Origin of the sequence: Streptomyces sp. NPDC050743 (assembly GCF_044456925.1) — a bacterium.
In the GTDB taxonomy this organism is placed as follows: domain Bacteria; phylum Actinomycetota; class Actinomycetes; order Streptomycetales; family Streptomycetaceae; genus Streptomyces.
In genome coordinates this window covers 1-56882 of record NZ_JBITGJ010000039.1, presented here as the reverse complement: position 1 = coordinate 56882, position 56882 = coordinate 1, and the positions used below count along the sequence as shown (strand labels likewise).

The 56882-nt window shown below is 69.8% G+C and carries 50 protein-coding genes and 6 pseudogenes (1 of these 56 running past the window's edge); 40 read left to right on the top strand and 16 right to left on the bottom strand.

The genetic code is table 11. The features are described 5' to 3' along the window. The 4 genes in view from ACIBJF_RS30450 to ACIBJF_RS30435 are tightly spaced (at most 46 nt apart) and all read right to left on the bottom strand, a layout consistent with a single transcriptional unit that may run on beyond the window. Positions 1-690, bottom strand: partial view of an ABC transporter substrate-binding protein gene (locus tag ACIBJF_RS30450; protein ID WP_399178474.1) — the 5' portion only. 369 nt of this gene lie to the left of the window's left edge; 690 of the gene's 1059 nt are visible here — the first part of the coding sequence; its start codon is at positions 688-690; its stop codon lies off the left edge, out of view. 46 nt (positions 691-736) lie between these two features. After that, positions 737-1468: an ABC transporter ATP-binding protein gene (locus ACIBJF_RS30445; RefSeq protein WP_399178472.1), complete on the bottom strand. Its 732-nt coding sequence runs from the start codon at positions 1466-1468 to the stop codon at positions 737-739. Next, positions 1465-2358, bottom strand: a complete 894-nt coding sequence (locus ACIBJF_RS30440; RefSeq protein ID WP_399178471.1) for an ABC transporter permease — start codon at positions 2356-2358, stop codon at positions 1465-1467. The genes ACIBJF_RS30445 and ACIBJF_RS30440 overlap by 4 nt, the downstream gene beginning before the upstream one ends. Next, positions 2355-3251, bottom strand: coding sequence for a TauD/TfdA family dioxygenase (locus tag ACIBJF_RS30435; RefSeq protein ID WP_366488661.1), 897 nt, complete (start codon positions 3249-3251; stop codon positions 2355-2357). The genes ACIBJF_RS30440 and ACIBJF_RS30435 overlap by 4 nt, the downstream gene beginning before the upstream one ends. Before the next feature lie 902 nt (positions 3252-4153). Here ACIBJF_RS30435 and ACIBJF_RS30430 point away from each other — a divergent pair. Beyond that, positions 4154-4725, top strand: a pseudogene (locus ACIBJF_RS30430) (LLM class flavin-dependent oxidoreductase); the annotation flags it as partial. A gap of 176 nt (positions 4726-4901) precedes the next feature. Then, complete coding sequence (locus tag ACIBJF_RS30425) at positions 4902-6122, top strand: RNA-guided endonuclease InsQ/TnpB family protein (protein WP_399178469.1); 1221 nt, start codon at positions 4902-4904, stop codon at positions 6120-6122. Between the two features lie 45 nt (positions 6123-6167). Here the strand turns inward: ACIBJF_RS30425 and ACIBJF_RS30420 are convergent. Together ACIBJF_RS30420 and ACIBJF_RS30415 are read right to left on the bottom strand one after the other, a co-directional pair. Continuing rightward, positions 6168-6857, bottom strand: a pseudogene (locus tag ACIBJF_RS30420) (alpha-L-fucosidase); the annotation flags it as partial. A 299-nt stretch (positions 6858-7156) separates the two neighbouring features. Continuing rightward, positions 7157-9388 (bottom strand): alpha-L-fucosidase, encoded by a 2232-nt coding sequence (locus ACIBJF_RS30415; RefSeq protein WP_399178467.1) that lies wholly within the window; start codon positions 9386-9388, stop codon positions 7157-7159. 465 nt (positions 9389-9853) lie between these two features. Here ACIBJF_RS30415 and ACIBJF_RS30410 point away from each other — a divergent pair, with 465 nt between their 5' ends. From ACIBJF_RS30410 to ACIBJF_RS30355, 12 genes are all read left to right on the top strand, one after another. After that, the gene (locus tag ACIBJF_RS30410) at positions 9854-10918 is read left to right on the top strand and encodes a sugar ABC transporter substrate-binding protein (protein WP_399178465.1); all 1065 of its coding nucleotides are present in this window, start codon (positions 9854-9856) and stop codon (positions 10916-10918) included. Between the two features lie 47 nt (positions 10919-10965). After that, positions 10966-12531 (top strand): sugar ABC transporter ATP-binding protein, encoded by a 1566-nt coding sequence (locus tag ACIBJF_RS30405; RefSeq protein ID WP_399178463.1) that lies wholly within the window; start codon positions 10966-10968, stop codon positions 12529-12531. After that, entirely contained in the window at positions 12524-13564 is a 1041-nt protein-coding gene (locus ACIBJF_RS30400) for an ABC transporter permease (protein ID WP_399178461.1), read from the top strand. Before ACIBJF_RS30405 ends, ACIBJF_RS30400 begins: the two co-directional genes overlap by 8 nt. 94 nt (positions 13565-13658) lie before the next feature. Further along, positions 13659-14984: an L-fuconate dehydratase gene (locus ACIBJF_RS30395; protein ID WP_399178459.1), complete on the top strand. Its 1326-nt coding sequence runs from the start codon at positions 13659-13661 to the stop codon at positions 14982-14984. Next, entirely contained in the window at positions 14977-15882 is a 906-nt protein-coding gene (locus ACIBJF_RS30390) for an amidohydrolase family protein (RefSeq protein WP_399178457.1), read from the top strand. The genes ACIBJF_RS30395 and ACIBJF_RS30390 overlap by 8 nt, the downstream gene beginning before the upstream one ends. Then, positions 15873-16310, top strand: coding sequence for an RbsD/FucU domain-containing protein (locus ACIBJF_RS30385; RefSeq protein ID WP_388863860.1), 438 nt, complete (start codon positions 15873-15875; stop codon positions 16308-16310). Before ACIBJF_RS30390 ends, ACIBJF_RS30385 begins: the two co-directional genes overlap by 10 nt. Beyond that, positions 16307-17350 (top strand): zinc-binding dehydrogenase, encoded by a 1044-nt coding sequence (locus ACIBJF_RS30380; RefSeq protein WP_399178454.1) that lies wholly within the window; start codon positions 16307-16309, stop codon positions 17348-17350. The genes ACIBJF_RS30385 and ACIBJF_RS30380 overlap by 4 nt, the downstream gene beginning before the upstream one ends. Next, the gene (locus tag ACIBJF_RS30375) at positions 17347-18108 is read left to right on the top strand and encodes an SDR family oxidoreductase (RefSeq protein WP_399178452.1); all 762 of its coding nucleotides are present in this window, start codon (positions 17347-17349) and stop codon (positions 18106-18108) included. The genes ACIBJF_RS30380 and ACIBJF_RS30375 overlap by 4 nt, the downstream gene beginning before the upstream one ends. Beyond that, on the top strand, positions 18105-18737 hold the full coding sequence (locus ACIBJF_RS30370; RefSeq protein ID WP_399178450.1) for a bifunctional 4-hydroxy-2-oxoglutarate aldolase/2-dehydro-3-deoxy-phosphogluconate aldolase: 633 nt from the start codon (positions 18105-18107) through the stop codon (positions 18735-18737). The genes ACIBJF_RS30375 and ACIBJF_RS30370 overlap by 4 nt, the downstream gene beginning before the upstream one ends. After that, positions 18734-19828 (top strand): PfkB family carbohydrate kinase, encoded by a 1095-nt coding sequence (locus ACIBJF_RS30365; protein ID WP_399178448.1) that lies wholly within the window; start codon positions 18734-18736, stop codon positions 19826-19828. The genes ACIBJF_RS30370 and ACIBJF_RS30365 overlap by 4 nt, the downstream gene beginning before the upstream one ends. Positions 19829-19889: 61 nt before the next feature. Further along, the gene (locus ACIBJF_RS30360) at positions 19890-20903 is read left to right on the top strand and encodes an aldo/keto reductase (protein ID WP_399178508.1); all 1014 of its coding nucleotides are present in this window, start codon (positions 19890-19892) and stop codon (positions 20901-20903) included. After that, complete coding sequence (locus ACIBJF_RS30355) at positions 20894-21601, top strand: FadR/GntR family transcriptional regulator (RefSeq protein ID WP_356307312.1); 708 nt, start codon at positions 20894-20896, stop codon at positions 21599-21601. The genes ACIBJF_RS30360 and ACIBJF_RS30355 overlap by 10 nt, the downstream gene beginning before the upstream one ends. A 991-nt stretch (positions 21602-22592) precedes the next feature. Here the strand turns inward: ACIBJF_RS30355 and ACIBJF_RS30350 are convergent. Both ACIBJF_RS30350 and ACIBJF_RS30345 read right to left on the bottom strand, forming a co-directional pair. Continuing rightward, positions 22593-22730, bottom strand: a pseudogene (locus tag ACIBJF_RS30350) (ATP-binding protein); the annotation flags it as partial. Next, on the bottom strand, positions 22682-23107 hold the full coding sequence (locus ACIBJF_RS30345) for a VOC family protein (protein WP_399178446.1): 426 nt from the start codon (positions 23105-23107) through the stop codon (positions 22682-22684). The gene ACIBJF_RS30345 and the pseudogene ACIBJF_RS30350, both read right to left, overlap by 49 nt. A gap of 714 nt (positions 23108-23821) precedes the next feature. Here ACIBJF_RS30345 and ACIBJF_RS30340 point away from each other — a divergent pair. The 3 genes from ACIBJF_RS30340 (at position 23822) to ACIBJF_RS30330 (ending at position 26360) form a co-directional block, all read left to right on the top strand. Beyond that, entirely contained in the window at positions 23822-24244 is a 423-nt protein-coding gene (locus ACIBJF_RS30340; RefSeq protein WP_399178444.1) for a hypothetical protein, read from the top strand. Positions 24245-24703: 459 nt separating this feature from the next. Beyond that, complete coding sequence (locus tag ACIBJF_RS30335) at positions 24704-26002, top strand: DUF1254 domain-containing protein (protein WP_399178442.1); 1299 nt, start codon at positions 24704-24706, stop codon at positions 26000-26002. Between the two features lie 7 nt (positions 26003-26009). Then, positions 26010-26360 (top strand): integrase core domain-containing protein, encoded by a 351-nt coding sequence (locus tag ACIBJF_RS30330; RefSeq protein ID WP_399178440.1) that lies wholly within the window; start codon positions 26010-26012, stop codon positions 26358-26360. A gap of 583 nt (positions 26361-26943) precedes the next feature. Here the strand turns inward: ACIBJF_RS30330 and ACIBJF_RS30325 are convergent. The 3 genes from ACIBJF_RS30325 to ACIBJF_RS30315 all read right to left on the bottom strand — a co-directional run bounded on the left by ACIBJF_RS30325 (position 26944) and on the right by ACIBJF_RS30315 (position 28622). Next, entirely contained in the window at positions 26944-27096 is a 153-nt protein-coding gene (locus ACIBJF_RS30325) for a hypothetical protein (protein WP_399178439.1), read from the bottom strand. Positions 27097-27400: 304 nt separating this feature from the next. Then, positions 27401-27703 (bottom strand): muconolactone Delta-isomerase family protein, encoded by a 303-nt coding sequence (locus ACIBJF_RS30320; protein ID WP_399178437.1) that lies wholly within the window; start codon positions 27701-27703, stop codon positions 27401-27403. A 40-nt stretch (positions 27704-27743) separates the two neighbouring features. Next, positions 27744-28622, bottom strand: a complete 879-nt coding sequence (locus ACIBJF_RS30315; protein ID WP_399178435.1) for an ABC transporter substrate-binding protein — start codon at positions 28620-28622, stop codon at positions 27744-27746. A 642-nt stretch (positions 28623-29264) separates the two neighbouring features. Between ACIBJF_RS30315 and ACIBJF_RS30310 the strand changes: the two genes are divergently transcribed. The 13 genes from ACIBJF_RS30310 to cofC all read left to right on the top strand — a co-directional run bounded on the left by ACIBJF_RS30310 (position 29265) and on the right by cofC (position 43477). Beyond that, on the top strand, positions 29265-30503 hold the full coding sequence (locus ACIBJF_RS30310) for a CaiB/BaiF CoA transferase family protein (protein WP_399178434.1): 1239 nt from the start codon (positions 29265-29267) through the stop codon (positions 30501-30503). Between the two features lie 28 nt (positions 30504-30531). Further along, positions 30532-31419: a TIGR03619 family F420-dependent LLM class oxidoreductase gene (locus ACIBJF_RS30305; RefSeq protein ID WP_319752710.1), complete on the top strand. Its 888-nt coding sequence runs from the start codon at positions 30532-30534 to the stop codon at positions 31417-31419. 24 nt (positions 31420-31443) lie between these two features. Further along, a complete protein-coding gene (locus ACIBJF_RS30300; RefSeq protein ID WP_399178432.1) occupies positions 31444-32892 on the top strand; it encodes an aldehyde dehydrogenase family protein in 1449 nt (482 codons plus the stop codon). Further along, on the top strand, positions 32874-34508 hold the full coding sequence (locus ACIBJF_RS30295; protein ID WP_399178430.1) for an AMP-binding protein: 1635 nt from the start codon (positions 32874-32876) through the stop codon (positions 34506-34508). The genes ACIBJF_RS30300 and ACIBJF_RS30295 overlap by 19 nt, the downstream gene beginning before the upstream one ends. A 114-nt stretch (positions 34509-34622) precedes the next feature. Beyond that, positions 34623-35093 (top strand): VOC family protein, encoded by a 471-nt coding sequence (locus ACIBJF_RS30290; protein ID WP_351812294.1) that lies wholly within the window; start codon positions 34623-34625, stop codon positions 35091-35093. A 27-nt stretch (positions 35094-35120) separates the two neighbouring features. Then, on the top strand, positions 35121-35927 hold the full coding sequence (locus ACIBJF_RS30285; protein WP_399178428.1) for an IclR family transcriptional regulator: 807 nt from the start codon (positions 35121-35123) through the stop codon (positions 35925-35927). A gap of 90 nt (positions 35928-36017) precedes the next feature. Then, positions 36018-36686 (top strand): NADPH-dependent F420 reductase, encoded by a 669-nt coding sequence (gene npdG / locus ACIBJF_RS30280; RefSeq protein WP_319752705.1) that lies wholly within the window; start codon positions 36018-36020, stop codon positions 36684-36686. Then, positions 36683-37006: an NIPSNAP family protein gene (locus tag ACIBJF_RS30275; protein ID WP_399178426.1), complete on the top strand. Its 324-nt coding sequence runs from the start codon at positions 36683-36685 to the stop codon at positions 37004-37006. The genes npdG and ACIBJF_RS30275 overlap by 4 nt, the downstream gene beginning before the upstream one ends. Positions 37007-37133: 127 nt before the next feature. Beyond that, positions 37134-38198, top strand: a complete 1065-nt coding sequence (locus tag ACIBJF_RS30270) for an LLM class flavin-dependent oxidoreductase (protein WP_399178424.1) — start codon at positions 37134-37136, stop codon at positions 38196-38198. Beyond that, positions 38195-38848: an enoyl-CoA hydratase/isomerase family protein gene (locus ACIBJF_RS30265; protein WP_399178422.1), complete on the top strand. Its 654-nt coding sequence runs from the start codon at positions 38195-38197 to the stop codon at positions 38846-38848. Before ACIBJF_RS30270 ends, ACIBJF_RS30265 begins: the two co-directional genes overlap by 4 nt. Positions 38849-38925: 77 nt before the next feature. Then, a complete protein-coding gene (locus ACIBJF_RS30260) occupies positions 38926-40080 on the top strand; it encodes an acyl-CoA dehydrogenase family protein (RefSeq protein WP_399178420.1) in 1155 nt (384 codons plus the stop codon). Positions 40081-40082: 2 nt separating this feature from the next. Then, positions 40083-42683, top strand: a complete 2601-nt coding sequence (locus ACIBJF_RS30255) for a bifunctional FO biosynthesis protein CofGH (RefSeq protein ID WP_399178418.1) — start codon at positions 40083-40085, stop codon at positions 42681-42683. Then, positions 42680-43477 (top strand): 2-phospho-L-lactate guanylyltransferase, encoded by a 798-nt coding sequence (cofC, locus tag ACIBJF_RS30250; RefSeq protein WP_399178417.1) that lies wholly within the window; start codon positions 42680-42682, stop codon positions 43475-43477. Before ACIBJF_RS30255 ends, cofC begins: the two co-directional genes overlap by 4 nt. 159 nt (positions 43478-43636) lie before the next feature. Here the strand turns inward: cofC and ACIBJF_RS30245 are convergent, their stop codons facing one another. The 3 genes from ACIBJF_RS30245 to ACIBJF_RS30235 all read right to left on the bottom strand — a co-directional run bounded on the left by ACIBJF_RS30245 (position 43637) and on the right by ACIBJF_RS30235 (position 46423). Continuing rightward, entirely contained in the window at positions 43637-44095 is a 459-nt protein-coding gene (locus tag ACIBJF_RS30245) for a MaoC family dehydratase (RefSeq protein ID WP_399178415.1), read from the bottom strand. Positions 44096-44179: 84 nt separating this feature from the next. Continuing rightward, the gene (locus tag ACIBJF_RS30240) at positions 44180-45403 is read right to left on the bottom strand and encodes an acetyl-CoA C-acetyltransferase (protein ID WP_399178413.1); all 1224 of its coding nucleotides are present in this window, start codon (positions 45401-45403) and stop codon (positions 44180-44182) included. Between the two features lie 117 nt (positions 45404-45520). Then, entirely contained in the window at positions 45521-46423 is a 903-nt protein-coding gene (locus ACIBJF_RS30235; RefSeq protein ID WP_399178506.1) for a LysR family transcriptional regulator, read from the bottom strand. Positions 46424-46899: 476 nt separating this feature from the next. On the opposite strand from ACIBJF_RS30235, the gene ACIBJF_RS30230 reads away from it, so the two are divergent. The 3 genes from ACIBJF_RS30230 to ACIBJF_RS30220 all read left to right on the top strand — a co-directional run bounded on the left by ACIBJF_RS30230 (position 46900) and on the right by ACIBJF_RS30220 (position 50451). Continuing rightward, positions 46900-48441: a 3-hydroxyacyl-CoA dehydrogenase gene (locus tag ACIBJF_RS30230; RefSeq protein WP_399178411.1), complete on the top strand. Its 1542-nt coding sequence runs from the start codon at positions 46900-46902 to the stop codon at positions 48439-48441. A gap of 204 nt (positions 48442-48645) precedes the next feature. Beyond that, on the top strand, positions 48646-49431 hold the full coding sequence (locus ACIBJF_RS30225) for an electron transfer flavoprotein subunit beta/FixA family protein (RefSeq protein ID WP_399178409.1): 786 nt from the start codon (positions 48646-48648) through the stop codon (positions 49429-49431). A 57-nt stretch (positions 49432-49488) separates the two neighbouring features. Then, positions 49489-50451, top strand: a complete 963-nt coding sequence (locus ACIBJF_RS30220) for an electron transfer flavoprotein subunit alpha/FixB family protein (RefSeq protein ID WP_399178407.1) — start codon at positions 49489-49491, stop codon at positions 50449-50451. Between the two features lie 650 nt (positions 50452-51101). Here ACIBJF_RS30220 and ACIBJF_RS30215 read toward each other — a convergent pair. Further along, on the bottom strand, positions 51102-51491 hold the full coding sequence (locus tag ACIBJF_RS30215; RefSeq protein WP_399178406.1) for a hypothetical protein: 390 nt from the start codon (positions 51489-51491) through the stop codon (positions 51102-51104). An 81-nt stretch (positions 51492-51572) separates the two neighbouring features. On the opposite strand from ACIBJF_RS30215, the gene ACIBJF_RS30210 reads away from it, so the two are divergent. The 5 genes and pseudogenes from ACIBJF_RS30210 to ACIBJF_RS30190 all read left to right on the top strand — a co-directional run. Then, positions 51573-51953: a hypothetical protein gene (locus tag ACIBJF_RS30210; protein ID WP_399178404.1), complete on the top strand. Its 381-nt coding sequence runs from the start codon at positions 51573-51575 to the stop codon at positions 51951-51953. A gap of 142 nt (positions 51954-52095) precedes the next feature. Continuing rightward, positions 52096-52722 carry a TetR/AcrR family transcriptional regulator gene (locus ACIBJF_RS30205; protein WP_399178402.1) on the top strand — a complete coding sequence of 209 codons (627 nt, stop codon included), beginning with the start codon at positions 52096-52098 and terminating at the stop codon, positions 52720-52722. Further along, a complete protein-coding gene (locus ACIBJF_RS30200) occupies positions 52719-53474 on the top strand; it encodes an SDR family NAD(P)-dependent oxidoreductase (RefSeq protein WP_399178400.1) in 756 nt (251 codons plus the stop codon). Before ACIBJF_RS30205 ends, ACIBJF_RS30200 begins: the two co-directional genes overlap by 4 nt. A 58-nt stretch (positions 53475-53532) precedes the next feature. After that, complete coding sequence (locus tag ACIBJF_RS30195) at positions 53533-54408, top strand: ABC transporter substrate-binding protein (protein ID WP_399178399.1); 876 nt, start codon at positions 53533-53535, stop codon at positions 54406-54408. A gap of 95 nt (positions 54409-54503) precedes the next feature. Continuing rightward, positions 54504-54992 (top strand): annotated as a pseudogene (locus tag ACIBJF_RS30190) (aldehyde dehydrogenase family protein); the annotation flags it as partial. Between the two features lie 431 nt (positions 54993-55423). Here ACIBJF_RS30190 and ACIBJF_RS30185 read toward each other — a convergent pair. Further along, positions 55424-55546, bottom strand: a pseudogene (locus tag ACIBJF_RS30185) (hypothetical protein); the annotation flags it as partial. 417 nt (positions 55547-55963) lie between these two features. Between ACIBJF_RS30185 and ACIBJF_RS30180 the strand changes: the two are divergent. Further along, a complete protein-coding gene (locus ACIBJF_RS30180) occupies positions 55964-56590 on the top strand; it encodes an IS607 family transposase (protein WP_399178397.1) in 627 nt (208 codons plus the stop codon). Beyond that, a pseudogene (locus tag ACIBJF_RS30175) lies at positions 56587-56882 on the top strand (transposase); the annotation flags it as partial. The gene ACIBJF_RS30180 and the pseudogene ACIBJF_RS30175, both read left to right, overlap by 4 nt.

The window sequence follows — 56882 nt, the reverse complement described above, 5'->3', positions numbered from 1 at the left end:
CGGCGGGAGCCCCTTCACCAGGATCCGCGCGCCGTTCTTGACCGCGATCGCGGACTGGGGGTTCCAGATCGACCAGGCGTCCACCTTGCCGGTGTTGAACGCCGTAGCACCGGCCGCGGGGTCGAGGAAGGTCAGCTTCACGTCCTTGGGGGTGAGGCCGACGCTCTTCAGCGCGTTCAGGGCCAGGCCGTGGGCCGAACTGCCCTGCGGAACGGCGATCTTCTTGCCCTTGAGGTCGGCGGCCGTCTTCAGCTTCGAGCCCTTCGGCACGATGATGTTCTCCACCGCCTGGTCGGGCGTGAGGGAGCGGTTGACGGCGACGACCTTGAAGCCGTACTCCTTCGCGGCCCCGGTGATCGGTGGTACATCGCCGACGCTGCCGAGGTCGATGTCACCCGAGGCCGCGGCCTGCACGAGCGGGGGGCCATAGGTGAAGCGGGCGAACTTCACCTTGTAGGGCGCGTTGTCGAACACGCCGGTGATCTTCGCCAGCTCCTGGCTGCCGTCACCGCCGTTGTCGCCGATGGTGAAGGTGTACTTGCTCCACTCGGGGTGCTTGGCGTCGCTCGCTGCGGCGGCGTTGCTCAGCGGCGCGGCGGTGTCCGAAGACGACGATCCGCAGGCGACGAGGGTGCTCGCCAGAGCGAGCGAGCCGACGGCGCCGATGATTCTGATGGTTCTCTTACGCATGGGATGTTGTGTGCTTTCTGTGTTGGGTGAGGGTGTTTCGGGGAGGTCAGTGCTGGCCGGCGAGGCCGAGGTCTTCCAGGAGCCGGGCGCGGAGTTCCTCGCGTGCGACGCTCGCCTCGCGGTCCGCGGCGGAGAGGTGCACCTCGTGCGAAGTGCCGATGCGGCCGTTGCTCATGACGACGATGCGGTCCGCCAGGGCGATCGCCTCGTCGACGTCGTGGGTGACAAGCAGCATCGCGGCGTGGTGCTTGGTACGCAGCGCCCGTACGAGGTCGTGCATGCGCAACCGGGTGATGGCGTCGAGGGCCGCGAACGGCTCGTCGAGCAGCACGAGTTCGGGCTCCGAGACCAGGGCCCGCGCGAGCGAGACCCGCTGGGCCTCGCCACCGGAGAGCTCCTTGGGCCATGCCTTCTCACGGCCCGAGAGCCCGACCTCGGCGAGCACGTCGCGGGCCCGCTGTTCGGCGTCGGGTCCGTGCAGGCCGAGGGTGACGTTGCGCAGGACCCGCTGCCATGGCAGCAGCCGGTCGGCCTGGAAGACGATCGCTCGCTTCGACGGGACCTCCACGCGTCCTCCGTCGGGCCGGTCGAGTCCGGCGAGTAGACGCAGGAGGGTGCTCTTGCCGCAGCCCGAGGGGCCGAGCAGGATCACCAACTCCTCGTCGGCGATGGTGAGGTCGAGGTGGTCGAGCACCACCCGGTCACCGAACTGACGGACCACCTGCTCGACGACGACGCCGGTCTGCCGCGAGGGCTCCGTCGCGATCGTGCTGCTCATGACGCCTCATAACTGGGTCGCCACCGCAGCAGCACCCGCTCGAGAACCCGGACGAACTGGTCGGCGAGCAGACCGAGGAGCGAGTAGATCACCAGCCCCACGAAGACCTGGTTGGTCTGCAGATAGGTCTGCCCCTGAGTGATGAGGAAGCCGAGTCCCTTGTCGGCGTTGACCGTTTCGGCCGCGACCAAGCCCAGGACGCTGTAAGCGAGGGAGAACCGCAGACCGACCAGGAACCCCGGCAGGGCTCCGGGCACAAGCACCCGCGTCACCAGGCGCCAGGTGCCCGCACCCGTCGTGCGCGCCATCTCGATCAGCCGCTGGTCGACGCCCCGGATCGCGGCGAACAGGTTGAGATACATCGGGACGCCGGCGCCGAAGGAGATCAACAGCACCTTCGTGAGTTCGTCGATGCCGAACCACACGATCATCAGCGGCAGTACGGCGAGGAGGGGGATCGTGTTGAGCACCTGCACGAGGCCGTTGAACAGGTACTCGCCGCTGCGCAGCACGCCGCCGAGCACGCCGGTGACGATCCCCACCGTCAGACCGATCGCCAGACCGATGCCGGCCCGCTGCAGAGAAATGGCCAAGTCGGGCCCGAGGACGCCCTGTTGCCACAGGTCGGCGGCTGACTTCACGATCGAGGTCGGCGCCGGGGCGTAGGTCTTCGACACCGCTCCGGCCCGGGCGAGCGCCTCCCAGGCGATGAGGATCGCGACCGGAGTCGTGTAGATGCCCAGCGGCCAGCGCAGGCGCTCGCGGAGTCTGCTGAGTGATGTGCTTCGGCGGGCGTCGCGCGGCAGGAACACCTCGCGTTCCCGCGCGCTCGCCGTCTCGGCGTCCGGGCGCTCGGTGACGGCCGCCGCCTTGAGGCTGAGCCCGGTCATGCCGCCACCGCCAACACACTGCTGTAGTGCGACGAATCGCCGACGAGCTGCTCGCTGCGGCGGCCGTCAACACCGGTCGGCACCTCACCCGCGACCGTCACCCGGTTGAGGCGGCGCGGGTGGTCGTCGTAGTTGTCCACCCCGTAGTGCTGGGTGATCCGGTTGTCGAAGATCAGCAGCTGGTTCGGGGACCAGGTCCAGCGCAGGATGTTCTCCGGGCGGGTCACGTACGACTGCAGGATGCGCAGCAGGTCCACCGAGTCGCTGCCCGACAGGCCGACGATCCGCTTGGCGAACCCGCCGATGAACAAACCGCGTTCGCCCGTCAGCGGATGCACCCGCACGACCGGGTGCTCGGCCTCGTAGGGCGTCGAGACGAAGACGCGGTCGTACTCCTGCCGTTCGGCGGTCGCGGCCGCGGGGCGCGCGTAGTCGTACTGGTTCGTGTGCACGACGCGCAGCGTGTCGGCAAGGGAGCGCAGCGGTTCGGGCAGGTCGCGATAGGCCGCGGCGGCGTTGGCGATGAGCGTCTCGCCTCCGTACGGCGTGGTCACGATCGACCGGAGCGTGGTGAGCTGCGGCGGGTTGACAACAAAGGTGACGTCCGTGTGCCATTCGTTGGCCTTGGACGTCTCACTGTCGACGGCGAGCACGTTCGTCGTGCCGTCTGCCGCGGGCACGTTCGGATGAGCGGTCGTCAGCTCGCCGAACCACCCGGCCACACGCTCCTGGTCGGCGTTGTCGAGCCGCACGTCGTCGAACACGATCGCCTTGTGCTCGTTGAGGGCGTCCCGGAGCGTGGTGATCGTCGAGAAGTCCGGCGGCGCCGCGAGGTCGACGCCCTCGACGACTGCGCCGATACGGCCGGTGAGCTTACGGATGGACGGAGGCATGAGGGGGTCCCTCCCGGACGGATGGGCACACCAAGGCGTGCCGGGCAGTTGGATGAAGGCGCTGGTAGCGCGCAGGGCTGATCGACCCGGCACGCGGAACGCCGAATCGGCCGGGCCGGGGAGAAAAAGCGTGGTCGCAGGACTGCTACAGCCGCGTTCTCAGCGACCCGGTCGGCGTGCGCGAACAGGCTTCCGGCTGATACGAGGCGGAGAGCTCACAGGAGGCGGATACGACGATCCGGTGGGGAAGCATCGCAGTGCGGGCGGTTCCACACCGCCCCGGCCCGGCGCGCGCCGGCTACGCACACCGGCCGATGCCGGCGACCACTCGGGTCAGTGACAACAAAACGCGCTGGAGACGTGCGCCAGATCGATGTGGCGCCGCCGGGTCAGGTCCACGCGCGGGTTCATGGGACGGGAGTCCAGCAGACGGCCACCACGTTGGTCAATGCTTTTCCGGGCAGGTCTTGCATTGCGGACACGCAGCACCTCTGCGCCGGTCGACGGCCGCCGCTCGGTACGGCTTGCCCACCGTCGCCGTCGACGGCGACGGCGACGGCGACGGTGGGCAAGATCCGCGCAGTCGAGGCGCAAGAAGGCACGCAGGCGTCCCAGCGGTGAGACGCCCCTCCGCCATGTGCGACCTTGACATTCGCAGGGGCGGACGACGTACGTTGAAAAGGAGATTCCTGACAGCCGGAGGCTTTGATGTACGTACTGGGCGCGGCACCGCGCGGTGCGTGCACCGGTGCACGGCTCATCACCCGGCGGCATGTCGACTACTGCCGTACCTCCTCCGCCGTCTGTCCTTCCGTACACGCCTGATCCTGCCGGCCGTTCCGCCGGCTGTCTCGTCGTGGCCCTGTGGCCGCGCGTCCTCGTGTTTCCCGGAAGGAACCCCATTGACCGGGCCCACCCTGCACCTCGCCGTCGAGATCGACGGCGACGGCGCCCACCCCGCGGCCTGGCGCCGCGCCGCCCACTCCCCCGATCAGCTGCTCACACCGCGCCGCGTGGCCCAGGTCGCCGCCATCGCCGAGAATGCCGGGTTCACCCTGATCACCCTGGATGAAGGCGTGCTGCCGCCCGGCGCCTCACTGGATCCGGTGGGCCGTATCGGCGCGGTGGAGCGGGCGGCCTTCGTCGCGGCGTCCACGAGCACCGTCGGGATCGCGCCCGTCGTCCCGGTCACGTATGCCGAACCCTTCCATGTCTACAGCCAGTTGGCGTCCCTGGACCACATCTCCGCCGGTCGTGCCGGGTGGCTGGTGACGGAGGAGGAGCGCCCCGAGGCTGCCCGGGCCTGGGGGCGGCCGCTGATCGCCGACGCCGCCGCGCGGGCCCGGGAGTCCCGAACGGTGTGGAGGTGGCCCGCGCCCTGTGGGACTCGTGGGAGGACGACGCGGTCATCCGGTCCGTGGCCACCAGCCGCTACCTCGACCGCGAGCGGCTGCACTGCATCGACTTCACCGGGTTCCTCCGAGGATGCCCCGGCCTTCAGGCCGGGGAGGAATCGGACTCCTGCGGAGCAGGGCAGGGACAGCCGGATCGCCATCGGGGCGATCCGGCGCCCCGCCCCGCACGGCGGTGATGCCGCCCACGATGATCGAGAACTCTCAACTGTCAGTGCCCTCGGGTAGGTTCGGATGCATGACGACAGAAGCGACCACGAAGGACACCGGGCATGCCCGGTACACCTTCCGTGTGCGCTTGTCGGCTGCCGCGCGGCGCGCACTTGAAGCGGAGTGGGCGCGCTGTAGGTGGGTCTGGAATGAGTGCGTCGCGAAGTCCCAGCAGGTGCACGTGCAGGGCAAAGCGGGTGGCGAGAAGCTGACGTGTGGTCCGGCTCAGCTCGACAAGATGCTGACCGAGGCACGTAGGGTGTCGCCCTGGCTGGCTGAGGGCGCATCGGTGCCGCAGCAGCAGGTGATACGCGACTTCGCCAAGTCCCGTGCTAAAGCGCTGAAGGACATCAGGGACCGGCTTCCGGCGCACCGCCGGGCCGGGATGCCCAGGTGGAAGAAGAAGCGGGAGGCGCGGCCCAGCCTCAACTACACCAAGCGCGGTTTCCGCCTCAGGGACGGCCGCCTGCACCTCGCCGGCCAGATCGTGCTGACGGTGGTGTGGTCGCGGGAGCTGCCCGCCGACCCGTCGAGTGTGCGGGTGTACCAGGACAGCCTCGGCCACTGGTATGCGTCCTTCGTCGTCCCGGCTCAGGTGGAGCCGCTCTGTGAGAGCGGCCGCGTCCTGGGCGTGGACTGGGGTGTGAAGGAGACCGCCACCACCACCGACGACGCCTACGACCTGCCGCATGCCGGGCACGGCAGGCGGGCCGCGCAGCGGCTGGCGAGGTATCAGCGGATGATGGCCCGGCGCCGGCGTCCGAAGGGGCAGCCCGCATCCGCGGGCTACCGCAAGGCGCAGGCGCAGGCGGCGAAGCTGCACAAGAAGGTGGCGAGGCAGCGGGAGGACACCGCCCGCAAGTGGGCCAAGCGGGTGATGCGCGGCCACGACGGGGTCGCGGTGGAGGACTTCAGGCCGAGGTTCCTGGCGAAGACCACCATGGCCCGCAAGGCGGCCGATGCCGCCATCGCCGCGACGAAGCGTGCCCTGGTCGAGATGGGCCGCAAGCACGCACGGGACGTCCGTCTCGTGCACCCGGCGCACACCACGATGGACTGTGCCAAGTGCGAAGCGAGAACCAAGCACGCACTGCCTCTGTCGATGAGAACGTATGCCTGCACCGTGTGTGGAGCGGTGTCCCCCAGGGACAAGAACTCCGCCCGCGTGATGCTGGTCCGGGCAGGTTGGAACCCGGACGGTGCCGAGGGCGTAAGACCGCCGGGGCCGCCGGCTCCGGTGGCGGCCTGAGCCGTAAATCCCCGCTCAGCCCTGGAGGGCGACGCATCCCCTCCCTTCAGGGAGGGGAGCCTTCAAATGTTCCCTGATGCGCTGGTAGGGAACGGCCTGCTGGCCCATCTGCCAGGCGTAGCCGTCGGTGACGAACATGTCGATGGTGCCGTAGTTGGTGAGCAGTTCGGTGATCTGGTTGAGGATGTAGGTGATGTCGCCGGGCTGAACGGCCTGGTCGGAGGCGACGTTGTGGCGGGTGTCGTAGGCCTGCACGTTGTAGGTGCGGTCCCAGATGGAGAAGTACAGGCCGACCTTGAGGCGCTGGGCCCGGAAGGCGGTCACGTACTGCGCGACGATGTCGTGCGGGTAGGAACTGTTGGCGACGTTGTAGGTGTTGTAGGCGCTGGGCCACAGGCAGAAGCCGTCGTGGTGCTTGGTGGTCAGAACGCCGTAGCTCATCTTCGCCGCCGCCGCGGCCGCCGCCCACTGGGCGCAGTCGACCGCCGTGGGCGCGAACAGAGCCGGGTTCTGGTTCGGGGCGGCCCACTCCTGGTTGGTGAACGTGCCCATGTTGAAGTGGTTGAACATGCCGAATCTCATGTTCACCAGATTGCTGAGATTGGTCTGCAGGTCCGCGGCGGCCGCCTGAGGGAGCAGGCCGGAGAAGCCGGGAACCACGGGCAGCGCGCTCGCGGCCACAGCGGCGCCCGCGGCGCCCAGCAGGGTACGACGGGACAGGCTTCCTGACGACATGGGTGTACTCCGGGGTTTCGGGTGGCTTGGATGTGCCGGGGGTGAGGCGGTCGGAGCGCGATGCTCCGCAGGCACCACCCGGGTTGGGGTATGGCACATACGGCTACGAAGGCGTCGCCCGCGTCGTCGCCTCCGGCAGCAACACTCCGGTGACCGCCGCCGGGCATACCCGCGTGGTCGCCAGGGCCACCAAAGTGCTGCAGCTGACCGAGCTCGGCCGGTACGAGACGTCCGGCGACCGGAAGTCCCCGGTCCCAGGAGCGCGCCCGCCGCAGCCGCTTGTCATGCGGGTGCGAGGGTCACAGCGCCGTGAAGGTCCACAGCAGGTTGGTGCTGCTTCCGTAGGTCCACTGCTTGGTGATCGAGCCCGATGCGACGTTGCCGCCGCCGTCGAGAACCAGGCCGGTGGTGCGGTTGGCGATCGAGTAGCTGTTGCCGCCCCGGGGGGTGATCTTCCACTGCTGGTTCGGGCCGCCGTTCCACGGCGCCTGCCTGGCCGCTGAACCGTCGGCGGTGGCGCCCCAGCCGTCGGCGACCATGCCGTTGGTGCGGTTGACCAGCTTGTAGAAGCCGCCGCCCACCTCGACCGCCTGCCACTGGAGGTTGGGGCTGCTGTCCCAGGTCCACTGCTTGAGGTTGGACCCGGAGGCGACGTTGCCGCCGCTGTCCAGGGCGAGGCCGTCGGTGACATTGGTGAGCCGGAAGTACGTCGACGGGTTGAACTGGACCTTCAGCGAGGTGATCTGGTCGTTGTTGCCGGTGACCCTGAGGTCGGGGTTGTCGGCGGTGAAGGTCCATGAGGTGCCGGTGAAGTTGTCTCCGGAGTAACCGATCACCTGGTAGCCGGGGTTCGGACGGAGGGAGGAGATGGTGCGCGCGCCCAGTCCGGCCGCGGTCAGGTCGGCCGCGGTGTAGTCGCCGAGGGTGAACGCGGCTGAGCTGCCGGTGTAGTTGACGTCCGCGAAGGCGACGGCGCCGGCGAGCGGCAGCATGCCCGGGATGGTGCCGGAGAAAGAAAGCTTCAGGACGTAGGCGTTGGCACTGTACGGCGCAGAGGCGGGCAGGGTGACCGTGAGGCCGGAGGAGTTCTGGACCGGTGTGGGCAGGTCGATGTAGGTGCCGGCGGTGGAGCCGAGCAGCTTCACCGAGGTCAGCGAGGAGAGGTTGATCCGGTCCGAGCTGAGAGTCTTGATCGTCGGTGAGCTGCCCGGCCAGCCCAGGACGGTGGCGTACAGGACGTTGCTGGCCTTGTTCTGGGTGAAGCGTATGTCCTGCGCGGTGCCGGCCGTCGGATTGGTGAAGGCGCCGCCGCCCATCTTCGTCGGGCCTTCGCCGTACACCGTCCAGGCGCGGGTCGAGTAGATCGACTCGCCGAAGCGCTTCAGGTGGTCGCCGATGCCGAGCAGGATGTCCTTCTGTGCCTGGGGGATGGTGCCGTCGGCCATCGGCGCGATGTTCAGCAGCATGTTGCCGTTCTTGCTGACCCGGTCGATGAACGCGTGCAGCATCTGCTTGATGCTGTAGTAGCCGATGCCCTGCGTGTAGCACCAGCTGGAGTTGGAGATGCTGTCGTCGGTGAGCCAGTACGGCGCGGTCAGGTCGGCGGGGCCGCCGCGCTCGTAGTCGAAGATTTCGCCCTTGTTGTCGAACCCGTCCTTGTAGGTGGCGACGACCTCGCGGCCCCAGGCGTTGGCCTGGTTGTAGTAGTAGGACAGGAAGTTCAGGCGCTGCGCCTCGTCGACCGCGTCCAGTTTGAAGTCCTGCCAGAGGATGTCCGGCTGGGCGAGGTCGATGACCTCCTTGAGCTTGTCGTACCAGAGCTGGTTCTCCTGCGTCCTGCTCAGCTGCCCGTACAGCTTCTGCAGGCTCGGGTCCGACTGCGCGGGGACGTGGTCGTAGAAGCCGTTGTAGTGGTACGCGTGGTGCATGGCGACCAGCAGCTTGAGCCCCTTGGCGCGGATCGCCGTGGTGAACAGCTGCAGCAGGTTGAGCTTCGGGCCCTTGGCGACCGAGTTCCACTCGTTGACTTGGCTGTTCCACATGGAGAAGCCGTCGTGGTGTTCGGCGACCGGTCCGGCGAACCTCGCTCCCGCGTCGACGAACAGCTGCGCCCACTCGTCGGGGTCGAAGTTGCCGCCCGCCGACTTCAGCTTCGGTGCGAACTGCACGGTGTTCCCGGTCAGGTCCTTCGCCCCGTTGATGAAGTTGTGGTACGGCCACACGGACGGGTCGCCGTAGGTCGCGATGTGGTGCTGGTTGGCCGCGCTGCCGGCTATGTACATGTTGCGCGGGTACCACTCGTTGTCGTAGGCGGGAGCGCTGAAGACGCCCCAGTGGAAGTAGATCCCGAACTTCGCGTCCTGGAACCACTCCGGGGTCGGCGGGTGCTGGTCGACCGAGGTCCAGTCGGGCGTGTAGGTGCTCGGTGCCGCCTGTGCGACGCCTCCTCCGAGGCCGCCGCCGGCGATGGCTGCCGCCGCTACACATGTGGCGGCCGACAGGAACTGGCGTCTGTTGAGAGAACTCGGCATAAGGACATCCGGGAAGTCGGGGACGAGGGGACACACGACGCCCACGGTTCCGGGGCGCCGGAGGTTACGCACGAAGTTCGACCATGTGACGCACCGATGTCAACGGGCGTGCAGGGATGAAAGCACCCCCTTGACTCGCACTTTTGTCGTATATAGGTGCTATCGCCCTATTGTCAGGCGCCAGACATGGAATGTTTGCGGGCCGCTCGAGAGACGCGCCAACACAACGGAAGTCCACGGACAAGCCGTCAGCGCATCACGAGTACGCATCATTGATGGGATTGATTCAGCCCCCGCTCACCGCCGCGAGATCCACACCCACCACGTTTCCAGCATTTTCTCCCGACACCTGGACAGCCCCCTCGGTCGCCGCCTATACATACATCCCATCTCTTCGATGTGGCGGCACACAGCTGTCGCCGCGGAAACCATCTCCCGCTCCGGGACCAGCGCGAGGAAGTATCCGTGAGACTCAGAACTGCTCTCTGCTCCACCGCCTCAGCCCTGTCCGCCCTGGCGCTGCTCAGCGCGTGCAGCAGCGGCTCGGGCACCGCGTCCACGTCGAGCGACGCGCCGCTGGTCGGTGTCGACTACCCGCGTTCCGACACCGACTTCTGGAACTCGTACATCAAATACACGCCCGAGTTCGCCAAGAAGCTCGGCCTGTCCCTCAAGACCACCAACTCGCAGAACGACGTCGCCAAGCTCACCGCCAACGTGCAGACGTTCATCAGCCAGGGTGTCAAGGGCATAGCGATGGCTCCGCAGGACACCGCCGCCATCGCACCGACGCTGGGGCAGCTGGAGGCGAAGAAGATCCCGGTCGTCACCGTGGACACTCGCCCCGACACCGGCAAGGTGTTCATGGTGGTGCGGGCCGACAACCGCGCCTATGGCGAGAAGGCCTGCCAGTTCCTGGGCACGAAGCTGAACGGCAAGGGCAAGGTCGTGATGCTGGAGGGCGGGCTGGACTCCATCAACGGCCGCGATCGCACCGAGGCGTTCAACGACTGCATGAAGAAGAACTACCCCGGCATCAAGGTGTTCGGCGAGGCCACCAACTGGGACGGCGCGGTCGCCGCGCAGAAGCTCCAGACCGACCTGACCGCCAACCCGGACATCAAGGGCGTCTACATGGAGTCCAGCTTCGCACTGTCCGGCACGCTCCAGGTGCTCAAGCAGAAGGGCCTGTTGGTCGACCCGAAGGACAAGAAGCACGTCTTCGTCGTGTCCAACGACGGTATCCCCGAGGAGCTGAAGGACATAGCCGCCGGGAAGATCGACGCCACGGTCTCGCAGCCGGCCGACCTCTACGCCAAGTACGCCCTGTACTACGTGAAGGCGGCGATCGACGGCAAGACGTTCAAGCCCGGCAAGACCGACCACAACAGCACCATCATCCAGGTCCGTGACGGTCTGCTCGAGGACCAGCTCTCCGCTCCCCTGGTCACCGGCGACGGCGGCACCTACGGCGGCGTGTCCAGCGTCAAGAGCAACGACACCTCCCTGTGGGGCAACAACCTCGGCTGATGTGCCCTGCCAGGAACCCAACGGCTAACGAGTACAAGGCGGTTGTGATGAGCGACGGGGAGCGAGCAGTCAGCCCCGCGCCCGCCCCGGCGGACGACGGACGGTCCCAGGCGGGCCCGCCCGTCGTCGAGGCGACGGGCATAGTCAAACGATTCGGTCCGACGGTCGCCCTCAACGGCGCGCGGATCACCATCAGGCCCGGCGAGACCCACGCGCTCGTCGGCCGCAACGGGGCCGGCAAGTCCACCCTCGTGTCCGTCCTCACCGGACTCCAGGCCCCCGACGAGGGAACGGTCACCTTCGGCGGCAGCCCCTCACCACGACTCGCGGACCGCGACGCCTGGCGAGAGCGCGTGGCCTGCGTCTACCAGAAGTCGACGATCATCCCCACCCTGACCGTCGCCGAGAACCTCTTCCTGAACCGGCACGACCACGGCCGCGGCCGGCTCATCAGCTGGCAGGGTGTGCGCCGCCGGGCGCAGGAGCTTCTGTCGACGTGGTCCGTGGACGTCGACCCGCAGACCTCGGCCGGCGATCTGAGCGTGGAGCAGCGGCAGTTCGTGGAGATCGCCCGGGCGCTGTCCTTCGGCGCCCGGTTCATCATCCTCGACGAGCCGACCGCCCAGCTCGACGGGGCGGCCATCAACCGGCTCTTCGACCGGATCCGGCACCTGCAGCGCCAGGGCGTGACCTTTCTGTTCATCAGCCACCACCTCCAGGAGGTCTACGAGATCTGCGACATGGTGACGGTGTTCCGCGACGCCCGGCACATCGTGACCGCGCCGGTCGCGGAGCTCCCCCGCACCGAGCTGGTCGCCGCGATGACCGGCGAGGCGGCGGTCGACCGGCTGCAGGTGCGGTCGAGCACCCTCGACCGCACCGCCACGCCCGCGCTGTCCGTGCAGGCGCTCGGCAGCGACGGTGCTTACGGTGATGTCACCTTCCAGGTGGGCGCCGGGGAGATCGTCGGACTCGCGGGTGCCGCCGGCAGCGGTCGCACCGAGGTCGCCGAGACCGTCATAGGGCTCCGAGCGGCCCAGGCGGGCGAGGTGGAGATCGCCGGGCGGCGGCCCCGGCCGGGCAGCGTGCCCGCAGCGCTCGCCGCCGGCGCCGGGTTCGTCCCGCAGGACCGGCACCATCAGGGATTCGTGCCCGACATGTCGATCGCGGACAACGCCACGCTGTCCGTTTCTCACCGGCTCGGCAAGAACGGCTTTCTCAGCCGTGACCGACGGGACCGGCTCGCCGACAACATGATCGAGAAGCTGGCGATCAAGACCCCGGGACCCGAGCTGCCCGTCTCCGCGCTCTCGGGCGGCAACCAGCAGAAGGTCGTCATGGCCCGCGCCCTGGCCGACGACCCCCGGCTGCTCGTCCTGATCAACCCGACCGCGGGCGTGGACGTGCGCTCCAAGGAGTTCCTCCTCGGCAAGGTCGAGGAGACCGCGAAAACCGGCACCGGAGTGCTCATCGCCTCCGACGAACTCGACGACCTGCGCATGTGCGACCGGGTCCTGGTGATGTTCCAGGGCCGGGTGACCTCAGAGATCGCCCGCGGCTGGCACGACCACGAACTCGTGGCCGCGATGGAAGGAGTGGACCTCAATGCCTGAAACCGTCCTCGCGGACGCAGCCGCCAAGGCCATGGACCCCAAGCCCAGGCGCACCGCGCTGCTCGGCGGCCGGATACCCCTGGCCCGCCTGCGCGACCTCGCCCTCGTCCCCGCGATCGTCGTCATCGCGATCGTCGGCCAGATCGTCAACCCGGTGTTCCTGCAGGCCGACAATCTCATCAACGTCCTGCAGACCATGTCCGAGATGGCCCTGCTGGTCCTCGCCCAGACGATGATCCTGATCGTCAAGAAGATGGACCTGTCCCTGGAGTCCACCATGGGCCTCGCGCCCGGAGTCGCGGCCTGGCTGGTCGTCCCGGCCGGCGCCGGACACGGACTCGGCCTGCTCCCCGGCGCCTGGGCCATCCCCGTCACCCTCGCCGTGGGCGCACTCGTCGGCGTGATCAACGCCCTCCTGATCATCCGCTTCGGCCTCAACGGCTTCATCGTCACCCTCGGCATGCTCATCGTCCTGCGCGGCATCCTCACCGGCATCTCCGGCGGCCAGACCTTCTTCCAGCTGCCGCACTCGATGCTCTACACCGGCACCGCCGAATGGTTCGGGATGCCCGCCTCCATCTGGATCTGCCTGGCCCTGTTCGCGATCGCGATCGTGGTGCTCGGCTGGACCAGCTTCGGCCGCTCCCTGTACGCCATCGGCGGCAACGTCGACGCGGCGAAGGCGGCCGGCATCCGTACCGACCGGGTGCTGTGGATCGTCATCGTCACCGGCAGCGTGCTCGCCGCCCTGGCCGGCCTGATGCTGTCCGGACGCCTGGCCTCGGTCGCCTCCGCGCAGGGCAACGGCTACATCTTCACCGTCTTCGCCGCCGCCGTCATCGGCGGGATCAGCCTGAACGGCGGCAAGGGCACCATGTTCGGCGCGTTCTGCGGCATCCTGCTGCTCTTCATGATCCAGAACGTGCTCACGCTGGCGGGCGTCCCCGCCCAGTGGATCGGCGCTCTCAACGGCCTGATCATCCTGGTCGCCCTCGCCATCTCCCGCATCACCGGCGGCAAGGTCCAGGAGTGACCCGGGCGGCCCCACCGGGCCGCCCGACCTCCGCCGCGTTCACGTCTCGTCGCAAGGGGACCGAATCCCCTTGCCCCTCACAGGAGTTGCCGCCATGTCCGCCACCGTGCCCTCATCCGCCCGCATCACCGCCCTGGACGTCCTGGACGTGCGGTTCCCTACCTCCGAACACCTCGACGGCTCGGACGCCATGAACCCCGAGCCCGACTACTCCGCCGCGTACGTGGTCCTGCGCACCGACGCCGGCGACGGACTGGAAGGCCACGCGCTCGCCTTCACCACCGGACGCGGCAACGACGTACAGGCCGCCGCCATCGCGGCCCTCGCCCCGCACGTGGTGGGCCTTTCGGTGGAAGAAGTCTGCGGCGACCTCGGGGCCTTCTCCCGCTCGCTCGTGCACGATCCCCAATTGCGCTGGCTGGGTCCCGAGAAGGGCGCCATCCACATGGCCACCGGAGCCGTCGTCAACGCCGCCTGGGACCTCGCCGCCAAGCGCGCCGGCCGGCCCGTCTGGCGCTTCCTGGCCGAGATGTCGCCCGAGGAGCTGGTCGCGCAGGTCGACTTCCGGTGGCTCAGCGACGCGCTCACGCCCGAGGAGGCGCTGGACATCCTGCGCCATGCCGAACCGGGCCGCGAGGAGAGGATCGCGCGTCTGCTGGAGCGTGGCTACCCGGCCTACACCACCACGCCCGGCTGGCTCGGCTACTCCGACGAGAAGCTGGCCCGCCTGGCCCGCGAGGCCGTCACCGACGGCTTCACCCAGATCAAACTGAAGGTCGGCGCGTCCCTGGAGGACGACGTACGGCGCATGCGCGTCGCCCGCGAGGCGGTCGGCCCGGACATCCGCATCGCCGTCGACGCCAACCAGAGATGGGATGTCGCCCCCGCGATCGACTGGATGCACACCCTTTCCCCCTACGACCCGTACTGGATCGAGGAGCCCACCTCCCCCGACGACATCCTCGGCCACGCGGCCGTCCGTAAGGCCGTCGCCCCCATCAAGGTCGCCACCGGCGAGCACATCGCCAACCGGGTCGTCTTCAAGCAGCTTCTGCAGGCCGGCGCGGTGGACATCGTGCAGATCGACTCCGCGCGGGTCGGCGGCGTCAACGAGAACATCGCGATCCTCCTGCTCGCCGCCAAGTTCGGCGTGCCGGTCTGCCCGCACGCCGGCGGTGTCGGCCTGTGCGAGATGGTCCAGCACCTGTCGATGTTCGACTACGTCGCCGTCTCCGGCACCGTCGAGGACCGGGTCATCGAGTACGTCGACCACCTGCACGAGCACTTCGTCGACCCGGTGCGCATCGTGGACGGTCACTACCTCGCGCCGGCTCTGCCCGGCCTGAGCGCCCAGATGCACCCGGACTCCCTCAAGGACTACGCGTATCCCGACGGCCCGGTCTGGTCCGCCCGTGTCTGACACCCCCGAACTCGTGGATTGCCACCACCACGTCTGGAATCTCGGCCACCGCCCCCAGCCCTGGCTGGACGAGCCCGGTCACGAGCCCATCCGCCGCAGCTTCGGCACCGCCGACCTGCGCACGGCCGCGACCGCGACCGTGGCAGGTCGGCGGCTGGAGTGCACGGTGCTCGTCCAGTGCGTGACGTCGGTCGACGAGACGCGCGAGTTCCTCGCCCTCGCCGACAGTGACCCGCTCATCGGCGCGGTCGTCGGCTGGGCGGATCTCACGTCCCCGGCGATCGGCGACGTACTCGACGCACTGCGCGCCGGACCCGGCGGTACCTACCTGCGAGCCGTACGTCACCTCGTCCAGGGGGAGTCCGACGCCGCCTGGCTGCAACAGCCTTCGGTGGAGCGGGGACTGCGGGCGGTGGGCGAACGGGGACTCGGGTACGACCTGCTCATACGCAGCCACCAGTTCCCCCAGGCGATCCGCCTGGCGGAACGCCTCCCCGGCCTTCCCCTGGTCCTCGACCACGCCGGAAAACCACCCATCGCCCGGCAGGACCTGGACGACTGGGAGCGGGGCGTGCGGCGGCTGGCCGCACATCCCCAGGTGCGGTGCAAGGTGTCGGGCCTGGTCACCGAGGCCGACCACGAGAAGTGGACCGTCGACGACATCCGGCCGGTGTGGGAGGTCCTGCTGGCGGCCTTCGGCCCCGACCGGCTGATGTTCGGCTCGGACTGGCCGGTCTGCGTCCTCGCCGGCGGCTGGAACCGGTGGGCCGCCACCGTCGACGAACTCCTGGCCGGCTGCTCCCACAGCGAGACCGATGCGGTCCTCGCCAAGACCGCGACCGACTTCTACAGACTCCAGCGCACCGATCCGAAGGAGGGAACATCCCGGTGCTCCTGACCGAACTGCTGCATCCCGGCATCCTCGAATCCCTCGCCGGAGCCGGCCACGGCGCCCGCGTGCTGCTCGCCGACGGCCACTACCCCGCGAGCACCGCCACCGGCGAGCGCGCCAGGACCGTCCATCTCAACCTGGCGCCGGGGCTGCTGGATGTCACCACCGTGCTCGACGTCCTGCTGCGGGCTCTGCCCGTCGAGTCGGCGCACGTGATGGTGCCGCCCGAGGGCGAGCCGGAGCCGCCGGCCATCGCCGAGTACCGCTCGATGCTGGCGCCCCTCCCCGTCGAGACGCTCGGCCGCTTCGAGTTCTACGACGCCGCCCGCTCACCCGACCTGGCCCTCGCCATCGTCACCGCCGACACCCGGACCTACGCCAACCTGCTGCTGACCATCGGCGTCCGCGCTGAAGGGACCCTGACAACACGATGACACTCGCAGTCCGCTACCTCGCCGCCCGCACCCTGGACACCGCGCCCGCCGAGAGCCCGCCCCCCGGCCCCGGCCAGGTCGAGATCGCCCCCGCCTACGTCGGTATCTGCGGCACCGACCTGCACATCTTCCACGGCGACATGGACGCCCGGGTCGCCGTGCCCGCCGTCCTCGGGCACGAGATGTCCGGCCGGATCGTACGGGTCGGTGCAGGAGTGGAGGGCTGGTCGCCCGGGGACGCGGTCACCGTGATGCCGCTGCGCTGGGACGACACCTGCCCCGCCTGCCGCGCCGGACACCAACACATCTGCCAGCACCTCGACTTCATCGGCATCGACTCCCCCGGCGCGATGCAGCAGCGCTGGACCGTGCCCGCTTCGACACTCATCCGGCTGCCCGGCTCCCTCCCCCTGGACCACGCCGCCCTCGTGGAGCCCACCGCGGTCGCGGTGCACGACGTCGGCCGGGCCCAGGTCCGCGACGGCGAGAAGGCCGTCGTGGTCGGCGGCGGCCCCGTCGGCATCCTCATCGCCCTGGTCGCCCGGGCAGCCGGAGCCGACGTCCGGGTGGTCGAGCTGAGCCCTCACCGACGGCGGCTCGCCGAGGAATTGGGGCTGGTCACCTGGGATCCGGGCGCCGACGACATGCCCGAACTGGTCCGGCAGTGGACCGGTGACGCCGGTGCGGACGTCGCCTTCGAAGTCTCCGGCGCACAAGGCGGGGTGGACACCGCCGTCGAGGTTCTCGGCGTGCGCGGCCGGTTGTGCCTGGTCGCCATCCACCCCCGACCCCGCGAGGTGAACCTCCACCGCTTCTTCTGGCGTGAACTCACCCTCGTCGGCGCCCGGTTGTACGACCGGTCCGACTTCGAGACGGCGGTTGCCCTGGTCGCCGACGGCACGATCCCGGCTGAGCGGCTGATCAGCAAGGTGGTGCCGCTCACCGAGGCGCCCGCCGCATTCGAGGCCCTGGAGGGCGGCGGTGACGTGATGAAGATCCTCGTGGACTGCACCGACGACGCCCAGGGAGCCATCCAGTGAACGCCTTCGACCTCACCGGGAAGCTCGCGGTCGTCACCGGTGCCCGGCGCGGTATCGGCCGGGCCATGGCCCGCGCCCTCGCCGGGGCCGGCGCGGACGTCATCGGCGTCAGCGCCTCGCTGGAGGAGTCCGGCAGCGACGTGGAGAAGGACGTTCTCGCCGCGGGCCGTACCTTCGAGGCGATCCGCAGCGACTTCGCCGACCCCGCCGCCGTACGGGCCCTGGGCGCGGACCTCGCCGGGCGCGAGCGGCCGGTGGACGTCCTGGTCAACAACGCGGGTACGATCCGCCGCGCCCCGGCCGCCGAACACACCGACGCGAACTGGGAGTTGGTCCTGCAGGTCAACCTCAACGCGCAGTTCGCCCTGACCCGGGCGGTCGGCGCGCAGATGGTGGCGCGCGGCCACGGGAAGATCATCTTCACGGCGTCGCTGCTCAGCTTCCAGGGCGGCATCACCGTCCCCGGCTACACCGCCGCCAAGCACGGCATCGCCGGACTGACCAAGGCCCTGGCCAACGAGTGGGCCCCGCACGGCGTCAACGTCAACGCCATCGCGCCCGGCTACATCGCCACCGACAACACCCAGGCTCTGCAAGACGACCCCATCCGCAGCAAGGCCATCCTGGACCGTATCCCGGCCGCGCGTTGGGGCAGCGCCGACGACCTCGCGGGCGCCACGGTGTTCCTCGCCTCGGACGCCGCCGCCTACGTGCACGGCACCGTCCTGCCCGTCGACGGCGGATGGCTCGGCCGATGAGTGACACCGACCTGGCCTCCGTACTGGCCGGCGCCCGCGTCATGCCGGTGCTGACCGTGCCCTCCGCCGCGACCGCCGGCCCGCTGGCCGACGCGCTCGCGGCGGGCGGCGCCCGGTGCGCCGAGGTCACCTTCCGCACCCCCGACGCCGAGCGGGTACTCAGGACGATGGCCGCCCACGGCGGGCTGACGGTCGGCGCCGGTACGGTCCTCACGCCCGAGCAGGTGGACCTGGCCGTGGCGGCCGGGGCCCGTTTCGTCGTCTCTCCCGGCTTCGACGAGGCAGTCGTCGCGAAGTGCGGCGAGCTGGGGGTACCCGTGGTACCCGGCATCGCCTCCGCCACCGAGCTGATGCGCGCGCTGCGGGCCGGCCTCGACACCGTCAAGCTCTTCCCCGCCGAGCCGCTCGGCGGCATCCCGATGCTGCGAGCCCTGGCGGCGCCCTTCCCGCAGGCCCGGTTCGTGCCGACGGGCGGCATCGACGCCTACCGCATGACCGCCTACCTCGCCGACCCGGCGGTCCTCGCCGTCGGCGGCAGCTGGATGGCCACCGCCGCCCATCTGGAACGGGGCGAGTACGAGGAGATCCGCCGACTGACCGCCGAGGCCGTACACAGGAGCGCGACGTGACCGACGTGGTGGCCCTCGGCGAGGTGATGCTCCGCTTCGACCCGGGCGAGGGCAGGATCCGCACCGCCCGCACCTTCCAGGTCTGGGAAGGCGGCGGCGAATACAACGTCGTGCGGGGACTGCGCCGCTGCTTCGGCCTGCGCACGGCCGTCGTGACCGCCCTGGTCGACAACGCGGTGGGGAGGCTTGTCGAGGACCTGATCCTCCAGGGCGGAGTCGAGACCTCCCTGATCCGCTGGGTGTCCGACGACGGTATCGGCCGCACCGCCCGCAACGGGCTGAACTTCGTGGAGCGGGGCTTCGGCATCCGGGGCGCACTGGGCGTCAGCGACCGCGCGGGCACAGCCGTCTCGCAGCTACGCAAAGGGGATGTCGACTGGGACGCGGTCTTCTCCTCGGGACCCCGCTGGTTCCACACCGGCGGCATCTTCGCCGGTCTGTCGGACACCACTGGGGACGTCGCGGACGAGGCCATGGCGGCCGCGCGGCGGCACGGCGTGACGGTCTCCTACGACCCCAACTACCGCCCGAGTCTGTGGGCCGGCCGGGGCGGCGCCGACGCCGCCCGCGAGGTCGACCTGCGGCTAGCCCGGCACGCCGATGTCGTCGTGGGTGCCCTGGGCCTGGCCGGACCGTACCCAGGGGCGCTGCGGGTCGAGGAGGACGAGGTGCAGGACGCACTCGCAGAGGTCGCGGGACGCCTGCCCCAGGCTGAGGTGCTGGCGACGACCGTGCGCACGGTGCCCTCGGCCGGGGTGAACGACTGGTCCTCGGCCGCCTGGTCGGCCCGGACCGGCTGCGTGCGTGGCCCCGACATGCCCGGCCTGCACGTCCTGGACCGCATCGGTTCCGGCGACGCGTTCGCGGCCGGACTGATCTACGGACTGCTGACAGGCGACGGCGAGGAGGGCGGCTCGACGGCTCGCGCCAGGCCCGCGGCGAACCTCGATGCCGTCGGCCTGCAACGCGCTCTGGCCTACGGCACCGTCCACGGCGCACTGGCCATGACCACGCCCGGCGACGTCTCCATGGCCTCACTCACCGAGGTCGAGGCGCTCATGGCAGGTGGCTCGGCCGCCGTCAGGCGATGACCGGCCCTCGGCCGCCGTACCGAACCGCACCAGCAGAGGAGCACAGGTGACACATCGGACCATGCGATACCGGAAGATCACGAACACCCCCGTCGAACTCACCGAACTCGGCTTCGGGGCCTCCGTGATCGGCAATCTCTACCGCGTCACCCCTCCTCACGACGCGCAGGCCGCGATCGAAGCGGCCTGGGAGGCCGGCATCCGGTACTTCGACACGGCACCGCACTACGGGCTCGGTCTCTCCGAGCGACGCCTGGGAGCCGCCCTGCGGGACCGTCCACGCGATACGTACGCCGTCTCCTCCAAGGTCGGCCGCCTGCTCGTTCCCAACGAGCAGCCGCGCGGCACCGACACCGAGGGCTTCATGGTGCCGAACGACCTGCGCAGGCAGTGGGACTTCAGCCGTGACGGAGTGCTCCGCTCCATCGAGGCGACGTTGGAACGCACCGGCCTGGACCGCGTGGACGTCGTCTACCTGCACGACCCCGACGACCACTGGAGGCAAGCCGCCGAGGAGGCCATGCCGGCCCTCGCGGACCTCCGCGACCAGGGAGTGATCGGCGCGATCGGCGCCGGCATGAACCAGTCGGCCATGCTGGCCCGCTTCCTGCGCGAGACCGCAGCCGACCTGGTCATGCTGGCCGGGCGCTACACGCTCCTCGACCAGTCGGCCCTGGACGATGTCCTGCCCGCCGCGCAGGCACTCGGCAAGAGCGTCGTGGCCGTGGGCGTGTTCAACTCGGGGCTGCTCTCCAGCGACCGCCCTGCCGAGGGCATGAAGTACGACTACCAGGACGCCCCGCCTGCCCTGGTGGCCCGCGCTCGGGCGATCGCCGACGTCTGCGCGGCGCACGGCACGACCCTGCCCGCCGCCGCGATCGCCTTCCCGCGCACCCATCCCAGTATCATCAACATCACCCTCGGTATGCGGAATGCGGAGCAGGTTGCACGAAACGTGGAACTCCACGATCGACGGATCCCTGAAGATCTCTGGGATGATCTCCGTGCCCGAGAACTGATCAGGTCGGACGTGCCCACGGCGAACGATCCCGGAAGGAGTTCGCAGTGTCTCTGACGGACAAGGCCATAGCGCAGATCCGCGAGCTGATCCGCACGGGTGCGCTGCCTCCGGGCTCCAAGCTGCCGCCGGAGCCGGACCTGGCAGCCCAGCTGGGTCTGTCCCGCAACCTGGCCCGTGAGGCGGTCAAGGCGCTGGCCGTCGCGCGGGTTCTGGAGGTGCGGCGGGGCGACGGCACGTACGTGACCAGCCTGCAGCCGAGCCTGCTCCTGGAAGGGCTCGGCGGAGCGGTGGAACTGCTGCAAGGCGACTCCGCCGCGCTGCAGGACCTCATGGAGGTGCGGCGTCTCCTCGAACCGGCCGCCACCGCCCTGGCCGCCACCCGGATCTCCGACGAGCAGCTTGCCGAGGTCGAGCGGCACCTGGACGCCATGCGCGAGGCCCGCGACGACGTCGAGCAGCTCAACATCCACGACGCCGCCTTCCACCGCGCCGTCATCACGGCCACGGGCAACGAGACCCTGCTCACCCTCCTGGAGGGCATCTCCGGCCGCACTCTGCGCGCCCGCATCTGGCGCGGCCTGGTCGACACCCAGGCCGCGGGCCGCACCCTGGCCGAGCACGAGGCGATCTTCCATGCCCTGTCCACCCGAGACGCCTACCTCAGTCAGGCCGCAGCACTGCTGCACGTGAACAACACCGAACAGTGGCTCAGAGAACACCTGCGCTCCGGCCAGGCTCCTCCTCTTCGGTAGACCTCTATGGCTTCACCTGCCCAGATGCGGTGCCCTTGCCCAGTCGGACGCAGATGCTTCGACGACGACGCGGAGGACATCCTCATCGTGATGCACGCCGGATAAGAAGGGTGAAGCCTGCTCGTCCGTGCACCTGGCACCTACGCCGATGCCCGGCGTTCCCCTGGGCACGAGGCTCTGCTCCCGGCCCTCGGCGAGGACGGATACCAGCGCCTCCTCCGCGAGGGGCACAACGTGGCACTGCGCACCAAGGACGGACGAGGTTACCGATTCCCTGCGCGCCGGCTCGCCGGCTTCCGCTGCACCGCCGACGCCCCGACTGAGCCGTTGAGTCACCGCATGCCTGGACGTGAATGTCCTGCCCGCACCCTGCGGCTACGTCGGCCAGTCGGAGATCCGGCCGAGCAACCTGTACGGGCTGGTCCCGCAGATCAGCCCAAGCCGCTGCCCTCTGCCCGCCGGCCATCTACGGCCCGCACAACCGGTCCGAGGGCCCCGAGCCCCCGGTGGGGGCGGAGCCTTTGTCGCCCCCAAGGGTTCTGCGGTGCTCACCGCTTCGACGACCGCAGCCGACCTCAGCCCACTCCCCCGCCCTCGTTCCCACGGCTTCGCGGGGGGGGCCATCATGGGAACGGAAGGCCATGTAAAGGCGAGGAAGGATCGGACGGGGCCGGAAGGCCTTACCTCGCCGACCAGTAAGAACGGTGAACCCCAGGGAAGATCACCACAGACGGGGGCAGCTATAGGGTCTCTCCTAAAGCGGGTGTCGCAGGTTCGAATCCTGCCGGGGCACCAGCCAAAAGGCCCCGGACCGATCATGGTCCGGGGCCTATGACGGCAGTTGCCTCTCAGGCGGCCGGCAGACGGCGCTTGAGCAGCCGAGCGCGCGCCTGAGCGGACCCCTCCGGCGCGTTTCGGCTTGGAAACGAGGTGTCCTGAGCGGGTCTGCGGCCCTCGGCGGGGTGGCCGTGGGTGATTCGGTGGCGGTCGCGAACAGCGTGCGCTGCCCGGTGAGGCAGGCGCGGATCCCGAGCGCGACGGCGAGGTGGGTCTTGCCGGTGCCCGGTGGTCCGAGCAGGATCACGTTCTCGCGGGCGTGCTGGAAGTCGAGCTGTCCGAGGTGCTCGACGGATCCATCCACATGACCTGCCAGCCGTGGCCGTCGAGGTCGAAGAAGCTGCGTGAGTACATGAAGCCGTGGTCCTCGGGGCCATCCGCCTCGGAGCCGCCCGCGGCGAGCGCAGTCTCAGCGACCGTGTCAACCTCATCGCGGGCTGACACGCTGAAGCAGTAGAGCGCCAGCGTGTGCGTGGTGGGATCGGCCATCGGCAGCTTCGCGAACTTCGCGAACGTCTCGTGGCTGAGCAGCATGACGGAGGCTTGCTCGCCGACCAGCATGCAGGCGGCGGTCTCGTCGGTGAACATCGGGTTGTAGCTGAACCCGAGCCGCGCGAAGAACGCCTTGCTGCGCTCGATGTCCGCCACGGGGATGCTCACGAACAGCATGCGACCAGCGTGTGCAGGAGTGGTCATGGTGGGTCTCCAGTCCGAGGTTCGATGGTGTACGACGGGGTAGACCGGCCCAGCCTGCGGAACTCATCGGTTGATTACTGCAGACGATCGTCCAGCGCTACCGCACGCCGCTACCGAGGACGAAAGCGCAGCTCCGCCCCCTTGAACTGACGGCACCTTTTGACGGCAACACCTGCGCACGTTGCCGTATCAGGTGAACCAGCCGCGCACCAAGCAGACCAGGCAGGGAAAGCCTCACCCCTGGCCATTGGATCGTCCGGATGATCTCCTAAAGCGGTGCTCACGCACGAGCGCCCTCCCGGGCCGTCCTGGGGCCGTGGAAGGGTGCTCAATGGTGACCAACGTCGACAACTGCCGACAGCTCGGCAGCAGGTCAGAGCGGTGATCGATTAGGCGGCCGCAGGCCGCGGCCGCCGTGATCAGTTGTGGTTCGGCTGTCCGGGAGGGCCGGTCTCAAGATGCGATCGCCCACGTGGCGAGTAGCGTGGACGACCGAGAGGTCTGACACGGACACATACCCGATCCGGCAGGTTCTCTTCCAGGAACGCGGCCGTAGCGCAAGCCGGCGAGCCCGCGCTTCGGCACTGTGGAGCCGCGGAGATACCCCGCACGTACGCGGTGAATCGAAGACGGCGCCGCGCATCTTTGTGGCGGGCCGCGACCATCGTCCCAGGGAGGAGACAGCCAATGGCCGTGTCAGACATCCTGTCCACCCTTGCTGAGCGGGCCAAGGCTGCCGAAGATCACGTATCCCAGGCCGCAACCCAGAGCCGTGAGCAGTTGCAAGCCGAGGTTGACAGGGCCCGCGAAGACGCCCAGGCACAAGCCGCGCGACTCCAAGAGTCGGCGCGCGACGCGGAAGTGAAAATCTCGCAGTGGTGGGCCGAGATGCAGGAGAATTGGCGCAACCATACGGCCCAGGTGAGCAGCGACATCGAGGCCCGCAAGCGCGAACACAACGCGGCTCGCGCAGCGCGCCGGGCCAGCCAGGCGGAGGCGGATGCGGTCGCCGCCGTCGCATTCGCTTCGGCCGCCATCCAAGAGGCCGAGTACGCGGTCCTCGATGCGCGGCTGGCCCGTATGGAGGCTGACGACAAGGCAACCGGATAGCGCTCTCCACGGAGTTCTCCAAGTGGGGCGGGCCACTCCGGGATCACCGGGAGTGGCCCGCGCCTTAGGAAGCCCTATCGTCCCAGTTCAGAGGGCCCTTTAGCGTTCCCGCCCATGATCCGGACACAGTCGCAACGCGCAGGCTAGAGCTACGGATCAGAAGGTGGCCCGTGCCCCATCCGTGCCCGATCGTGCGGGGAACCGCGGGGAACCACGGTGGCGAGCGGGCAACGGCGCAGCACAACGGCCCCCTGGAATTCGCCTTACCTGGTCAGGGGCCGTTCACCTGCGCGGTGCCGTTTCCGGGTGCGCGCCGGTTCACTCCGGGGGACGCGCGTTCACTCCGGGCGGACGCCGACATGCCTCCCGCCAGAGAGCCGCATAGCATCCCTGTTGTAGAGATATGTCCGACTTACTCCCGTCTGGGAGGGGTGCGGAAGCATGGGAAACCTGGCAAAAGTGGACCCGGCGACAATCCGGCAGACCACCACCGAGGCGTGGATCTGGGGTTTTGCGATGCTGGAGAACTACCGGAGGCTCTACCAGCAAGCCCTGGACGACGCCGACCCCCGGTACGTCGGCGGCTTCGGCGTCTTCCGGCACTATCCGCAGCCCTTCACTCCGGCCAACACCGACATCGTCACCCCGAACAACGACACCCCCTACTCCTGGGCATGGCTCGACCTACGGGCCGAACCGTGGGTGATCGAGGTCCCGGCGATGGACCGTTACTACGTGATCCCGCCGCACGACCTGGACACCACCTACGTCGGCTTCATCGGCTCCAGGGCCACGGGGCCGCACGCCGGCCGCTATCTGGTCGCCGGGCCAGGCTGGAAGGACCCAGTCCCCGACGGTTTCGAACGGGTACTGCGCGCCGACACCAACCTGGTCGGCATCCTCGGTCGCACCTACCTGGCCGGCCCCGAGGACGTCCCGAACCTGAAGCGCCTTCAGGCCCAGTACGTACTCAAGCCGCTCAGCGCGCACCTTGGCATCCAGCCGCCCGCCCCCGAGCCGGAGCCGGCCTGGCCGGTCTGGCGCGACGAGGTGGTCGACAGCCTGGAGTTCTTCACCTTCCTGGACTTCCTGCTGGGCTTCTTCCCCGTCCTGCCCGCCGACGCCGACTTGCGCACACGGCTGGCCGAACTAGGCATCGGCGGGGGCAACTTCGAGCCCGCCACGCTGCCGCCGGAAGTCCGCGACAGCCTCGAGCAGGGCATCGTGGACGGCCGGGCCCAGCTCACCGAGAAGGCCGCAGCCACCACGTCCTCCGCCGGGCTCTTCGGTACCCGCGCGCAGCTCGCCGGCAAGCCCTTCGCCCGTGCGCTCGGAGCCGTCCTCGGCATCTACGGCCTGCCCGAGGAAGAGGCCTGGTACGGCCGCTGGAGGGTCGACGACCAGGGCAATCCGTTGGACGGCGGCAGCCACGAATACACCGTCCGCTTCCCGCCGGGGCAGCTGCCCCCCGCCCGCTTCTTCTGGTCCGCCACGGCGTACCGCCTCCCCGAGATCCTGCTGATCGACAACCCCATCGACCGCTACTCGATCGGAGACCGCACGCCGGGGCTGGTCTACGACCCCGACGGCGGACTGACCCTGCGCATCCAGCACCAGCGCCCCAGAGACCCGGAGCAGGCGGCCAACTGGCTGCCCGCCCCCGACGGACCCTTCGTGGTCGTGATCCGGCTCTACGGACCCGACCCCGCCGTGCCCGAAGGCCGTTGGCAGCTGCCCTCGTTCATGCCCACTTCCTGACGGGGACGTGACCGGACGAAGACTGAGCTCCGGCAGCGCCGCACGCCCCGTGCACGAGGTCGTGCTCAGCGGGGTCCGGATGCCGAGAATGAACTCGATCATGGAGAGGTGGGTGCAGACCTGCCGCCGCGAACTCCTGGACCGCACCTTGATCTGGAACGAGCGCCATCTCCTCTATGCCCTGCGCGAGTTCGAGCGGTTCTACAACCGCCACCGACCCCATCAGGGCATCGCGAACGCCCGTCCGCTACAGCCCTTGCCCGCGGCGATCACCGATCCAGGGCAGATCGCCCGCCTCGGCATACGGAGGCGTGAACGCCTGGGCGGCATCCTCCACGAGTACCAACATGCCGCTTGACGTACACGGATGAGGTTATCGGCAAGGGCAGGGTCGGCGATCGGGGTCGGTGACCGCCCCGACCGCTTGGTGAGACCTTGACGGACACGGGTGCGTACCCCGCTCCCGGAAGCGTGCCCGCCTCATCCGCCCGGTTCCGCGCGACGGACTGGCCCTCCGGCCGCGTAGAGCAGACGCGGATTCACCCAGGGAGGGAACTGCACAGTGACAGCACGTGCACTCAAGGAGGCACTGAGGGGGCTAGAGATACGGCGATCGCGGCGGCGGCGGTGCCCGTCCTGACCGCGTCGCAGGCGCCGAACGGCGGTCTCGGCAGAGGCCGCGGAGCCCGCGCAGAAGGCGGCGCCCGCCGAGCACAGCCCAGCGTGTCCGGCGACACCCCGTACCGCACCGGCCTTCCCCCGCTGCGGACGCGGACGAACGACTGGGCACCGGGAGCGATGGGTGGCGGTGCCCTGCCCGCGAGCGTGTTCGCCGCGTACCGGTGTGCCAAAAAGGAGCAGGCGCGCAGCGCGCCCGACTGCCGACTGGGACCGCCGCACCATCCCGGGTGCAGCGGTCCCGCAACGCGTCGAGTTTCCAGCTAGTCCTCGACCAGGTATCGGACGAAGTCCACCACGAACTCGCCGTACTGCAGAGCCGCTCCGATGGCCTCGAGCCTCGCGTACTGGTCCCGGGACAGCGAGGCGTCCGGGGCGGCGCATCTGATCGCTCTCAGCAGCACCCGGAAAGCCACATCCGGAGTGCACTGGCGCGCGCAATCGACGAGCGCTGCCCGTACTTTGTCCTCAAGGAAGCGTGCCTCTTCGAGCTCGGCAACGACCGCATCGAGGCGGTCCAGGCCGTCCTCCGTGTCCGCGCCTGTGAGCGGGCGGACGGCGGCATTCGCTCTGAATGGGCTTGTGAAACAGGCCAGTCGCTGACCGTGCCTGGCGGCAGGCGGCACTGGGAACCCCGGTCTCCCTCCGTGGGCACGCACTGCCCCGCACACCCGCCGACCGCTCCGACCGCAGCCGGGCAGGTGCACGGAGGAAGAAAAGTCAGACGGTGGTGTCCGGCTTGCCAGGGTCGCTCGGGTGCGACTCAAGAGGGGTGACGACGGACGTCATCCAGGACCACAGCGGCAAGGTGCTCAGGATCCTGTCACGCAACTCGGCCTCGTCGTTGGCCCGCCACAGGGCGATGCTGCGAGTCTCACCCACCGGACGCCAGATCCGGACCAGGTGGCCGGAGGCGATCAACTCGACGGCCCGGGCGGCCTCCGCGGCGCGACGGCGGTCGACCTCGGCCGCCTCGGTTCCGTCGGGAATGTTGGTGGTGACCTCGATCAGGAACTCTTTCACAAGCCAGCCTTTCTCTGATGCTGCGAAAAGACACCGCGGCCTAAGCCGTGGTGGGTCGGGTGCGATAGAAATCCGCCGCGGTGAACGTGGCGGGCACGCCCAGTTCGGCGGCGACCGCTTTGACGGCCGTCTCGGCGGTGGCGAGGTCCGCCTGACCGTCGATGCCGAACGACGGGGCGATGAACCTCTCGTAGTGCGCCCGGACTTCCTCTTCCGTGTATCCGTTGAGGAAGGCCTGGAGATACCTGACCGTGGTGTCGGGCTCGTCCCGGATCACCCGTAGCGCGCGCCGGTGGGCCAGCACGACGGCCTGGACTGCGGGATCCTCCGGATCGGTGTAGGTCGGGTCGACGGACACACCGACGGTCGGGATCTGGAAGAGGTCACCGGCGAAGGCCAGCACCCGCCAGCCGTTCTCGGCGGCCACGGCTTCGGGCACCAGGGTGTCGCCCACCACCGCAGCGTCGATCGTGCCCTCGCGCAGCCTGCGCAGGTCCATGCCGTAGTCGCCGGGTGCACGGACGATGGTCTCGACATCGCGGTCCGGGTCCAGTCCGGCCTGGCGCAGCATGATGCGGGTGAAGCAGCCGGGCCCGGTGTGGCGCGGATGCACGGCCAGACGCTTCCCGGCCAGGTCGGCCAGCGAGTCCAGGCCGGGCCGGGCGAGGAACCAGAACTGGGGCTGCTGGGTGTTCACATTGAGCGCGACCCATGGGATGTCGCCGACCAGCCGGGACAGCAGCGTCCGGCCCAGGCCGATGACGGCCCCGCGGCGCAGCCGCTCCGGGTCCCAGATCGAGCCGTCCCGCAGGGCGACGTGGACACCGGCGTCGGCGTAGAAGTCCTGCTGGTCCGCGATGTAGGTGACTAGCTCCTCGTGGGGACCGCGCCCCACGTAGGCGAGATCGATCGTGTGCATGAACGCCTTCCTCAGAGGTGGCTGTGTCCCGTAGGCGGTCCGCCCGCCGGTCGCATCCGGGCGGGCCCGGCGGAGGTGTGTCCGGGACGGGGGTGTCGCTGCAAGGATGTCCTGTCGCGACCCGGCCGGAATGATGCTGCTGGTGCGGAATGCGCCACATGTCCGCTGTGCGGATGTGGGTGGCCCGGCGGGCCGGCCGCCGACCGTGCGGGGCGCTGGAAACCCGGGAGCTTCGGGGTACCGAAGGATCTCCCGCACGACAGGGCAAAGGCGGCAGAACGGGCCAATTCCCGGGGGTGTGGGTGATCGGCAGCACTGTACAGGCCGCCGCCGGTACGGCTGGACGCGCGAGCGAAACTCCCGCCGAGCGGCGGATTCCTTGATCGACTCCCGTCGGCCGAGGTCTCTTTGCGGCTCCTCCGGGCTCGGCCGGGGTCCTCGCCACTCTCCGGTGATGCGCCATCAGTTCGACTCCAAGTTGCCGTCAGGTGAGGTGATCTGGCGATGTGTCAGGCCTGCGCGCCGGCCCTTCGGTCCGGTCGTCGGCGCCCCGGCGCCAGGGCCCCGGGACGAGAGGGCCTTCTCAGGAAGTCCCCAGGCGAGTCTTGACGCCGATGAACACCCTACCTATGGTCGTTCCAAATGCTGGCGCGAGTTCGAGATAATGAACACGGATGGTCAAGGATGACTCAGCAGGTTCGGGCTTTGGCAGGAACGCGGGTGATCGACGCCGCGACGATGGTCGCGGGCCCGCTGGGCGCGTCGATCCTGGCTGACTTCGGTGCCGACGTGGTCAAGGTGGAGCCCATCGCAGGGGACGAGTCCCGTACGTTCGGCCCCGGCCGAAACGGCATGAGCGGTGTCTACGCCGGGGTCAACCGGAACAAGCGGGCGATCGCACTCGATCTGCGCACGGAGGAGGGCCGGGAGCTCTTCCACGAGCTGTGCGCCGGCGCCGACGTGCTGATCGAGAACATGCTCCCCGCTGCCCACGCCAAGTTCGGCCTGACCGCCGAGGAGCTCCGGGAGCGCCACCCCCACCTGATCTGCCTGAACGTGAGCGGTTACGGCGACAGCGGCCCGTCGGCCGGCCGGCCCGCGCTGGATCCTGTCGCCCAGGCCCTCACCGGCATGATCCAGGCCACCGGGGACTCCGACGGCCGCGGCATCAAGGCCGGCCCGCCGGTGGCCGACAGCTCGGCCGGATACCTGGTCGCCGTCGCGGCCCTGGTCTCGCTCTTCGCGAAGCAGAAGACCGGAGCCGGCCAGAACGGCTCGGTGTCGCTGGTGGCCTCGCTGTTCCACCTTCAGTCGCCGTGGCTGGGCCAGTACATGCTGGCCGACTACGTGGCACCGCGCGTCGGCAACGCGAGCAACTTCTACGCGCCGTACAACGCGTACGCGACGCGCGACGGCGGGGCCGTCCACGTCGTCGCCTTCAACGACCGGCACTTCGAGCGGTTCGTGAAGGCGGCCGGCGCCGAGCACCTGCTCGACGACGAGCGGTTCACGAACGCGGCGAGCCGGCTGGCCCACCGCGAGGAACTCGACGTGGTGCTCGCACCCTGGTTCGCCGAGCGCGACCGGGACGACATCGTCACCCTGCTCACCGACCAGAACATCATCTGCGCCCCGGTCCTCGCGTACAACGAGGCCGTGGAGCACCCCCAGATCCGCGCGCTCGAACTGGTCGTCGACCTGGAGAGCAAGGCCCTCGGCGAGGTCCGGGTGCCGGGCCTGCCGATCAAGCTGTCGGACACTCCCGGCCGTGTGGAGCGTCCGCCGACCGCCCTGGGCGAGCACACCGCCGAGCTTCTCAAGGAGCTCGGCCACAACGACCAAGACATCGCACGGCTGCTGGCCGCGCGCGTCGTCCGGTGAACTCACAACGTCCTGACAGGAGCATCACATGAAGGTTGGTATCAGGATCCCCGGCGCCGGTCCCTGGGCCGGACCGGACGCGATCAGCGAGGTCTCCCGCTACGCGGAGAAGATCGGCTTCGACTCGCTGTGGATGACTGACCACGTGGCCCTGCCCACGAAGGTGGAGACGGCCTACCCGTACACCGCCGACGGCAAGTTCCTCTGGGCGCCCGAAACCCCCTACCTGGACTGCCTCACCGCGCTGACCTGGGCCGCGGCCGCGACGGAGACCGTCGAGCTGGGCACGTCCTGCCTGATCCTGCCGTGGCGCCCGCTGGTACAGACGTCGAAGACGCTGGTGAGCATCGACGTCCTGTCCAAGGGCCGCCTGTCCGTCGCCATCGGCGTCGGCTGGATGAAGGAGCAGTTCGAGGCGCTGGGCGCGCCGTTCAAGGACCGCGGCCGCCGGGTGACCGAGATGGTCAAGGCCATGCGCCAGATGTGGACCGAGGACGAGGTCTCCTGGGACGGCGACTTCTACAACCTGCACGACTTCATGATGTTCCCCAAACCCGTGCGCGGCACGATACCGGTCTGGTTCGCCGGCTACAGCGAGGCGTCGCTGCGCCGTATCGCCGCCATCGGTGACGGCTGGCACCCGCTGGCCGTGGGCCCGGAGGACTACGCGGGCTACCTCGCCACGCTGAAGTCGTACGTGGAGCAGGCCGGCCGCGACATGAGCGAGATCACGCTCACCGCGCGCCCGCTGCGCAAGGCGCCCTACAACGCCGAGACGATCGAGGCGTACGGCGACCTCGGTGTCACCCACTTCATCTGCGACACCTCGTTCGAGCACGCCACGCTCGAGTCCGCGATGGAGGAACTGCAGGCCCTCGCCGAGGCAGTCCTGCCGACCGCGCACCGTCTCCCCTGAGGCCCGAACGAAGGAGACCCGATCATGCGTGCACTCACCTCCAGTGTTCCGCTGGTCCTCGGTGACCAGCTCACAGACGCCTCGAACGGAGCCACGTTCGAGACCGTCAACCCCGCCGACGGCAGCATCATCGCGAAGGTCGCCGAGGCGACCGTGGACGACGTCGCCCGCGCCGTCGAGGCCGCGCGAGCCGGCGCCAAGGCGTGGCAGCGGATGCGGCCCTCGCAGCGCACCCGTCTGATGCTGCGCTACGCGGCGCTCATTGAAGCGAACAAGGAGCGGCTCGCCGAGCTGCAGACCCGCGACATGGGCAAGCCGATCCGCGAGTCCGCGACGATCGACCTGCCGGTCATGGTCGAGACCGTGGAGTACTTCGCCGGCCTCGTGACCAAGATCGAGGGGCGGACGACCCCGGCCCCCGGCCGCTTCCTGAACTACACGGTGCGCGAGCCGATCGGTGTGGTCGGTGCGATCACCCCGTGGAACTTCCCCGCCGTGCAGTCGATCTGGAAGATCGCGCCGGCCCTGGCGATGGGCAACTCCATCGTCCTGAAGCCGGCGCAGCTGGCACCCCTCGTGCCGGTGGCGCTGGGTGAGCTGGCCCTGGAGGCCGGCATCCCCGCCGGCGTCGTGAACGTCCTGCCGGGCCGCGGCTCGGTGGCGGGAAACGCGCTGGTCCAGCACCCGGACGTCGGCAAGGTCACCTTCACCGGTTCGACCGAGATCGGCCAGGAGATCGGCCGGATGGCGGCGGACCGGCTGATCACCACCTCCCTGGAGCTGGGCGGCAAGTCGGCGCTGGTCGCCTTCGCGGACGCCGCCCCGAAGGCGGTCGCCGACGTGGTCTTCACGGCCATGTACGGCAACCAGGGCGAGACCTGCACCGCGCCCAGCCGGCTCCTGGTCGAGCGCCCGATCTACGACGAGGTCGTGGAGCTGGTCAAGGCACGGGTCGACGCGGCCCGGGTCGGCGACCCACTCGACCCCGAGACGGAGATCGGCCCGCTGGTCAACGCGGCGCAGCGCGACTCGGTTCACTCCTACGTGGTGTCGGGCGCCGAGGAGGGGGCCCGTCTGCTGGCGGGCAGCACCGAGGCTCCGGCAGAGGGTCCGGGCTTCTTCTACCGGCCGGCGCTGTTCGCGGACGTGGCCGCGGACATGCGGATCGCTCGCGAGGAGATCTTCGGCCCCGTCCTCGGTGTGCTGCCGTTCGAGGGCGAGGAGCAGGCGATCGAGCTGGCGAACGACACGATCTACGGCCTCGCGGCCGGTGTGTTCACCCGCGATGTCGGCCGGGCCCTGCGCTTCGCGGGGACGCTGGACGCGGGGAACGTGTGGATCAACAGCTGGGGCGTGCTCAACCCGGCCTCGCCGTACCGCGGGTTCCGCCACAGCGGCTACGGCAGTGACCTCGGTCGCAGCGCGATCGAGAGCTTCACGAAGGAGAAGAGCGTATGGGCACGTCTGGACTAGCGCCGCAGGGCGCCGACGTCCCGGTCGTCGCCCGCCTGCGGGAACTGCGGGGCCTCGCGCGGTGGTCACCCGCTCCGGACTACTCGATCGCCCAGGATGCGCTCTTCGCGCAGGATCCGGACGCGGTGGCCATTCTCACGGCCGGACCGCAGGAAGTCGGCGAGATCCCGTTCGGCGAGGTCCAGGAGGCCGCGCTGCGGATCGGCGACGTACTGCGGGCGCAGGGCGTCGCCCCGGGCGACCGGGTCGCGCTCTACCTCGACCCCTCGCCGGCCGCGGCGGAGGCCGTCTTCGGAGTGCTGGCCGCCGGGGCGGTGCTCCTTCCGATCCCGCGGCTCATGGCCGGCGGCTCGGTAGCCCACCGCCTGAGCGACTCAGGGGCGAAGGTGCTCGTCACCGACGGGCTGGGCCTTGAGCGGCTGCGGTCGACGGGCTGCGACGTCGAGGGCCGGATCGTGCTGACGGTCGACGGTACCGAGGGGAAGGGGATCGCCGGCCGGAAGGTCGACGACCACTCCGACGCACCCTGGCCGGCCGGTCCGACGCACCCCGCCCTGCTGATGTACACCTCGGGCACCAGCGGTCCGCCCAAGGGCATCCTGCACGGCCACCAGGTGCTGCTCGGCCACGGCGGAGTGGACTACGCCTTCGAGTTGTTCCAGCCCAGGGACGTCTACTACGGGACGGCCGACTGGGGGTGGATCGGCGGCCTCATGCTGGGGCTCCTCGTCCCGTGGTCGTTCGGCGTCCCGGTCGTCGCGCAGCGGCAGACGCATTTCGATGCGAACGCCACGCTGGACCTGTTCGCGCGGTGCGGCGTCACGACCGCCTTCCTGCCGCCTTCCGTCCTGCGCCTGTTGCAGGCGAACGGCCGGGCGCCCGAGCGCAGGCTGCGTGCCGTCGTCACCGGCGGCGAGCCGGCGGGGCGCTCGGAGATGGCGTGGTCCCGGCTGCACCTGTCGCAGGCCGTGAACAAGGCGTACGGCCAGACCGAGGCGAACGGTCTCATCGGTGACTCGGCGGCGCTGGGCTCCGTCGACGACGACACGATGGGTGCCCCGTATCCGGGTCACACCATCGCGCTGCTCGGCGAGGACGGCCGGGAGGTCGCCCACGGTGAGGTCGGCGAGATCGCCCTGCGGCTTCCCGACCCGGTCGCGCTACTGGGGATCTGGGATGCGAGGACCGAGGGCCCGGTGCCCCCGGTCGGCGACTGGCACCGGACGAACGACCTGGCCAGGCGTGCTCATGGACAGCGCCTGGAGTACCTGGGCCGCGCGGACGACGTCATCAAGAGCCGCGGCTACCGGATCGGCCCCTCGGAGATCGAGGACGCCCTGGTGAACCACCCGCTGGTGGCCGAGGCCGCCGCGGTCGGCATCCCGGACGACAGGATCGGTCAGCGGGTGAAGGTCTTCCTGCGGTTCACCGACGGTGAGGTCGGCGGTGAGGTCGGCGGTGAGGTCGGTGAGGCGCTCCGCTCGGAGCTGTGCGACCTGGTGGCCGCCACGGTCGGGCCGCACGCCAAACCCCGTGAGTTCGAAGTGGTCTCGTCCCTGCCGAGAACGGAGACCGGGAAGCTCCTGCGGCGCGAACTCGCTCCGGCCCGGCACTGACCGGCTCCCTTCCGCGGCGCTGCCGCCCGAGACGGCGGCCCGGCGGCGCGCGTGCCCGGATGGCACCTGCAGACACACATCACGTGCAGACACACATCACGAGAGGGACCACCTATGCGTAGATTCTGGCATGTCGGTCTCAACGTCACCGACATGGATCGCACCATCGAGTTCTACCGACTCGTGGGCTTCGAGGTCGTGCAGGACAAGGAGGTCGACGACGCCAACCTCGCGCGGGCGTTCATGATCGACCAGGGCAGCAAGCTGCGCTTCGCGCACATGCGCCTGAACAACGCGCCCGATGAGGCGATGCTCGACATCATCGAGTGGCGCGACGTGCCGGCGACCCGCGAGCGGTCCGTCGCCGACACCGTCAACCCCGGCCTGTGCCGCTTCTCGATCCTCACGGACGACATCCAGGGCGAGTACGACCGCCTGAGCGTCGCGGGCGTCAAGTTCCTGCACACCCCTCAGACCGTCATGGCTCCCGACGGGGTGAACGGGTGGAAGATCCTCTTCGCGGCGGACCCCGACGGTACGCTGTTCCACTTTGTCGAGTTGGTAGGGGACTCAGCCAAGCACTGAGACTTCCCTGACCGGAAAGTAGGAGACGTGGCGAAGGGGCCTTCCGAAGCCAGCGACGTGGTCGTCGACGACGATGCCGACCAGGGAGCCGGGGTTCTCGTGCCGGCGGTGTCGCGCACGGTACGGGTACTCGACCACCTGGTCCGGCACGCCGACGGGGCGACGGTCACCGAACTCGCCAAATCGTGTGGGCTGGCCAAGAGCACGGCGTCGAACCTGATCCGGACGATGGTCAGTGAAGGTCTCATCGAGTACAGCTCCGACACCCGGCGCTACAACCTGGGACCGCTGCTCGTGGAGTACGGCGTGGCGGCGGTCACCAGGACCACCCCGGTCGCCGAGGCACGGCCGTTCATGGAGCGGCTGGCCGAGCGGACCGAGCTGGCGTGTCTCGCGATCGCGCCGATGCCCGACGGGCACTTCACCGCGATCGCGAAGATCGAGAGCCGCAAGGACATCAAGATCACCATCGAGATCGGCTCCCGGTTCGACCGGGACGCGCCGCTGCTCAGCCGGCTGACGGACGCGTGGCGTGACGGCGTGCCGGCCGCGGACGACGATTCGCGCCGCGAGGAAGTGCGCTCCCGCGGTTTCGGAGTCGTCTTCGGGGAGTATGCCCCCGAGCTGAACGTCATGGGTTTCCCCGTCTTCGACCGTGACGGGCAGCCCTGCCTCGTGATCAGCCTGCTCGGCATGGGAACGGATCTCACGCCGCAGGACATCGACGAGTTGGCCCCGTACCTGGTCACCGCCGCGCGTGCCATCACGGTGCGCAGTGGCGGCCGGGTACCGGCCGACTACCCGGAGGCCGGCCCGGAGCGATCCGCCGGCTGATCCCACCAGACTCACAGGCCCGGCGCCCGCACCGCCGGGACTGTGAACCCGCACCGCCGGTGGCGGACACCTTCTTGAGGAGCACGAACCATGGACAGCCACACCATCGCCGTTGTGGGAGGTACCGGTCCACAGGGCAAGGGCCTGGCCCTGCACTTCGCCCGCGCCGGCCACAAGGTCGTCATCGGATCCCGCTCGGCCGGGCGCGCCGAGGAGGCCGCGGCCGAGATCCGCGCGCGGGTCGGCTCAGCCGTCGACGTGCTCGGCCTGGACAACAGGGGTGCCGTCGAGGCGGCCGAGGCCGTCCTGATCGTCGTGCCGTGGGACGGCCACGAGGAACTGATCGGGGCTCTCGCGCCGGTGCTGGCGGGGAAGCTGGTCATCAGCTGCGTCAACCCGCTCGGCTTCGACAAGCGCGGCGCGTACGGCCTGGACGTCGAGGACGGCAGCGCCGCCGAGCAGACGCAGAGGCTCGTGCCCGACGCCGTGGTCGTCGGCGCGTTCCACCACCTGTCCGCCGTCTCCCTGTGGGAGGCCGAGGGCCCCCTCGGTCACGAGGACGTCCTGGTGGTCGGCGACGACAAGGACGCCAAGGAGAAGGTCGCCGCCCTCGCCGCGACGATCACCGGCCGCCCCGGCATCGACGGCGGTGTCCTGCGCCTGGCCCGTCAGCTGGAGCCGCTCACCGCCGTCCTCATCAACATCAACCGGCGCTACAAGACCCGTTCGGGCGTCTCGGTCTCCGGGATCCCGGCATGATCCTCGAACTGCGCGAGTACATCGCGCTGCCGGATCGGACCGAGGACCTGCACCGGCGCTTCGCCGACGAGACCCTGGACCTTTTCAGGGAATTCGGTCTGGACCTCAGGGGTTTCTGGCACGTCGTCGGCGACCGGCGGCGGATCTACTACCTGTGCGCGTTCGATGACGTGAACGCAGCAGTCGTGTTCTGGGATGCCTTCAGGGCGGATCCGCGGTGGATCGAGCTGAAGGAACGCAGTGAGGCCGATGGCCCGTTGATCGAGGAAATCGTGAGCACGTACCTCACTGAGCCCGACTACGTGGCAGCTCGTCGCTGATTCTCCGGCGAGGCCGGATGCGGTCGTGCATTCGGCCTCGCCATGACCGGCCGACAGATGTTCGAAATCTCGGCCGGAATGGATTCGCGCATCCCTTTATTCAGCATCGTGGACACAGTTCACCATCGTGAATCGAGAGTCGATGATCAAGGGCATTCAGCTACACGCCTGGGCAGGTGGACCGAGCCTGGTCGAGGTCGCCGAGGTCGCCGCTCGGACCTTCGAGACGATCTGGGTGACCGACCAGATGCAGTCGCGAGGAGTGGGCGTCGTCCTGGGGGCGATCGCGGCCAGGACCGGTGCCGGTGTCGGCACTGCGGTGACGTTCCCGTTCGGGCGCAACCCCCTGGAACAGGCGTCCACGATGGCCACGTTGGCCGAGTTCATGCCGGCGGGCCGCCAGGTGAGCATGGGGATCGGCACCGGCGGTGGCCTGGTGCGCGCCCTGATGGAGCAGGGGCAGCCCGTCGGCCGCGTCGCCGAACTCATCAGGTTCTGCCGCGCGCTCTGGCGGGGTGAGAGCGTCCGCATGGGCGACTATCCCCTCACCTGCGCGGACCTGGGCCTGCGTGCGGACGGTCGCGCGTCCCTCGACTGGGTCGACGACCCCGCGGTCCGGGTGATCGTGGCCGGCACGGGTCCCAAGGTCCTTGAGATGACGGGCGAGTTGGCCGACGGCGTGATCTGCGCGAGCAACTTCCCGGCGCACAGCCTCGCGGCCTTCCGCAGCGGCCAGTTCGACGCGGTCAGCAACCTGGACCGCCTCGACGCCGGCCGGGAGCGCAGCGACCGCCCGGAGTTCACCCGCATATACGGAGTGAACGTGTCCGTCTCGGCGGACCGCGACCGCGCCAACGCCGCCGCCCGCCGACAGGCCGCCCTGATCGTCTCCCACCAGCCGCACGAGAGCCTGCAGCAGGTCGGCTTCGAACAGTCCGACTACGCGGCGACCCGCGAGGCCGTCCACGCGGGCAAGGGCATCGCCGCAGCGGCCGAACTCCTGCCCCAGTACGTGGCCGACCAGCTCGTCATCTCGGGAACGCCCGGCGACTGCATCGCGTTGCTCACCGAACTCCTCGACTACGCCCGCGGGGCCGGCTTCACCGAGGCATACGTCGGAGCCCCCGTCGGCCCGGACCCGGCGGAAGCCGTGGACCTGCTCACCACCGAAGTCCTTCCGGAGCTCATATGAACGCCGTTGCGGACCAGACACCGCTGTGCCTGTCGGAGATCGAGAGCGGTGTCGCGACGGTGACGCTGAACCGCCCCGACGCGCGCAACGCCATGAACATCCCGCTGCTCCAGCAGCTGGTCGCGGCGCTCAAGGACGCCCGCGGACAGGGCGTAGACGTCCTGCTGCTGAAGGCGGAGGGCCCGGCCTTCTGCGCGGGTGCCGACGTGCGGTCGGACGACGGCACCGCGGTGGGCCGGCCCGGCCTGCGCCGGCAACTGATCGAGGAGGCGTGCGACCTCGTCGAAGCGTTCCCCGCCTCGGTCGCCGCCGTGCAGGGCCCGGCCGTCGGCGGCGGATGGGCCCTGGCCGTCGCTGCCGTGGTCACGCTGGCGACTCCGGGCGCGATGTTCCGCTTCCCGGAGCTCCGGCTGGGCTTCCTGCCCCCGGACCAGACGGTCCGCCGCCTGCGGGCCGCTGTCGGTCCCGCGGCGGCGTTCCGGCTGCTGGTGGCGGATGAACGTTTCACCGGAGACGACCTGGCCCGGCTCGGCCTGGTCGACGTAGTCGAGGCCGCGGACCTCGGCCACCGGGCCCGGCAGCTCGCCGAGCAGTTCGCCGCCGCACCGTCCGATCTTGTCCGGACCCTTCGGACGGCTCTCACCACCTGACTTCCCCCGCGGCGACCGCACCGTTCGGACCACCCGATCCACCCGGCCGCCCGATCCCCTTCGGAAAGGCGACAACCATGAGCGCGAACCCCTTCATCGAATCCGATGACCAGGAGCAGTTGCGGGCCACGGCCCGTGCGGTGATCGCACGTCACGCTCCCCAGCGTGACGTGCGGATCTGGGACGAGGAGGGCTCCTACCCCGAGCACCTCTACCGCGAGATCGCCAAGCTGGGCTGGTACGACATCGTCGCGGACGACGAACCCCTCGAGGGCATGGCCGGCCTGCTGATCGCGCTGTGCGAGGAGGTCGGGCGGGCGAGTTCGGACCTGGTCGCGCTGCTGAACTTGAACATCAGCGGGATCCGCGACCTGATCCGCTGGGGCACCCTCGAACAGCGGGAGAAGTACGCCGAGCCCGTGCTGCGCGGCGACGGCAGGTTCTCCATCGCGGTCTCGGAGCCGGACGTCGGCTCAGACGCGGCGAGCGTGTCGACGACGGCGGAACGCGTCGAGGGCGGCTGGCTGCTGAACGGGCAGAAGACCTACTGCGAGGGTGCGGAGATCCCGGGCACGGTGATGGAGCTGTTCGCGAAGACCGGCGACAGCGGCCGCAAGCGCGACGACCTCGCCGTCTTCCTGGTCCCCTCGGACCACCCGGGTGTGGAGATCCGCCGGATGCCGGCCCTGGGCCGCAACATCAGCGGGATCTACGAGGTGTTCCTCCACGACGTGCTGGTCCCCGACGAGGCCCTGCTGGGCGAGCCGGGCCAGGGCTGGCAGATCCTGAAGGAGCGGCTGGTCCTGGAGCGGATCATGATCAGCTCGGGGTTCCTGGGCAGTGTCGGACAGGTCCTGGACATGACGGTCGAGTACGCCAATGAGCGCGAGCAGTTCGGGAAGACGATCTCGTCGTACCAGGGTGTGACGCTGCCGCTCGCGGAGATGTTCGTCCGCAAGGACGCGGCCCGCTGCGCGGTGCAGCGGTCGGCGGCGTTCTTCGACGCGGGCCTGCCGTGCGAGACGGAGAGCACGATGGCCAAGTTCCTGTGCGGCCAGATCTACGCCGAGGCGTCGGCGCTGGCGGTGCAGCTGCAGGGCGCGTACGGCTACGTCCGCGACCACACGCTGCCGATGCACCACTCGGACGGGATCATCGCCCGGGTCGTGGCCGGACCGCCGTCGGTGCAGCTGAACTTCATCGCGCGGTCCATGGGCCTGCGCGCCCACTGACCATGCATGAGCGTCCACGTGAGGAGACCGCGGTGACTTCCACATCCGTACGCCGTGCCCTGGCCAGGGCCAGGGCGGGCAAGAACATCGACCGCCGGGAGGCGGCGGCCCTGCTCGGGGCGCGCGGCGACGACCTGGCCTCGCTGTGCGAGGTCGCCGGGTCCGTGCGCTCGGCGGGTCTCCTCGACGCGGGGCGGCCCGGCATCGTCACCTACAGCAGGAAGGTGTTCGTACCGCTGACCCGGCTGTGCCGGGACCGGTGCCACTACTGCACGTTCGCGACCACCCCGGGCCGGGTCGAGGAGGCCTACCTCACGCCCGGGCAGGTCCTCGACATCGCCCGGGAGGGAGCCCGACTGGGCTGCAAGGAGGCCCTGTTCACGCTCGGGGACCGTCCGGAGGCCCGGTGGAAGGCCGCCCGGGAGTGGCTGGACGTACACGGCTACGAGGACACCCTGGCGTATGTGCGGGCGATGGCGATCCTGGTGCTGGAGGAGACCGGCCTGATCCCGCATCTGAACCCCGGGGTGATGAGCTGGACGGAACTGCAGCGCCTGAAGCCCGTCGCAGGGTCGATGGGCCTGATGCTGGAGTCGACGGCACGGTCGCTCTGGGCGGAGCCGGGGGGCTGCCACTACGGGTCCCCGGACAAGGACCCCGCGGTGCGGCTGCGGACCATCGAGGACGCCTCCCGTAGCAGTATCCCCTTCACGACGGGGATCCTGATCGGTATCGGCGAGAGCCCCGAGGACCGGGTCGAGTCGATCCTGGAGATCCGCCGCATCGCCCGGCAGTACGGGGCGGTCCAGGAAGTGATCGTGCAGAACTTCCGGGCCAAGCCGGACACGGCCATGAAGTCGGTGCCGGACGCGGAGCTGGAGGAGTACCTCGCGGCGATCGCGGTCGCGAGGATCCTGCTGGGGCCGAAGATGCGGATCCAGGCCCCGCCGAACCTGTCCGACCCGAACGAGCTGCGGCTCCTGCTCGCGGCCGGCATCGACGACTGGGGCGGCGTGTCACCCCTGACACCCGACCACGTCAACCCGGAACGGCCCTGGCCGCAGCTGGAGCGCCTCGCGGAACTCACCGCCGGAGCCGGATTCGAACTGCGCGAACGCCTTGCGGCGCAGCCGGAGTACATCCGTGCGGGCAGCCCGTGGGCGGACGCCCGCGTCCAGCCGCACCTGAGGGCACTCGCCGACCCGGACACCGGCCTCGCCGCCGACGTGCTGCCGGTGGGCAGGCCGTGGCAGGAAGCCGCCGAGGCCGTCTCGTCCGGGCGTACCGACCTGCACACCGCGATCGACCGGGAAGGTCGCCTCACCACCGCGCGCGGTGACTTCGACAACGCGTTCGGCGACTGGCAGGTCCTTGCCGACCAGGTCAGCAGCCTCCCCACCGGGGTCGGCACGAGAGCGCCGGAGCGCCTCGACAGCGACGTCGCCGACGCCCTGCGGGCGGCCGAGCGAGACCCTGCGGGCATCACGGACGCGCAGGCGTTGGCGCTGGCCCATGCGGACGGTCCGGAGCTCGACGCGATGTGCCGGCTCGCGGACCAGGTCCGCCGGTCCGCAGTCGGTGACACCGTCACCTACGTGGTCAACCGGAACGTCAACTTCAGTAACGTCTGCTACGTCGGCTGCCGGTTCTGCGCGTTCGCGCAGCGGGAGACCGACGCGGACGCCTACCGGCTGTCGCTGGGCGAGGTCGGCGACCGGGTCGAACAGGCCTGGGCCGTGGGCGCGACGGAGGTGTGCATGCAGGGCGGTATCGACCCGGCCCTGCCCAGCAGCGTCCACCACGACCTCGCCCGCGCGGTCAAGGAACGCTGCCCCGACATGCACCTGCACGCGTTCTCCCCGATGGAGATCATCAGCGGCGCGTCCCGGATGGGGATCTCCGTGTCCGAGTGGCTGGCCGGGGCGCGTGAGGCGGGGCTGGACTCCGTGCCGGGCACCGCGGCGGAGATCCTCGACGACGAGATCCGCTGGATCCTGACCAAGGGCAAGCTCCCCGCCGCGGAGTGGATCCGGGTGGTGAAGACCGCGCACGGACTGGGGATCCCCACGACCGCGACCATGATGTACGGACACGTCGACGAGCCCCGGCACTGGGTCGGGCACCTGCGGACCCTGGTCGACATCCAGCGGGAGACGGGCGGGTTCACCGAGTTCGTACCGCTGCCCTTCGTGCACCACTCCTCCCCGATCTACCTCGCCGGGATCGCCCGGCCGGGCCCGACCCCCCGGGACAACCGGGCCGTCCACGCCCTCGCGCGCCTGCTGATGCACGGGTACATCGACAACATCGAGTGCTCGTGGGTCAAGCTGTCGCCCGAGCAGTGCGAACAGATGCTGCGCGGGGGTGCCAACGACCTGGGCGGGACGCTGATGGAGGAGACCATCAGCCGGATGGCGGGCTCGACGAACGGGTCGATGAAGACCATCGCGGACATCGAGGCCCTCGCCGCGGCGGCCGGCCGGTCGGCCCGGCAGCGCTCGACGACCTACGGCCAGGTCAGCGCGGAACGCGCGGAAGCGGCCCGCCGGTTCGACACGGAAGTCCACCGGGTCGTACCCCTGAGTGTCGGATTCGTACGATGACCACCGGCCAGCACGACCACGGCCACGCGGACGGGGGTGCGGACGGCCGGGCCCACCACCCGGCCGGCATGGGCGGACACCGCGACAACCGTGCGCGCTCCGAGGTGCGTTGGGCCGTTGTCATCCCGCAGAAGGACCTCCGCCTGGCGAAGAGCCGCCTCGCACTCGACTCCCGTGACCGGCAGCGGGTCGCGAGTGCCCTGTTCCGCGACACCGTGGCCGCCGCGCGGCACACGCCCGGCGTGTCCACGGTGATCGTCGTGGTCGACCGGATCCAGGACCTCGAACCCGTCGCCGACCTCGGTGTCGGACACGTCCTCGGGACCGGCCCGGGTCTCAACGGGGCCCTGCGCCAAGGCGAACTGACCGCCCGCGCCGGCGATCCCGGGTGCGGTGTCGCCGCGCTCCCCGCCGACCTGCCGCTGATCGAACCCGCGGTCCTCGCCCGGGCCCTGGCCGAGGCCGGGGCCCATGACCGGGCGTTCCTCCCCGACGCGGACGACGAGGGCACCACGCTCCTCACCGCGCGTCCCGGACACGCGCTCGGTCCGGTCTACGGAAACGGCTCCCGCCGGGCCCACCGCCGCTCCGGCGCCGTCGAACTGACCGAACCCGGCCTCGCCGCGCTGCGCTACGACCTCGACTGCCTCGCCCACCTCGCCCTCGTGCCACCCCTGGCACGACGCACCCACCTCTCGGACGTACTCGCCCATCTGAGGCCCGTGTCGTCGCTCGTGGATGCTTCGTACCTCCCCGACGTCCTCGGCCGTCCCGCGCCGCCGCGGGAACCGTGACGGCGCGGGTGACGGGCAGGTGGCCGGGTTCGCGGCCGGGGGCGCAGTTCTGCCGGGCGTCGCACGTCACCCGCCGGAGGCATAGGAACGACCTTGGCGGCCAGAGGAATCTGAGGGTGCCTGGCCGCCAAGGTCGTTGTTTTCCGGGGAGGGCTCTCTTTACGGGTAGTAGTGCGTGAGGGACTCCGCGACGCAGGCGGGCTTGTCGGATCCTTCGAGTTCGAAGGTGAAGGCGCGGTGCACCTGGATCCCGCCCCGGCTCACCTCGCGTACTTCGGTGATCTCCGCGTGCAGGCGGATCCTGCTGCCGACCGGCACGGGCGCGGGGAAACGCACCTTATTCACACCGTAGTTGAGGGCCATGCCCACGCCGGTGACCTGGAGGAGCTCCGCCACCATGGGGATGCCCCAGCTGAGCACCATGTAGCCGTGCGCGATCGTGCGCCCGAACGGGCCTTCGGCCGCGCGCTCGACGTCGGTGTGGATCCACTGGCCGTCGCCGGAGACCGCCGCGAAGGTGTCGATGAGCGCCTGGGTGACTTCCCTCCACTGGGAGTGTCCGAGGTCGCGGCCGGCCAGCTTCGCGATCTCCGGTATGCCGTTGACGGTCAGTGTCACGATGGACTCCGGTTTCCTTGGCTCAGTGCCTCGTTGGATGACGGCCGGCCATCGGCCGACCGGTGCCTACGGTCCGGTGGGGCGTCAGCCGGTGATGTGTTCGAACACCGCGGCCAGGCCCTGGCCTCCGCCGATGCACATCGTCTCCAGGCCGTAGCGGGTCCCCCTGCGGTGCATCTCGCGCACCAGGGTGGCCAGGATCCGGGCGCCGGTCGCCCCGACGGGGTGGCCGAGCGAGATGCCGGAGCCGTTGACGTTGATCCGCTCGTGGTCGGCGTCGGTCAGACCCAGCACCCGTGTGCAGGCCAGTACCTGGGCGGCGAAGGCTTCGTTGAGCTCGATCAGGCCCATGTCGGTGAGCGAGAGACCGGCCCTCTCCAGGGCCTTGCGGGTGGCCGGCACCGGGCCTAGCCCCATGGTCTCGGCAGGCACCCCGGCGCGGGCGAAGGACACCAGTCGCACCAGCGGGGTCAGGCCCAGCCGCTCGGCCGTGGCGCGGGTGGTCACCAGGCACGCGGCCGCCGCGTCGTTCTGACCGCTGGCGTTGCCCGCGGTGACGGTCGCCTCCGGGTCGGACCTGCCCATGATCGGCCGGAGCGCGGCCAGTTGCTCCGCCGTCGTGCCGGGGCGGGGATGCTCGTCCTCGGTCACGGTGACCTCGCCCTTCCGGGTGCGCACCGCGACGGGGACGATCTCGTCCTTGAACAGCCCGGCCGCCATGGCGGCCGCGGTGCGCTGCTGGGAGCGCACCGCGAGGGCGTCCTGGTCCTCGCGGGAGATGGAGTACGCGCGGCGGAGGTTCTCCGCGGTCTCGATCATGCCGCCGGGGACGGGGTGGTTGACACCGCCGGCGGTGACCCGGCCGCGCGCCAGCGAGTCGTGGAGTTCGAGGCTCGGCGTCTTGATGCCCCACCGGCCGTCGTGGGTGTAGAAGGGGGCTGCGCTCATGACGTCCACCCCGCCCGCGACGACGACATCGCTGAAGCCGCTGCGGATCTGCATGGCGGCGTCGAGGACGGCCTGGAGGCCCGATCCGCAACGGCGGTCGACCTGGATGCCGGTGACCGAGTCGGGCAGCCCCGCGTCGAGGGCGGCGACCCGCCCGATCGCGGGGGCGTCGGAGGTCGGGTAGGCGTGTCCGAGGATCACCTCGTCGATCCGCTCGGGGTCGATCCCGGTGCGGCCGACGATCTCGGCGATGACGAGCGCCGCGAGACCGGCCGCCCGCTGGCCCGCGAGCGCGCCGCCGAAGCGGCCGATCGGCGTTCGCAGCGGCTCGCAGATGACGACATCAGCTTGTTCGGACATGCGACTGCCTTTCCCTGGTGGGGGAAGTTCTACGGCGGAACCGTTCCCGTCGAGCCTCGCACTCCGGCACCAAGAAGATCCAATACCTGATTCACGTCAGACTCGGACGGAAATCGTCTAGGTGCTCAGGGTGGGGGTCGGCAGGGCCTCCTCGGCCACGGCGAGGACCGAGTGCAGCGCGGCCGACGGATTGTCCGTACGCCAGGCCAGCGCCGCCTGGAGCCGGATGGGAGGCCCGGCCAGCGGGCGGTACACCAGGCCGGTCTGCTGGACGTGCAGGCAGGACGTCAGGGTCAGCGTCACCCCGACCCCGGCGGCCACCAGCGCCAGGATGGTGTGGGAGTCCGGAGCCTCCTGGACCACCCGCGGCCTGAACCCGGCCGTGTCGCAGACCTGGAACGTCGCGTCGCGCAGGCTGGACCCGGCGTTGGCGGGGAAACTCACGAAGGGTTCCTCGCCCAGGGCGGCGATCGGGATGCGATCGCGCTGGGCCAGGGGATGGTAGGAGGGCAGCGCGCAGATCATCTCCTCCTCTCCGATGACCCGCAGTGTCACGCCCGGGGGAGTGGCCGAAAGCCGTACGAAACCGAGGTCCAGCGAGCCCTCCGCGACGCCCGCAAGGGCCGCGTTGGCGTAGGTCTGCCCCTTCAGGACCAGCTCGATGCCGGGGTGGACGGCCCTGACGGCGCGGGTCAGCCGGGGCAGGCTCTCATGGCTGGAGGCGCCGGCGAAGCCCACGGTCACCTGCCCGTACTGGCCCAGCCCGGCGGCCCTGGCGGCCCGTGTGGCCAGGTCGAGGTCCTTGAGCACGGTACGCACCGGCTCCAGGTAGGACTGGCCGGCGCTGGTGAGCCTGACCGAGCGGGTGTTGCGCTCGAAGAGCTGGACCCCCAGCTCCTTCTCCAACTGCCGGATCTGCTGGCTCAGCGGTGGCTGGGCCATCTGGAGCCGCTTGGCGGCACGGCCGAAGTGCAGCTCTTCGGCGACGGCTACGAAGGCGACCAGGCGGCGCAGTTCCATGGTGGTTCCCACTGTTCCGACTCCGGGACGAATCCCGGTCATTCATCGAATGAACGTCTCAAAGCGTGTGCCATTTAGTATTGGACACTAACGGATTACGGCTGGCACCGTAAGACCGTCCGCCCAACCGCTGCGTGCAGGCCCGGCCTGGCGACATGTGACGGGCGTTCTGGCGTGGCACACCGGCGGACACGTCCGTCCGCCTCGGACGGCGGCCGTTCGCGCGGACTTGCGTCTCCCAGAGCGGAGCGGTCAGGCCGACGGCGGTCCGGAGGGGTGCGTCGGCGGTGGGTGATCACCGCGCCCGGGCCACGATGCGTCGGGTGTCACCGCGGCCCGGGCGCGGGAGGCAGGGAGGGCGGGCGTTTCCGCCAGCGGCTGCGGACCGCAACGGCCGGGTCAGCAGGACGGATCCGGCTCCCGCACCACTGGAGCAGGCGCGGAAATCCGAGAACCGAGAGGGAGGCGAGATCCACATGCGAATCAGGATTGTCGGCGCCGGTGCCATGGGCCGCGGTATCGCCCAGTGGGCGGCGGTCGCCGGCCACACCGTCGAACTCGCCGATGTGCGGCAGGAGGCCGTGGGCGAGGCCATCGGGTTCGTCCGGCGCATGCTCGAGCGCGCCGCGCAGAAGCAGCGGATGACCGATGAGGCCGCCGGAGCCGCTGCGGCGCGGCTGCTCCCGGTAGACTCGCCGGCCGCGCCGGGCGACGACGTGGAGCTCGTCATCGAGGCGGTCCGCGAGGACCTGGCCACCAAGACGGAGCTGTTCCGGCAGCTGGAGGACGTCCTGCCCGCGGGTGCGATCTTCGCGACCAACACGTCCTCGCTGCCCGTGACGCCGATCGCGTCGGGACTCCTCGATCCGTCCCGCCTCTGCGGCCTGCACTTCTTCAATCCCGTGCCGCTGATGAAGATCGTCGAGGTCATTCCGGGCGCGCTGACCCGCCCCGAGATCCCCCAGACCCTCGTCGAACTGGTCCGGAGTACCGGACACGCCGCGGTAGTCGCGTCGGACACCCCCGGCTTCCTGATCAACCACGTCGGCCGCGGCCTGATCACCGAGGCGTTCGCGCTGCTGGAGGAGTCCGTCTGCGACACGACGGGCATCGACCGCATCGTCCGCGACGTCCTCGGACTGCGCATGGGCCCCTTCGAGCTGATGGACCTGACCGGCCTGGACGTGACCGCCGCGGTGACCGACTCCATCTGGCAGGGCTTCCGGCACTCCGACCGGCTGCGCCCCTCCTACCTCGCTCCCAACCGGGTAGCGGCGGGCCTGCACGGCCGCAAGACCGGGCGCGGCTTCTACGCGTACGGGACCGGCATCCCGGCCCCCGCCGACCTGCCGGAACAACCGGTCACCGGCGATGCCGACCGGCCGGTGTGGGTCGCCGGCGAGAGCCGGGACAGCGACACACTGCGCACGGTGCTCAGCGAGTCGGGGGCGGCTCTCGAAAAGGCATCCGCGCCCTCGGCGCAGGCTCTCGTGCTGTCCCCGGTCTGGGGAACGACCGTCGCCTCAGCGATCGCCGAGGACGGTCTGCCGGCCGAGCGCACGCTGGGCGTCGACCCGCTGTCCCTCACCGCCCGTCGCCGGGTGCTGGCCATGACCCCGGCGTCCGACGAGAGCGCGGTGCGCGACGCGCGCGCGGTGCTGGCGCGGGCCGCCGGCGGTGCCGCGGCCGTCCCGGTGTCCGTCGTGCGCGACACGGCGGGCTCGGTCGCCCAGCGGGTGCTGGCGTCGATCATCTCGGTGGCGGCCTCCGTCGCGGAGCGCTCCATCGCCTCCCCCGGCGACATCGACATCGCGGTCACGGCTGGACTCGGCTATCCCGTCGGCCCGTTGGCCTGGGGCGACCGCATTGGGGCCCAGCGCCTGCTCGCCCTCCAGGAAGAGCTCCACCGCAGCACCGGTGACCCGCGGTACCGGCCGACCCGCTGGGTCACCGAGCGCGCGCATCTCGGCCTGCCGCTCACCGAACCGGGCGCCGTCCCGCCGATCACCGGCGCCTGAGGCAAGCGCCCCCCGCACCGCACTCCGCAACGGATCGCCGTGGCCCGCGCGGCCGAGCCTCCTCCGAAGGGCCCGACGCCGGCCCCCGAACGCCGAAAGCCACCCACGGCTAGAGCCCTGCCGGACCGGACGGCGGAGTACGGCCCGCGCCCCGGCACGACGAACGAATCGCACGACAACGCACAAGCAGAAGGAAGAACAGTCATGCCCCTGAGGATCGCCGTGTGTGTGAAGTACGTGCCCGACGCGGCCGGCGACCGGCACTTCGCCGACGACTCGACGGTCGACCGTGAAGACGTCGACGGTCTTCTCTCGGAGCTCGACGAGTACGCGGTCGAGCAGGCCCTCCAGATCGCCGACGAGTCGGACGACGCGGAGATCACCGTACTGACGGTGGGGCCCGAGGACGCCAAGGAGGCGCTGCGCAAGGCGCTTTCCATGGGCGCCGACCGCGCCGTCCACGTGGAGGACGACGACCTGCACGGCACGGACGCCCTGGGCACCTCGCTCGTGCTCGCCAAGGCCCTCGAACACATCGGCTACGACCTCGTCGTCTGCGGCATGGCCTCCACCGACGGCGCCATGGGGGTCCTGCCCGCACTGCTGGCGGAGCGCCTGGACGTCCCCCAGGCCACCCTGCTGTCCGAGGTCTCGGTGGCCGACGGTCAGGTCACGGGCCGCCGGGACAGCGACGCGGCGTCCGAGCGGCTTCAGGCGTCCCTGCCGGCGGTCGTGTCCGTGACCGACCAGTCCGGTGAGGCCCGCTACCCGTCGTTCAAGGGCATCATGGCGGCCAAGAAGAAGCCGGTGGAGTCCCTCGACCTGTCGGCTCTCGGCATCGACTCCGACGAGGTGGGCCTCAAGGGCGCCTGGACCGCGGTCGAGGCGGTGGCTGAGCGCCAGGCCCGCACCGCGGGCACGATCGTCAATGACGAGGGCGAGGGCGGCAAGCAGCTCGCGGAGTTCCTGGCGGCCCAGAAGTACATCTGAGCCCAGCCGACGCCCACCCGCCCACGTCCTTCTTCTTCCTTCGCAGGAGACACGTCCATGGCTGACATCCTCGTCTACGTCGACCACGTCGACGGAGCCGTGCGCAAACCCACCCTCGAACTGCTCACGCTGGCCCGCCGCTTGGGCGAGCCGGTCGCCGTGTATCTTGGCGCCGGCGCGCAGGCCGCCGCCAAGATCCTGGGCGACAACGGCGCGGTCAAGGTCCTCGCGCACGACGCCCCCGAGTACACCGACTACCTGGTGGCCCCCAAGGTCGACGCGCTGCAGGCCGCCTGCGCCGCCGTGTCCCCGGCCGCGGTCCTCCTGCCCTCCTCGGCCGAGTCCAAGGAGATCGCCGCCCGCCTGGCGCTGCGCGTCGGCGCCGGCCTGGTCACCGACGCCGTCGACGTCGAGGCCGGCCCCGAGGGCCCGGTCACCACGCAGTCGGCGTTCGCCGCCGCCTTCACCACCCGCTCGCGCGTGACCCGGGACATCGCGGTCATCACCGTCAAGCCCAACTCGGCCCCGGTGGAGGCCGCCCCGGCCGCCGGCACGATCGAGGAGCTGGTGGTGGTTTTCTCGGACCAGGCGACCGGCACCAGGATCACCTCGCGGACCCGGCGCGAATCGACGGGACGCCCGGAGCTGACGGAGGCGGAGACCGTCGTCGCCGGCGGCCGCGGTGTCAACGGAGCGGAGAACTTCCGGATCATCGAGGCCCTGGCCGACTCGCTCGGCGCGGCGGTGGGCGCGTCCCGCGCGGCCGTCGACTCCGGCTGGTACCCGCACGCGCACCAGATCGGCCAGACGGGCAAGAGCGTGTCACCGCAGCTGTACGTCGCGGCGGGTATCTCGGGCGCGATCCAGCACCGGGCCGGCATGCAGACCTCGAAGACGATCGTGGCGATCAACAAGGACGCCGAGGCACCGATCTTCGACCTGGCCGACTACGGCGTGGTCGGCGACCTGTTCGAGGTCGTGCCCCGTCTCACGGAGGAGATCCGGGCCCGCAAGGCCTGATCGCGTCGAAACCCGCGCACCGCGAGTGTGTGGACGACACCGAGGGGAGCCTTTCCCGTTCGCCACATTCCCCTGAACCCCCGAAGGCACTGACAGCGACACCGCACATCAATGTCAGTGCCTTCGGGCTGCCCGGAAGCGCACAGGACGCTCGGAGTGGAGAAGTCGTCGAAGCCGGTGAACATCGCCGCATTGCCGCACTCACCCCGAGACAGGTCGGATGTCGTCATACAAATTCCGTCCCATGTCTAGGACTTGGACACATGGTTCCGGCGAAGTCGCTGGCCGCCGCTGTCTTCTACGCAGCAGGGGCTTTCGCCGTCTCGATGACCCTCGGGCTGGGCATCCTGTCGGCACTCGGCTCGACGTGACCGTGGGAGGCCCCGGTGCAGCGCATTGCCGCAGTGGGCAGTGGTACCGCCTCTTGTCGCGGCTGGTCAGCGCATCGCCGTAGCCGTCGTCGTAGTCCTCGTACGCCAGCACCGGCAGGTGCTCGGCGCGGCGGATGGGGACCAGGTAGGGCCCGGCGTCGCCGCAGTCGCGGCAGTACCACCAGTCCTCGTCCAGGATCTCCACGCCCTCGTGCGGGCAGCAGTCGGAGTCCATCAGTGCTCCAGTTCGGCGGGCGGCACGCGGTACGGCCGGGGGTGCTACCACGGCCAGACGCCGAACAGTTCGTTGCCGCGGGCGGTGTCGATCAGGTTGGCCACCGTGCGAACCTGGGGGTGCTCGGCGGGGTCGACGCCGATGACCTCTCCCATGGCCACCATGTGGGCCAGTATCCGGCGCAGGCCCATCTCGCGGCACCGGGCATCACGCCGGACGCGGCGCAGTTGGGCGCGCTCCGAGCGGCCCCGGCGGCGGACCATCCGCGTGATGCCGAGCATCACGACAACGAGGTGCGCAAAGACCCCGTCACCAGCGGAAACGCTGACGCCGGGGTCTTCGCGTTTATGCAGGCGGAGGCCGCCGGGAGCAGCCATTTGCCACTGATCACGTAATGACGACGTAATGATCTTGGTCAGCTTGTTGCAGGTCAAGGACCGCATTACGGCTCCTGATGCAGGGCTGCGGCAGTCGGCGGTCACGCCGTGACGTGGCTGGGTAGTCAGCCCGAGGTTGTGATCAACTTGCCCAACGCCTTCTTCTTCGCCTCCACCCTCGCCGCCCGCACGACGTGGTACCACTCGTACAGCGTCAACTTCCCCGGCACCGCGTATGTCGCGCAGCTGCCCGATGAGGGACCGGTGAGTCTCGGAACGGGTCAGGTGCCCCTCGCTTTGGCCGTCGACGGTGAGCATCAACTGGCACTGTGCGCCTTCCGGTACCCGGATCTAAAGCCGACAGGCGGCTACCAACAGTACGGCTTCGGCGACAACAACGCCACCGGACGGATCGCCGTCGTCGACCTGAAGACGGGCAAGTCGGTTGGCGCCGTGACCGGCGTCGAGTACCCGCTGTACGGTGCCTGGAACGGTCGGCGGCCTTCCACCGCCGGGTAGCGCGCGCCCCCGGCTGGGCTTGCACGGCAGGCACTGCGGCCGCACGGCATGCCTTGACAGCGCAGGGACCGAGGCCACGATGGGAGCCATGGAAACTAATTCAGTTTCTTCAGTTTCCCCCAGTGACGAGCGGCGCGCGGACGTGATCGTGGAGGCGGCCGGCCGGCTGTTCTTCGGGTCGGGTTTCGCGCGGGTGAGCATGGACGATCTCGCTCGTGAGCTCGGGATGAGCAAGAAGACGATCTACCGTCATTTCCCGGACAAGCGCAGCCTGCTGGCCGCGGTGCTGGACCGCCAGTTCACCGCGGTGGAGCGCACGTTGGAGGCTGCGACCGAGGAGGCGGAAGGGCGGCCGTTCGGTGTGCGGGTGCAGCGGTTCCTGATCGCGGCCGGCAGTGAACTCGGGCGGATCGGCGCGCCTCAGCTCGCGACGGGGCGGGGCGGGGCGATACTGCGCCAGTACGTGGAGCAGCGTGTGGACGCGGTGGTCTACCGGCGGCTCGACGAGCTGTTCCGGGAGGGACACCGGCAGGGCTTGCTGCCGGCGCCGCCCGAGCTGCTGAGTGAGATCACCCGCGGCGCGTTGGAGCGGCTGCTCATGTCGGAGTTGCCGCGCGATCTGGACTGGACCGCGGCCGATCTGCTGCGGGCGACCGTCGACACCGTGCTGTATGGGGCGATCCGCCCGACAGGCCAGGGCATCGGCGACGAACAACCCCGGGCGGTCATCCCGACGGCCCGCGACGACGATCAGGAGGTGGGCCCATGACCGGCACGACCGCCAGGGTGGCACTGGTGACGGGGGCCGGCAGCGGAATCGGCGCGGCCACGGCGCGACTTCTGGCCGCGCGAGGAATGCGCGTGGTGGTCAACTACCTCCGCAACACCAAGGCGGCCGAGGGGGTCGTGGCCGACATCGAGGCCGCGGGCGGCCAGGCCATGGCCGTGCAGGCCGATGTGCGCGAGGAGGCGGCCGTCGAGAGCATGGTCGGACGGGTCCAAGCGGCTTGGGGCGGCATCGACGTGCTCGTGCATAGCGCGCTCATCCCGTATGCGGTCAAGCCGTTCCAGGACATGACGTGGGAAGAACTGGGCGGCAAGATCGACGCCGAGATGCACGCGGCGTTCGCGGTCACCAAAGCCGTACTGCCCACGATGACCGAACGAGGGTGGGGACGCCTCATCTACATCGGCACCGGACTCAGCCGCCTGCCTCGGGCGGGCATGATCGCGCTGGGCGTTTCCAAGGCCGCACTCGAGCAGTTCGCCCGGTATCTCGCCCAGGAACTCGGCCCGCAGGGCATCACGGTCAACGTCGTCTCGCCCGGCCCGGTGGAGACCCGCACCGCCGATGCCGTGCTCGACGACGCGACGAGGCAGCGGCAGGTGGCCGCCACCCCCTTGGGCCGCCTGGCCTACCCGGCCGATGTCGCTCAGGCGGTCGCCTTCTACGCCGCCGAGGACAACTCCTTCATGACCGGTACCACGGCCGCGGTCAACGGCGGCATGGCCATGTACTGACGCCCCGCCGACCTCCGCACACGCGGCCGCACCCTTAAACGATCTAGGAAAGACGTTCATGCACACGATCGACCTGGCCTACGTCGGACGAGGCCTGCACGAGGAGCTGGCCGCCTACATCGCCGACCAACACGACTACTACGCCGAGGAGGGTGTCCACGTCGCGCTGCGCGACGGCTGCACCTGGGACGTGGAACGGCTGCGCCGCTGCGCCACCATCGGGCTCGGCCGGGCACTGCTGTCACGACTGACCGACGGCACCCCGTGGGTCGCACTCAGTGTCAACACCCACCGCCCGCTGTTCTGGTTCCTCGCCCGCCCCGGCCTGACCTCCCTGGCAGACCTGGCCGGGCGACGGCTGGCGGTCCACGCCCCGCATACCCCGCCCGGCGCATTCGCCCGGATCGTGCTGCGAAAGGCCGGCCTTGACCCGGACCGTGACGTGACGACCATCGTCCGCTCGCCCGGCGACTACGGCATGGATCTACGCCGGCTCAGCGACGGCAGCATCGACGCCGCCTATGTCGGCAGCACCATGGCACCGGAGGCGGTGGCCGCCGAGCACGGCTGGCAGGTGCTGGCCTGGGTCGGCGACCACTTCCAGATCCCCACCGTGGGCGTGGCCGTCGACCCCACCTACATCTCACCGGACGACCCCGCGGTCCAGGCCGTCGTACGAGCCCACCGGCGCGCCCTTCAGGTGATCCACGACGACCCCGACACCACGGTGCGACACATGCAGACGTTCCTCGGCGGACAGACCACGGAAGAGGCCCGAGCCCACTACGAGACGTTCATCGCGCCGTATTTCACCACGGACGGCCAGGCCGACCTCGCTGTCGGCGACAAGGCGATCACCGCGGTCGCCGCCGAACTCGGCGTCCCCGCCACCGTCACCGCGGCCGAGTTCTACCGCACCGCGGCCACAGCCTAGGCATCAGGAGTCGAGTCGTAGGGTGCGAAGCCCTGGGCCCGCGGGCCGATGGTGTCACTCCGGTGACCGCGACCGCGGCGTGGTTCTTCTCGGATATGGGTTTCCTCCCTCCGGGTCGCCGTCGATCAGGGCCCTCCCGCGTCCGCGGTCTTCCACCGGCGACCAGCACAACGGTCACGGAATACGCCGAGCCCGCCTCGGAAGTGCCCACGCCGGTCGTGCGGAAACTGGTCGCCACCTGGCGCACGTCCTCGCTCGCGCAGCGGACCGCGATCCTCTTCCGCTACCGCGAGCTGCTGAACGCGCGCCGCGACGACCTCGCCGCGCTGATCACCTCTGAGCAGGGCAAGGTCCATGCGGACGCACTGGCCGAGGTGGCCCGGGGCTTGGAGATCGTCGAACTGACCTGCGGGCTCGGCACGGCGCTCAAGGGCGAGACGTCCACGGGGGTGTCGAGCCAGATCGACGTGGTGTCGGTCCGCCAGCCGCTCGGTGTGATCGTCGGCATCTCGCCGTTCAACTTCCCCGCCATGATCAGCATGTGGATGTTCCCCATGGCGATCGCCTGCGGGAACACCTTCGTACCCTTCGCCCCAGACGTGCCAGACAGCATGCTCGGCCGCGAACCGGTGATCGGCGTGTGGGCGACGGTCAGTGTCCGACGGGAGGACGCACCCGCGCTGCTCCTGCTCCACGGCTTCCCACCCTCGTGGCGGATGTACGAGCCGCTGCCAGCGCGCCATGCCGACCGCTGACGTCTGATGGCACCCGAATACCGCGACTTCGGGCACAGCAGCGCTCCCGCACCGCCCGACTTCGGGTGCGCCTTCGAGCACCTGGCGGAGGTGACGAGCCGTTTCGCGGACGCGCTCGGCATCGGTGGCAGACCCGGCAGGCGTTCTGGGCCGACTGGGCAGGCCGAGACCCAACCGACATCCGGGTGAAGGTGTTCTACGGCCAGGAGCTCGTCGGGTTCCAGGCCGAGAGCGACCAGCGTTTGCACGGCCGTGCGCACTTGCCCCATGGTAGCTGCGGCATGGATGCCCTGTCCGGCCACTTCGCCGATCACCAGCGCGGTACGGGCGCCGGGCAGGGACAGGGCATCGAAGCAGCCGCCGGCTCCCTGAGTGCCCGGCATGAGCAGATGGGCGGTTTGAATGCCCGTTCGTGGAGCCTGACACGGAGCCAGCAAATGCCGCTGAATGGTCGCGGCGGCGGTGTGCTCGCGGCGAACCGACGGACGTTGTCGAGGCACACTGCCGTGTGAGCCGCCGCTTCCATGGCCAGAGCGCACGTGGCCGCCGCAACACCAGTGAGACTCGGGCCGCGGAGAAGGAGCCGCTGGCACGCTTCCGCAGTGGGAGAAGGCGTCGCTGACAGCGCAGGTACGCCACACCGGTCACCCCGCTCAGGGGGTACGGTGCGGCGAACCCGGGTGCCAAGCGCCCGTTGAGCGGGCGTCAACATGCGCCAGAGACGAGGTCGGTCGATCTGGCCGAACAGGCTCATCAACTTCCTTAGATATTCCTAGTGTTGTGCATATATAGTTCTGTGCATGGAGTTGCTGCGCATGTCCAAGGCTGCGAAGCGTCTCGGGATACACCCGATGACGCTTCGTCAGTGGGCGTTGGACGGCAAGATCCCGTTTACGTGGGTCGGCCGTGAGCGCCGGTTCTCCTCCGTGGATGTGGAGAACATGAAGCGCGGCGGCGATTCCACAACTGCCCGTTCACGGCTGGAGTTGCTGTATGTGCGCGTGTCCGGCTCGTCCGGGCAGGAGTCCTTGCTGGAGGCGCAGGAGGCCGAACTGCGGGCCACCTCCAGGGGCGAGATCGTCAAGGTCGTCAAGGATCGCGGCTCGGGCCTGAAGGAGAACCGGCCCGGACTCAACCGTGTACTGGCGATGGTGTCGGACGGCTCTGTGACCGTTGTTCGTGTCACGCATGAGGACCGGCTGGCCCGGTTCGGTGTCGGCTGGCTCAAGCGGCTGTTCGCCGTGTACGGCGTCACCGTGGAGGTACTGCACCCGAAGAAGCTCGGCGGTCGGGATGAACTACTGGAGGACTTCGTCTGCCTGGTGACCACGTTCGCCGGGCGGCTGTACGGGATGCGCAGTGCGGACAACCGCCGCCGTCTGCTGACCGAGTCCGGCCAGTGCAGCGACAAGGGGCAGGTGTCGTGAGCCGAAAGCTGCCCCTCGCCGACGGCGAGAGGGCCCGTACCGCCTGCGCCCGCGCCCTCATTCGTACAGGCGTGGACGAGAAGACCGGCGAAGTCCTCACCAGTGCCGGCTTGGTCGAGCGGGTCGGCTGGTGCGTCGACCTGGTGGCCGACATGACGAGCGCGCTGCTGGCCGGGCACTGGAACACCGCCGACGTGAACGTTTTGGCCTCGGGGGAGGATGCCGGCGGCCGCAGGCTGCCGTCGAACGCGTGGATGGCACTGCGCCGCCTGGGCTGGACCGTCGCCCCCGA

Bases quoted from the DNA above. Each gene is read 5' to 3' on its own strand.
- ACIBJF_RS30445 (WP_399178472.1), bottom strand. From the start codon at position 1,468: ATGAGCAGCACGATCGCGACGGAGCCCTCGCGGCAGACCGGCGTCGTC.
- ACIBJF_RS30440 (WP_399178471.1), bottom strand. From the start codon at position 2,358: ATGACCGGGCTCAGCCTCAAGGCGGCGGCCGTCACCGAGCGCCCGGAC.
- ACIBJF_RS30435 (WP_366488661.1), bottom strand. From the start codon at position 3,251: ATGCCTCCGTCCATCCGTAAGCTCACCGGCCGTATCGGCGCAGTCGTC.
- ACIBJF_RS30425 (WP_399178469.1), top strand. From the start codon at position 4,902: ATGACGACAGAAGCGACCACGAAGGACACCGGGCATGCCCGGTACACC.
- ACIBJF_RS30415 (WP_399178467.1), bottom strand. From the start codon at position 9,388: ATGCCGAGTTCTCTCAACAGACGCCAGTTCCTGTCGGCCGCCACATGT.
- ACIBJF_RS30405 (WP_399178463.1), top strand. From the start codon at position 10,966: ATGAGCGACGGGGAGCGAGCAGTCAGCCCCGCGCCCGCCCCGGCGGAC.
- ACIBJF_RS30400 (WP_399178461.1), top strand. From the start codon at position 12,524: ATGCCTGAAACCGTCCTCGCGGACGCAGCCGCCAAGGCCATGGACCCC.
- ACIBJF_RS30395 (WP_399178459.1), top strand. From the start codon at position 13,659: ATGTCCGCCACCGTGCCCTCATCCGCCCGCATCACCGCCCTGGACGTC.
- ACIBJF_RS30380 (WP_399178454.1), top strand. From the start codon at position 16,307: ATGACACTCGCAGTCCGCTACCTCGCCGCCCGCACCCTGGACACCGCG.
- ACIBJF_RS30370 (WP_399178450.1), top strand. From the start codon at position 18,105: ATGAGTGACACCGACCTGGCCTCCGTACTGGCCGGCGCCCGCGTCATG.
- ACIBJF_RS30360 (WP_399178508.1), top strand. From the start codon at position 19,890: ATGCGATACCGGAAGATCACGAACACCCCCGTCGAACTCACCGAACTC.
- ACIBJF_RS30345 (WP_399178446.1), bottom strand. From the start codon at position 23,107: ATGCTGTTCGTGAGCATCCCCGTGGCGGACATCGAGCGCAGCAAGGCG.
- ACIBJF_RS30340 (WP_399178444.1), top strand. From the start codon at position 23,822: ATGGCCGTGTCAGACATCCTGTCCACCCTTGCTGAGCGGGCCAAGGCT.
- ACIBJF_RS30315 (WP_399178435.1), bottom strand. From the start codon at position 28,622: ATGCACACGATCGATCTCGCCTACGTGGGGCGCGGTCCCCACGAGGAG.
- ACIBJF_RS30310 (WP_399178434.1), top strand. From the start codon at position 29,265: ATGCTGGCGCGAGTTCGAGATAATGAACACGGATGGTCAAGGATGACT.
- ACIBJF_RS30305 (WP_319752710.1), top strand. From the start codon at position 30,532: ATGAAGGTTGGTATCAGGATCCCCGGCGCCGGTCCCTGGGCCGGACCG.
- ACIBJF_RS30300 (WP_399178432.1), top strand. From the start codon at position 31,444: ATGCGTGCACTCACCTCCAGTGTTCCGCTGGTCCTCGGTGACCAGCTC.
- ACIBJF_RS30295 (WP_399178430.1), top strand. From the start codon at position 32,874: ATGGGCACGTCTGGACTAGCGCCGCAGGGCGCCGACGTCCCGGTCGTC.
- ACIBJF_RS30290 (WP_351812294.1), top strand. From the start codon at position 34,623: ATGCGTAGATTCTGGCATGTCGGTCTCAACGTCACCGACATGGATCGC.
- npdG (WP_319752705.1), top strand. From the start codon at position 36,018: ATGGACAGCCACACCATCGCCGTTGTGGGAGGTACCGGTCCACAGGGC.
- ACIBJF_RS30275 (WP_399178426.1), top strand. From the start codon at position 36,683: ATGATCCTCGAACTGCGCGAGTACATCGCGCTGCCGGATCGGACCGAG.
- ACIBJF_RS30265 (WP_399178422.1), top strand. From the start codon at position 38,195: ATGAACGCCGTTGCGGACCAGACACCGCTGTGCCTGTCGGAGATCGAG.
- ACIBJF_RS30260 (WP_399178420.1), top strand. From the start codon at position 38,926: ATGAGCGCGAACCCCTTCATCGAATCCGATGACCAGGAGCAGTTGCGG.
- ACIBJF_RS30255 (WP_399178418.1), top strand. From the start codon at position 40,083: ATGCATGAGCGTCCACGTGAGGAGACCGCGGTGACTTCCACATCCGTA.
- cofC (WP_399178417.1), top strand. From the start codon at position 42,680: ATGACCACCGGCCAGCACGACCACGGCCACGCGGACGGGGGTGCGGAC.
- ACIBJF_RS30240 (WP_399178413.1), bottom strand. From the start codon at position 45,403: ATGTCCGAACAAGCTGATGTCGTCATCTGCGAGCCGCTGCGAACGCCG.
- ACIBJF_RS30235 (WP_399178506.1), bottom strand. From the start codon at position 46,423: ATGGAACTGCGCCGCCTGGTCGCCTTCGTAGCCGTCGCCGAAGAGCTG.
- ACIBJF_RS30230 (WP_399178411.1), top strand. From the start codon at position 46,900: ATGCGAATCAGGATTGTCGGCGCCGGTGCCATGGGCCGCGGTATCGCC.
- ACIBJF_RS30225 (WP_399178409.1), top strand. From the start codon at position 48,646: ATGCCCCTGAGGATCGCCGTGTGTGTGAAGTACGTGCCCGACGCGGCC.
- ACIBJF_RS30220 (WP_399178407.1), top strand. From the start codon at position 49,489: ATGGCTGACATCCTCGTCTACGTCGACCACGTCGACGGAGCCGTGCGC.
- ACIBJF_RS30200 (WP_399178400.1), top strand. From the start codon at position 52,719: ATGACCGGCACGACCGCCAGGGTGGCACTGGTGACGGGGGCCGGCAGC.
- ACIBJF_RS30195 (WP_399178399.1), top strand. From the start codon at position 53,533: ATGCACACGATCGACCTGGCCTACGTCGGACGAGGCCTGCACGAGGAG.
- ACIBJF_RS30180 (WP_399178397.1), top strand. From the start codon at position 55,964: ATGGAGTTGCTGCGCATGTCCAAGGCTGCGAAGCGTCTCGGGATACAC.